This is a genomic window from Veillonella sp. T34266-5 (genome assembly GCF_002959815.1).
Classification (GTDB): Bacteria; Bacillota; Negativicutes; order Veillonellales; family Veillonellaceae; genus Veillonella; species Veillonella atypica.
In genome coordinates, this window is sequence record NZ_PPCZ01000013.1 from 57,672 (window position 1) to 115,342 (window position 57,671).

47 protein-coding genes (2 of these 47 cut by a window edge) are annotated in these 57,671 nt (G+C 38.3%); 3 read left to right on the plus strand and 44 right to left on the minus strand.

Annotated features, from left to right (window positions below; all coding sequences use genetic code 11):
- Positions 1–263: the final stretch of a ubiquinone-dependent pyruvate dehydrogenase gene (gene poxB, locus VIHSUH07_RS05225; protein ID WP_105084147.1), read on the plus strand. It extends 1,483 nt beyond the left edge of the window; the window shows 263 of its 1,746 coding nt (coding positions 1,484–1,746); its start codon lies off the left edge, out of view; it ends in the stop codon at positions 261–263.
- 74 nt (positions 264–337) lie between these two features.
- Here poxB and VIHSUH07_RS05230 read toward each other — a convergent pair whose 3' ends face one another.
- The 4 genes from VIHSUH07_RS05230 to VIHSUH07_RS05245 all read right to left on the minus strand — a co-directional run bounded on the left by VIHSUH07_RS05230 (position 338) and on the right by VIHSUH07_RS05245 (position 7,845).
- Positions 338–4,063, minus strand: a complete 3,726-nt coding sequence (locus tag VIHSUH07_RS05230) for a PolC-type DNA polymerase III (protein WP_105084148.1) — start codon at positions 4,061–4,063, stop codon at positions 338–340.
- 2 nt (positions 4,064–4,065) lie between these two features.
- Positions 4,066–5,046, minus strand: coding sequence for a DNA polymerase III subunit delta (holA, locus tag VIHSUH07_RS05235; RefSeq protein WP_105084149.1), 981 nt, complete (start codon positions 5,044–5,046; stop codon positions 4,066–4,068).
- Between the two features lie 14 nt (positions 5,047–5,060).
- Complete coding sequence (locus tag VIHSUH07_RS05240) at positions 5,061–7,076, minus strand: ComEC/Rec2 family competence protein (protein WP_233187823.1); 2,016 nt, start codon at positions 7,074–7,076, stop codon at positions 5,061–5,063.
- Positions 7,077–7,212: 136 nt separating this feature from the next.
- Positions 7,213–7,845 (minus strand): ComEA family DNA-binding protein, encoded by a 633-nt coding sequence (locus tag VIHSUH07_RS05245; protein ID WP_105084151.1) that lies wholly within the window; start codon positions 7,843–7,845, stop codon positions 7,213–7,215.
- Between the two features lie 152 nt (positions 7,846–7,997).
- On the opposite strand from VIHSUH07_RS05245, the gene VIHSUH07_RS05250 reads away from it, so the two are divergent.
- Positions 7,998–9,227: an aminopeptidase gene (locus VIHSUH07_RS05250; protein ID WP_105084152.1), complete on the plus strand. Its 1,230-nt coding sequence runs from the start codon at positions 7,998–8,000 to the stop codon at positions 9,225–9,227.
- A 118-nt stretch (positions 9,228–9,345) separates the two neighbouring features.
- Here the strand turns inward: VIHSUH07_RS05250 and VIHSUH07_RS05255 are convergent, their stop codons facing one another.
- From VIHSUH07_RS05255 to VIHSUH07_RS05265, 3 genes are all read right to left on the minus strand, one after another.
- Positions 9,346–9,825, minus strand: coding sequence for a deoxycytidylate deaminase (locus VIHSUH07_RS05255; RefSeq protein WP_005377547.1), 480 nt, complete (start codon positions 9,823–9,825; stop codon positions 9,346–9,348).
- An 83-nt stretch (positions 9,826–9,908) separates the two neighbouring features.
- On the minus strand, positions 9,909–12,377 hold the full coding sequence (gene leuS / locus VIHSUH07_RS05260) for a leucine--tRNA ligase (protein ID WP_105084153.1): 2,469 nt from the start codon (positions 12,375–12,377) through the stop codon (positions 9,909–9,911).
- Positions 12,378–12,457: 80 nt separating this feature from the next.
- Positions 12,458–14,077 (minus strand): glycosyl hydrolase family 18 protein, encoded by a 1,620-nt coding sequence (locus VIHSUH07_RS05265; protein ID WP_105084154.1) that lies wholly within the window; start codon positions 14,075–14,077, stop codon positions 12,458–12,460.
- Positions 14,078–14,208: 131 nt separating this feature from the next.
- Between VIHSUH07_RS05265 and lgt the strand changes: the two genes are divergently transcribed.
- A complete protein-coding gene (gene lgt / locus VIHSUH07_RS05270) occupies positions 14,209–15,036 on the plus strand; it encodes a prolipoprotein diacylglyceryl transferase (protein ID WP_105084155.1) in 828 nt (275 codons plus the stop codon).
- Positions 15,037–15,134: 98 nt separating this feature from the next.
- Here lgt and trmFO read toward each other — a convergent pair whose 3' ends face one another.
- From trmFO to VIHSUH07_RS05460, 37 genes are all read right to left on the minus strand, one after another.
- On the minus strand, positions 15,135–16,451 hold the full coding sequence (trmFO, locus tag VIHSUH07_RS05275; protein ID WP_105084156.1) for a methylenetetrahydrofolate--tRNA-(uracil(54)-C(5))-methyltransferase (FADH(2)-oxidizing) TrmFO: 1,317 nt from the start codon (positions 16,449–16,451) through the stop codon (positions 15,135–15,137).
- Positions 16,444–18,762 (minus strand): type I DNA topoisomerase, encoded by a 2,319-nt coding sequence (topA, locus tag VIHSUH07_RS05280; protein ID WP_105084157.1) that lies wholly within the window; start codon positions 18,760–18,762, stop codon positions 16,444–16,446. The genes trmFO and topA overlap by 8 nt, the downstream gene beginning before the upstream one ends.
- Positions 18,752–19,888, minus strand: coding sequence for a DNA-processing protein DprA (dprA, locus tag VIHSUH07_RS05285; RefSeq protein ID WP_105084158.1), 1,137 nt, complete (start codon positions 19,886–19,888; stop codon positions 18,752–18,754). The genes topA and dprA overlap by 11 nt, the downstream gene beginning before the upstream one ends.
- Positions 19,872–21,443 (minus strand): YifB family Mg chelatase-like AAA ATPase, encoded by a 1,572-nt coding sequence (locus VIHSUH07_RS05290; protein WP_105084159.1) that lies wholly within the window; start codon positions 21,441–21,443, stop codon positions 19,872–19,874. The genes dprA and VIHSUH07_RS05290 overlap by 17 nt, the downstream gene beginning before the upstream one ends.
- Positions 21,444–21,453: 10 nt before the next feature.
- Positions 21,454–21,855: a YraN family protein gene (locus VIHSUH07_RS05295; RefSeq protein WP_005379862.1), complete on the minus strand. Its 402-nt coding sequence runs from the start codon at positions 21,853–21,855 to the stop codon at positions 21,454–21,456.
- Between the two features lie 172 nt (positions 21,856–22,027).
- Complete coding sequence (locus VIHSUH07_RS05300) at positions 22,028–22,828, minus strand: ribonuclease HII (protein ID WP_105084160.1); 801 nt, start codon at positions 22,826–22,828, stop codon at positions 22,028–22,030.
- Complete coding sequence (ylqF, locus tag VIHSUH07_RS05305; protein WP_105084161.1) at positions 22,821–23,726, minus strand: ribosome biogenesis GTPase YlqF; 906 nt, start codon at positions 23,724–23,726, stop codon at positions 22,821–22,823. Before ylqF ends, VIHSUH07_RS05300 begins: the two co-directional genes overlap by 8 nt.
- Before the next feature lie 91 nt (positions 23,727–23,817).
- Positions 23,818–24,159: a 50S ribosomal protein L19 gene (rplS, locus tag VIHSUH07_RS05310; protein ID WP_005377523.1), complete on the minus strand. Its 342-nt coding sequence runs from the start codon at positions 24,157–24,159 to the stop codon at positions 23,818–23,820.
- A 170-nt stretch (positions 24,160–24,329) separates the two neighbouring features.
- Entirely contained in the window at positions 24,330–24,701 is a 372-nt protein-coding gene (locus VIHSUH07_RS05315) for a MarR family winged helix-turn-helix transcriptional regulator (RefSeq protein ID WP_009661172.1), read from the minus strand.
- Between the two features lie 146 nt (positions 24,702–24,847).
- Entirely contained in the window at positions 24,848–26,899 is a 2,052-nt protein-coding gene (gene glyS / locus VIHSUH07_RS05320) for a glycine--tRNA ligase subunit beta (RefSeq protein WP_105084162.1), read from the minus strand.
- A gap of 1 nt (position 26,900) precedes the next feature.
- Positions 26,901–27,776 carry a glycine--tRNA ligase subunit alpha gene (gene glyQ, locus VIHSUH07_RS05325; protein WP_005379917.1) on the minus strand — a complete coding sequence of 292 codons (876 nt, stop codon included), beginning with the start codon at positions 27,774–27,776 and terminating at the stop codon, positions 26,901–26,903.
- Positions 27,777–28,563: 787 nt separating this feature from the next.
- The gene (locus VIHSUH07_RS05335; protein ID WP_105084163.1) at positions 28,564–28,947 is read right to left on the minus strand and encodes a hypothetical protein; all 384 of its coding nucleotides are present in this window, start codon (positions 28,945–28,947) and stop codon (positions 28,564–28,566) included.
- A 196-nt stretch (positions 28,948–29,143) separates the two neighbouring features.
- A complete protein-coding gene (locus VIHSUH07_RS05340) occupies positions 29,144–29,509 on the minus strand; it encodes a hypothetical protein (protein WP_105084164.1) in 366 nt (121 codons plus the stop codon).
- A gap of 354 nt (positions 29,510–29,863) precedes the next feature.
- The gene (gene istA / locus VIHSUH07_RS05345) at positions 29,864–30,688 is read right to left on the minus strand and encodes an IS21 family transposase (RefSeq protein ID WP_233187825.1); all 825 of its coding nucleotides are present in this window, start codon (positions 30,686–30,688) and stop codon (positions 29,864–29,866) included.
- A 141-nt stretch (positions 30,689–30,829) separates the two neighbouring features.
- Complete coding sequence (locus tag VIHSUH07_RS05350) at positions 30,830–31,735, minus strand: DUF805 domain-containing protein (protein WP_105084165.1); 906 nt, start codon at positions 31,733–31,735, stop codon at positions 30,830–30,832.
- Between the two features lie 127 nt (positions 31,736–31,862).
- Complete coding sequence (locus tag VIHSUH07_RS05355) at positions 31,863–32,042, minus strand: hypothetical protein (protein ID WP_105084166.1); 180 nt, start codon at positions 32,040–32,042, stop codon at positions 31,863–31,865.
- Between the two features lie 140 nt (positions 32,043–32,182).
- Entirely contained in the window at positions 32,183–32,527 is a 345-nt protein-coding gene (locus VIHSUH07_RS05360) for a hypothetical protein (RefSeq protein ID WP_199176836.1), read from the minus strand.
- Between the two features lie 137 nt (positions 32,528–32,664).
- Positions 32,665–33,651, minus strand: coding sequence for a DUF805 domain-containing protein (locus VIHSUH07_RS05365; protein WP_105084168.1), 987 nt, complete (start codon positions 33,649–33,651; stop codon positions 32,665–32,667).
- Positions 33,652–33,832: 181 nt separating this feature from the next.
- A complete protein-coding gene (gene larA, locus VIHSUH07_RS05370) occupies positions 33,833–35,110 on the minus strand; it encodes a nickel-dependent lactate racemase (RefSeq protein ID WP_105084169.1) in 1,278 nt (425 codons plus the stop codon).
- 55 nt (positions 35,111–35,165) lie between these two features.
- A complete protein-coding gene (larC, locus tag VIHSUH07_RS05375; protein ID WP_105084170.1) occupies positions 35,166–36,455 on the minus strand; it encodes a nickel pincer cofactor biosynthesis protein LarC in 1,290 nt (429 codons plus the stop codon).
- Positions 36,452–37,207: a nickel pincer cofactor biosynthesis protein LarB gene (gene larB / locus VIHSUH07_RS05380; protein ID WP_105084171.1), complete on the minus strand. Its 756-nt coding sequence runs from the start codon at positions 37,205–37,207 to the stop codon at positions 36,452–36,454. The genes larC and larB overlap by 4 nt, the downstream gene beginning before the upstream one ends.
- Positions 37,204–37,950, minus strand: coding sequence for an ATP-dependent sacrificial sulfur transferase LarE (gene larE, locus VIHSUH07_RS05385; RefSeq protein ID WP_105084172.1), 747 nt, complete (start codon positions 37,948–37,950; stop codon positions 37,204–37,206). Before larE ends, larB begins: the two co-directional genes overlap by 4 nt.
- A gap of 320 nt (positions 37,951–38,270) precedes the next feature.
- Positions 38,271–38,972, minus strand: coding sequence for a DNA repair protein RecO (recO, locus tag VIHSUH07_RS05390; RefSeq protein ID WP_105084173.1), 702 nt, complete (start codon positions 38,970–38,972; stop codon positions 38,271–38,273).
- Positions 38,959–40,293: a hemolysin family protein gene (locus VIHSUH07_RS05395; protein WP_038122684.1), complete on the minus strand. Its 1,335-nt coding sequence runs from the start codon at positions 40,291–40,293 to the stop codon at positions 38,959–38,961. The genes recO and VIHSUH07_RS05395 overlap by 14 nt, the downstream gene beginning before the upstream one ends.
- A gap of 35 nt (positions 40,294–40,328) precedes the next feature.
- Positions 40,329–41,228: a GTPase Era gene (era, locus tag VIHSUH07_RS05400; RefSeq protein ID WP_005379880.1), complete on the minus strand. Its 900-nt coding sequence runs from the start codon at positions 41,226–41,228 to the stop codon at positions 40,329–40,331.
- On the minus strand, positions 41,221–41,697 hold the full coding sequence (ybeY, locus tag VIHSUH07_RS05405) for an rRNA maturation RNase YbeY (RefSeq protein ID WP_005379920.1): 477 nt from the start codon (positions 41,695–41,697) through the stop codon (positions 41,221–41,223). Before ybeY ends, era begins: the two co-directional genes overlap by 8 nt.
- Before the next feature lie 5 nt (positions 41,698–41,702).
- Positions 41,703–42,671 (minus strand): PhoH family protein, encoded by a 969-nt coding sequence (locus tag VIHSUH07_RS05410; protein WP_105084174.1) that lies wholly within the window; start codon positions 42,669–42,671, stop codon positions 41,703–41,705.
- Entirely contained in the window at positions 42,668–43,645 is a 978-nt protein-coding gene (locus VIHSUH07_RS05415; RefSeq protein ID WP_005379958.1) for a TIGR01212 family radical SAM protein, read from the minus strand. Before VIHSUH07_RS05415 ends, VIHSUH07_RS05410 begins: the two co-directional genes overlap by 4 nt.
- 14 nt (positions 43,646–43,659) lie before the next feature.
- Positions 43,660–45,405, minus strand: a complete 1,746-nt coding sequence (locus VIHSUH07_RS05420; protein ID WP_105084175.1) for a B12-binding domain-containing radical SAM protein — start codon at positions 45,403–45,405, stop codon at positions 43,660–43,662.
- Between the two features lie 64 nt (positions 45,406–45,469).
- The gene (locus VIHSUH07_RS05425; RefSeq protein WP_105084176.1) at positions 45,470–45,835 is read right to left on the minus strand and encodes a DUF4229 domain-containing protein; all 366 of its coding nucleotides are present in this window, start codon (positions 45,833–45,835) and stop codon (positions 45,470–45,472) included.
- A gap of 148 nt (positions 45,836–45,983) precedes the next feature.
- Positions 45,984–47,432 (minus strand): Asp-tRNA(Asn)/Glu-tRNA(Gln) amidotransferase subunit GatB, encoded by a 1,449-nt coding sequence (gene gatB, locus VIHSUH07_RS05430; protein ID WP_105084177.1) that lies wholly within the window; start codon positions 47,430–47,432, stop codon positions 45,984–45,986.
- Positions 47,429–48,889, minus strand: coding sequence for an Asp-tRNA(Asn)/Glu-tRNA(Gln) amidotransferase subunit GatA (gene gatA / locus VIHSUH07_RS05435; protein ID WP_105084178.1), 1,461 nt, complete (start codon positions 48,887–48,889; stop codon positions 47,429–47,431). Before gatA ends, gatB begins: the two co-directional genes overlap by 4 nt.
- A gap of 11 nt (positions 48,890–48,900) precedes the next feature.
- Positions 48,901–49,191 (minus strand): Asp-tRNA(Asn)/Glu-tRNA(Gln) amidotransferase subunit GatC, encoded by a 291-nt coding sequence (gene gatC / locus VIHSUH07_RS05440; protein WP_105084179.1) that lies wholly within the window; start codon positions 49,189–49,191, stop codon positions 48,901–48,903.
- Positions 49,192–49,255: 64 nt separating this feature from the next.
- Positions 49,256–51,256 (minus strand): NAD-dependent DNA ligase LigA, encoded by a 2,001-nt coding sequence (ligA, locus tag VIHSUH07_RS05445; protein ID WP_105084180.1) that lies wholly within the window; start codon positions 51,254–51,256, stop codon positions 49,256–49,258.
- Between the two features lie 30 nt (positions 51,257–51,286).
- Positions 51,287–53,476 carry a DNA helicase PcrA gene (pcrA, locus tag VIHSUH07_RS05450; RefSeq protein ID WP_009661228.1) on the minus strand — a complete coding sequence of 730 codons (2,190 nt, stop codon included), beginning with the start codon at positions 53,474–53,476 and terminating at the stop codon, positions 51,287–51,289.
- A 110-nt stretch (positions 53,477–53,586) separates the two neighbouring features.
- Entirely contained in the window at positions 53,587–54,528 is a 942-nt protein-coding gene (locus VIHSUH07_RS05455; RefSeq protein ID WP_105084181.1) for a manganese-dependent inorganic pyrophosphatase, read from the minus strand.
- Positions 54,529–54,678: 150 nt separating this feature from the next.
- On the minus strand, positions 54,679–57,671 hold the 3' portion of the coding sequence (locus tag VIHSUH07_RS05460; RefSeq protein ID WP_105084182.1) for an efflux RND transporter permease subunit. Its footprint extends 217 nt past the window's final position; the window shows 2,993 of its 3,210 coding nt (coding positions 218–3,210); its start codon lies beyond the right edge, outside the window; it ends in the stop codon at positions 54,679–54,681.

Sequence of the window (57,671 nt, forward strand, 5' to 3'; positions counted from 1 at the left end):
AAGCAGCTGGTATCAAAGGTATTAGCATTACAAACTCTAGCGAAGTTGATGAAAAAATCAAGGAAGCTCTAAACTATAATGAAGGTCCTGTTATTATCAATGTCCGTGTTGATAAACAAGAACTTGCTATGCCTCCAAAAATTGCATATCAACAAGCAAAAGGCTTTAGTAAATACTTAATCAACGCCATCCTTGATGGACGTGGTACAGAGCTTAAAGAAATGGCTAAAACTAACTGGATGAAATATAAATCCTTATACTAAAATCTGCCAAAATAATTAAATTGCAAAACTTTCAAAAAAAAGGTGTCATCAAACGATGACACCTTTTAAATTTATTAGCCAAACAGCGACATTTGTTCGTCTTCTGGCAAATCACCACAGCATTTAAGTTCTTTCATTGTTTCAATGATGGTAGCAGATACCTTACAACGACGTTGCAAGTCTTTTAAGGATGTAAACGGTTTTTTGTCCCGTTCTTCTACGATTGCATCGGCAACCGTTTCACCAAGTGAATCGATAGCTAAGAATGGTGGTAATAGTGCGCCGTCCTTAATGCTAAATCGACGAGCACCGGAATGTTGAATATCTACGTTGATAAAACGATAGCCCCGTTGATACATTTCCATGGATACCTCCAAGGCGGACATCAAATCCTTTTCCTTAGGGCTGGCACCACGGTCAAGAGCTTTAATACGATTAAATTCTTTCAATTGTGTATTCAAATCACCTGTCATGATCCGTAAATCAAAGGCTTTTGCACGGATGGAAAAATAGGCAGCGTAAAATGCCAACGGATGATATACCTTAAACCACGCTATGCGGAAGGCCATCATAACGTAAGCAACGGCATGGGCCCGAGGGAATAGATAGGAAATCTTTTTGCAAGACTCAATAAACCATTCAGGAATATTATTTTCTCGCATTTCTTTTTCAAATTCCGTAGTCGCTTGACCTTGTTTATTTCTCTTTTCGATGCCCTTCCCTTTACGAACATTTTCCATGACGAAGAAACTGTTTTTCTTGTTCATGCCACGATGAATCAAAAAGTTCATTACGTCATCACGAGTAGAAATAGCTTCGTTCAATTTACAAGTACCATTTTTAATGAGTTCCTGTGCATTATCGAGCCATACATTCGTACCGTGGGAGAAACCAGAAATACGAACAAGATCAGAGAAGGTTTGTGGCCTAGAATCTTCTAACATGCCCCGTACAAATTTCGTACCACATTCCGGTACGGCAAGGCTCGCTACTTGGTCCCCTTGCAATTGTTCAGGCGTCAATCCGATACCCTCTGTTGATGAGAATAGGCTTAGCGTTCTAGGATCATCAAAAGGAATCGTCTTCGCATCAATACCGGTCAAGTCCTCCAACATACGAATAATCGTCGGATCATCATGGCCCAGAATATCGAGTTTTGTCATACGCCCTTCTATGGAGTGATAATCAAAGTGAGTCGTTAATACGCCACTCTCTTTTTTATTCGCCGGATGTTGTATCGGCGTAAAGTGATGCACGTCCATATCACGAGGACAAACCATGATGCCACCCGGATGTTGTCCTGTCGTATTTTTTACATTCGTAAAACCTTTTGCAAGGTGCTCAAGGAATCCACTGCGAGCCTGAATATTTCTAAGCTCTGCATATTTCTTTACATACCCAAATGCAGTCTTATCTGCAATGGTACCAATCGTACCGGCCTTAAATACATTATCACGTCCAAACAGTTCTTCCGTGTATTTATGAGCCTTCGCTTGGTAGTCACCAGAGAAGTTCAAATCGATATCTGGAACCTTATCGCCTTCGAAACCAAGGAAGATAGCAAATGGAATGTCATGACCATTCGTTTGTAATGGATGACCGCAATTAGGACAGTCACGACGCGGTAAATCGAATCCACCGGCGTATTCACCATTTTCATAAAATTCCGACCACTTACATTCAGGGCAAATATAATGCGGTGGCAATGGATTAACTTCCGTAATCTCCGACATGGTCGCTGCAAAAGACGAGCCTACAGAACCACGAGAACCTACGAGATAGCCATCGTCTAGTGATTTTTTTACCAGCTTATGAGCGATATAGTACAACACGCCATAACCATTGCTGATGATACAGTCTAGCTCATAATCTAGGCGTTCCTGTACAACACGAGGCAATGGATCACCATAAATCTTCTTCGCATTTACATAGCACATTTCTGTGAAAGCTTCATCGGCCCCTTCGATTTTAGGTGAATATGTGCCATCTGGCACTGGTTTAATGTCTTCAATACTATCATTGATGGCCCGTGTATTCGCTACAACAACCTCATAGGCCTTTTCTTCACTCAAATATGGGAATGAAGCTAACATTTCATCAGTAGTACGCAAATGTAAATCCGGTTGTTCATCCGCATCAGGGAACCCACAAGCGGTTAACATAATCTCACGATATATCTTTTCCTCTGGTGTTAAATAATGAACGTCACAGGTAGCACATACGCGTTTATTGAGGGCTTCGCCCAATTCAATAACCGTCTTATTCATATCGATAAGAGCTTGTTCATCTGGCACGATACCCTTGCGAATTAAGAATGTATTATTTGTATGTGGCTGAATTTCAAGATAATCATAGAAGGATGCAATCGTTAATAGCTCTTCTTTGGAGGAACCTTTAACAATAGCCTGCATCAATTCACCTGCTTCACAGGCAGATCCTATAAGAATACCTTCACGATGCTCTTCAATGATAGAACGAGGCAAACGAGGTCTCCGTTTATAGTATTCCAAATGGGATATGGAAATCATTTTATACAGATTACGTAAGCCCACCATGTTTTGAGCTAACAAAATAATGTGATAACGAGGCGCTTCATCTTTTCGTTTTACAACGTCTAAGGATAATTCCTTTTCTAAATCCGCATCATCAACAAGATATCCTTCAACGCCATAAATAACCTTAACACCAAGTTCTTTACCAAGTGCTTGTGCTTCAGGAAAGGCTTGTACAACACCATGGTCCGTAATAGCGACCGCAGGATGGCCCCATTTTTTGACAGTTTTAAATAAATCCTTAATCGATACGAGTGCATCTTTATCACTCATCTTAGTATGGAGATGAAGCTCAACACGAGAATCTGGTCTGTCCTCTGTCCGTTCATTTATATTGTCTTCTTCGATAGCTTCGATACTACGTATAGATAAAATATAGTCCTTATCAAATCGATCATCAAAGTTGACACTACCTTGTACGCGCACCTTTTGCAATTTCTTTAATTGCTTTAATAAGGCATCCCCTTCTTCTGGACTATTCGTAAATTTAATAAACTTAATACTGTTCGTATCATCTACGATACTGCCATTTACGATACTTTTACCAGTCCTAGTATCGCGTTTATCAAGGCCAACGAACACACCTTCAAAAATAACACTTGGTGTTTCTACGGTGCCCATGATGCTGGAGGTCGTGCCCTCAATGCGTGGACCTAAAATCATACCCTCATCAGTTGGTGCATCCTTAGGAGCACGTTGTGGATATTTCTTGCCCCCTTTGTGTTGATGTCCGCTATTAGCTGAAGATGTAGATGATGAGCTACTAGATACAGATGGATTTCTTGTTGTTACAGACTCATACGATGTGGGGTCTGGATTAAAATAGTCCAATTCCACCGCATCCATAAATGGCACAAACTCATCTGCATAATCGATTTCATCATCATTATTGCCAGCAAAGGACTTTCCTCTCTCTGGCATGTTTTCTTCCTCTAATTTCTGACGATGCGCTTCAACATCTTCAATAAATTCACCTACACCACAACCACCGGCATAGTAGTATGGTGCAAATTCTTCATCACCGTCATCTACCTTCCACGCAAAGCAGCAAGATGTAGTTGCATTGGTAGGAATAGTATCAAAGGAAATATTTTTTTCTTTGTACCAAGCAGCTAATCGTTCTTGTAATGACACTAATGTTTTAAATGCTGAATCTGCTGCTTGTATGGTTACCTGTTTATCATCACAATTCACATAGAAAGCAGGTTTACTATTCTGTTTTGGTACTACTCGATAACGTACTTTCATTTTTATCCCTTATACCCACAATAGGTCAAACATAAATCCCTAAATCGCCACATATCCCCTTTGCTTGTGCGACTATCTAATATTACATCATATAATCCTTTTAAGAGTGCTTTTAAAGCCTTTATAGAAATACGAGAACTTGCTTCATAGGCCAGTTTTATAGGGTATGGCTTATAAGAGGCCCCATTTTCTTTACAAAAATGTTCTACTTGTTTAGCTGTCATACCTGCAGCACGACATTCGCTTACCAATAATTGGAGCCGCAATTGCCCTTCGATATAGCCCATAGCGCGGTCGATTTCTTTATAGCTAAACATAAACGGAAATAATTCTAATAAGGTATTCACATCTTGTTTTAATAGAGCTTCTTTAAAGGTAAAGATATTTTTAGCTCCATAATTACTGCTATGTTCCATTAAAAAGGATCTATCAATTTTCTTATGATTCCCTAATAACAGAAAATATCGATCAAACTCGGTACGCATAAACGCAACCGGCACATCTTGCCACAACTCCAATAGATGAGATAGATAGTCGTGCCCATCAGGCGTCAGCGTATATCCATTAGAGGTGCAATACTGACGAATCCACATCAATAAATCGTCACCTTCTAATCGCTTACATTCCTTATTAGGAATAGATTCTAATATCTTTTTATTTTGTTTTAATCGTTTATCCACCATATCGTGATAGATAATAAGTACTGGATTATCACCGGTATAATTCATCAGTAACTCGGCCAGTGCATCCCATTCTTGACTCTCTTTTTGGCCTGCTTTTTTCAAGATAGGTAGATTGATAAGACAAAATACCTTGGCATCGCCAAATAAAGAATCCTCCATCAATTGTTCTGATATTTTGGAAGGACCTGCTTCATCATGCAATACGCGCACATCTAGATTTTTATGAGATAAGAAAAACTTTTGTTTCTCTTCTTCTATGAGTTGTGGTTCATTACCATAAATTAGATATACTTGATTCATCGCCAGTCCTCCTTTCATAATCGATAGTCCGGAATATATTGATAGCCCCATAAATGAACATGTTCTGCATCGGGATCAATGTCTCGCATCGCTCCTCGAGGCATGCTAACAAGCACAGGATGATTCGAATGTAATGCTACAATTTGATTCACCATATACGACTGAGAGGTAATCAAAATAGTGTTCCTCATATCATTTAATTGTAGTTTTTTTTCACCATTTTGTCTATTATAGACCAACACAGACGTTATATCATTTTTGTATAAAACAGTATTTTTGCCCGTCGATTGAAATCGTTGAATATGAGCATTTTTTAATGGAATACCAAAACTTTGGAGTCCATTTCTTACGCGAATTTCACTAGCTTTCATAGGTATAGCATCAGGCGTATCAATATATACCATAGCCGTTTTTTCATAAGGCTTAACAATGAGGAATGCATTGGACTGTTTCATAGGTACAATATGCAAAATCGTTTCATTCCTATATAAGATGCCACTATAAGCAATAGCAATTATACCGATTCCCATAAGTACAATTCCTTTTGTGAAAGTTCTAAATTTAAGCTTTAATGAGACTAGATTAGTATATAGTAATCCCACACATCCATAGTATAACACCCCTAATGTGGAAGAAATGGTACCTATCCACCATAGACATATAGAACTGTTAGCGAGATGCGCATTTACATATAAACAGATAGTTAATATCCAGTCGATTACGTTCCACACCATACCTATTGGTATAAATAAGGATATTATGGTACAACCAAATAACATAACAATAGCTATATCAAGTAAAGGTGTAATAATAATAGCTGCAAAAAGACTTGCTAAACTCAAATAGTGAAAGTAATAGAGCTGGAACGGTATCAATAAAAGTTGTGCACTGATGCAGAGTACTAGTGGAGCTTTCACAATCGGTGGCAATACTGTGATCCATCGATATAATGGCATGCCAAATAATAAGAGCCCATAGGTAGCTCCAAAGGATAGTTGAAAGCTCACATCTAATATAAGTAACGGATCATATAGTAAAAATAGTATAGCCGTCACTGCTAATCCTTGCTTCGCCGTATACATACGGCCTTTTAAATAGGCTAAAGCAAGCCAAATACCCATTATGGTAGAACGTACAACAGGTGCACTGAAACCAACCACTATACAATAAAAGATAGATAGTATAATACCACCCATCATAGCATAACGTTTCCTGATACGACATACTCTGCATAGGCAATATACGATAGAAAATAGCAGTGCAATATGGGAACCCGATATAGATAAAATATGAATGATACCAGTGTAGCCAAATTGACGTAGCACATCTTGACCTAATTCTCCATAATGGCCTCCTAGAACTAATGAAATGCCAAGCCATTTGGTTGTATCTGATAGATACTGTTCCATCAATACTTCAACAGCACTACGCATGGAATCAATTATGTGAAGACACCGTTGATAATAACCGATATAAGAATCTATCTTATACTGTTTTAGAGCATGTAAATCCACCACCTTATAGGTACCATCAAACATGGCACCCATATCTTCATTACGAATTGCCTTATTTCGCTTATCAATAGTGCCTCTCTCTTCTGTCAAATAGAGAGATTTAGGCGTACCATAAACGATAATCGAATCCCCCATATGAAGATGTGTAGAATTTTCTTGTATTGTTACTCTAATATGCCCATCGGCCTTAATATGCACGCCTTTTGCCGTATCCTTGTGTGGCACTAACCCTAACAATATAGCACTAAATGATCTATATTCTTTCCCATCAATCACTTTTAAATCTACCGGAGAATCAATGAGTAGTGCATATTCGCCTTCTTGTGATAAAAAGAAATTAGTATGCCCTACATACTGATTAATTTGATGGTTTACATGTAAAAATGATACGCCACCTAATGCACATGAGACGATGCAGGTTACAACTATATATTTAATTGACAAAGACGGTTGTAACCTATAGCGAACCACAGCTTTAACCAATGTATATAGTAGATAGCCAGCAGCACTAAACATACAATACCAACTCGTATCGAGCAATACATAATGCGAGCTATAGGCACATAAAATGCCTAGTATGATACCACTTAGAATATAATGGGCTATCTCCGAATAGGTGATCAGCATATTCAGTGTCAAATAAATAGGTAAATTAGACTGTAATTTTATCGCGTATCTTCTTAAATAATCCATCGCCGATACCTTTGACGTGCTTGATATCCTCTATAGATGTAAAAGCGCCCTTACTTTGACGATACTCTTCAATCCGTTTTGCCATGGTTGGTCCAATTCCAGGCAGTGAATCGAGTTCTTTAACGGTAGCCGTGTTAATATTAATCTTTTGATTTCGTAGTAATGATTCAGGATTCCCGTGAAAGTTAAATTTGATGTGAATATGTTGTCCGCCTGTCACGGTCTCTGCTAAATTGATGGACTCTACATCTCCATATGGTAGTGCACCTCCAGCCCCCTTTATAACATCGCCAATTGTCGAGCTAGATGCCACCTTATAAAGTCCTGGTGATTGAATAGCGCCGGTTACATATACAATACTATCCTTACCAACCTCTTGATGTGGTTCTCGCTGCGTTGTATCACCATTCATAGAAAGGGGTGTATTATCCTGTTGTTCAGTTGTAGTCCCCTTTGTCATATCGGCGGCTAATACAGACGAATCTGGCATTGTGGTGCTTCCTTCTGTTATAATAGGCCATAGGAAATAAATTCCTACTAAAACACACAGGATTATTATAATCCACTTATGTGACACAATCATTTGTTTCATATGGTCACCTCCTACTACTACAGTTTCCATATGCAACAAAAAACTCCTATATGTGACTCTATTAGTCACATAAGCAGGAGTTTTCAAAATGATATCGAATTAAAGGAACATGCTTTCCCGGTATGTCCTATTACCATGTTAAGGAGTCTATAATGGATCAAGAATTATTACGTAAATATGCCCGTACACTATTGCAGTCTGGCGTTAATTTACAAGAAAAACAAACACTCATCGTATCGGTTGATGTAGACAATAAAGATTTTGCAGTCATCGTTACAGAAGAAGCCTACCAATTGGGTGCTAAAGAGGTTATCATCAATTGGCGACATACCCCTATTACGCGACAACGGTTATTACATGCTGATGCTTCGGTTCTAGAAACACCGGCAAAATGGATACCTGTATATTACGAACAATATGTAGAGGAAAAAGCTGCATTTTTATCACTTATCAGTGCCAATCCAAAGGCATTAGCAGGCATCCCTACGGAGCGCATTAGCCTAAACTCACGCAATCTTAACAAGGTCTTATCCTTCTACCATACAGCTATCATGAACTCGTCCGTAATATGGTGTGTAGCCGCTGTACCAACAGTGCTTTGGGCTGAACTTCTTGGCTACGAAGGCTCCGATGAAGAAAAAATTGACCAACTATGGCTTACATTATTAAAATTATGCCGTCTCAATGATGTAGAACCAAAAGATACATACGCCCATCACATGACTAAACTACGCCATCGTCGCGAAGCATTAAACGCTCTTGATTTAAAAGCATTGCGTTACACCTGTGAAAATGGCACAGATTTACTCCTCGAATTACCGGAAGACCATATTTGGCAAGGTGGCGAAGAGTTCTCTAAAGAAGGAATTAAATTCAACGCTAATATTCCTACAGAAGAAGTGTTCTGTGCGCCTCAATGGGATGGTGTAAACGGTAAAGTAGTTAGTACAAAACCGCTTATCTACCAAGGTAATCCAATTTCTAACTTCGCCTTTACCTTTGAAAATGGTAAAATCGTTGATTACACAGCTGAAGAAGGGTTAGATATCCTAAAAGAACTCATCGAAACGGATGAAGGTTCTCAATATCTTGGTGAAGTAGCCCTTGTGGACCACTATAGCCCTATTAGTCAATCCAATATGATTTACTATGAAACATTATTTGATGAAAATGCATCCTGCCACTTAGCAATTGGTGCTGCTTATCCAACATGTTTGAAAAATAGTGACGATCTATCTGAAGAAGAACTTAAAGAACGTGGTCTCAACCACTCCCTCGCTCATGTAGACTTTATGATTGGTCACGAAAAAATGAATATTAAAGGCATTACAAAAGACGGCCAACAAGTAGATATCATGATCGACGGCCGCTTATTGGTATAACAGTTTAAATAAAATGGGATAGCATGTCCTACGAAGCGACTTTGGCCCTGCGGAGGCCGAAGGCCGGAGTCAGACCCGGCCGGTGGAGCTTGCGGAGGATGTGCTATCCCATTCAATATTACAATGTTATTTCCAATACGCGGCCCGTCGATTGATATTCTATGATATCTACGCCGGCCGTCTTTAACATGCGTTTTGAAGCCTTAACCTCTTTAGTATCCTTGTATAAATCATCACGATAGATAACGGCCTTTATGCCGCTTTGAATGATTGCCTTAGCACATTCATTACAAGGGAATAGTGTTACATAAATCTTAGAGCCTTCTAGAGAACCACCGCGATAGTTTAGAATCGCATTTAGTTCACTATGAACAGTATAGAAATATTTGTTATCATCTGCCGTATCCCGTTCCCACGTAAAATCATCATCACTACAGTTTAAGGGCATGCCATTATAGCCAATGGATAAAATCTTATTATCATTGCTGACGATACAGGCACCCACTTGTGTATTTGGATCTTTGGAACGTTGCGCTGCCAAAATAGCAACCCCCATAAAATACTCATCCCAAGAAATATAATCGCTACGTTTTGCCATAATAACCTCTCTAGATAATAAAGCCCCCTTCTACCTATGTAGTTGGGGGCTTTCATTATATTAACAAATCATATATAGAAATATTATTTTACAACGATATTCACAAGTTTACCTGGTACGTAGATAACCTTAACGATTTGTTTACCTTCTGTAAACTCTTGAACACGGCTGGATTCTTTAGCCAATGCTTCCAATTCTTCTTTCGTAATATTCACAGAAACAGTTAATTTATCGCGAACCTTACCATTAACTTGAAGAACCACTTCTACTTCATCTACTTCAAGAGCAGATTCTTCGTATGTTGGCCAGTTCATAGTATGAACGGATTCAGTTTCGCCAAGTTCATGCCACAATTCTTCTGTAATATGTGGTACGAATGGAGCTAATAACAACACGAGATTATGTGTTAACTCATTAGCAAGATCAGCATTTACGGATTCTGCTTTGTCCTTGTGTGCATACATAGCATTAACAAGTTCCATAATCGCACTAATTGCCGTATTAAAGTTGAAGTTATTATCTAAATCTTCTGTAACCTTTTTAATAACACGGTGTAATTCGCGGCGTAATGCCACTTCGTCTTTAGTAAGGTCACCCGTATGATTTTCTTTTGCTGCTTGGTCATACGCATCAACAATACGCCATACGCGACCTAAGAAACGATAGGAACCTTCAACACCTTGGTCACTCCAATCAAGATCGCGGTCAACTGGTGCTGCGAACAAGATGAATAGACGCGCCGTATCAGCACCGTACTTATTGATGATTTCTTCAGGAGAAACTACATTGCCTTTAGATTTAGACATCTTGCTGCCTTCTTTAAGAACCATACCTTGTGTCAAAAGACCACGGAATGGTTCGTTAGCTTCGATGAGGCCTAAATCATGGATAACTTTCACAAAGAAACGAGAGTATAACAAATGCAAAATCGCATGTTCAATACCGCCGATGTATTGGTCAACGTTCATCCAATAATTAGCAATTTTAGAATCAAATGGTGCTTTGTCGTTCAATGCATCAGTGTAACGCAAGAAGTACCAAGAGGAGTCGATGAATGTATCCATTGTATCTGTTTCACGACGTGCAGGGCCACCACATTTAGGGCATGTAGCGTTCATGAAAGCTTCGGATGTTGCCAATGGGGATACAGCGCCAGATTCGAATTTAACATCTTCAGGAAGACGTACAGGTAATTCTTCTTCTGGTACAAGTTGTTCACCACATTTGTCGCAATATACAACAGGAATTGGCACGCCCCAGTAGCGTTGGCGAGAGATAAGCCAATCGCGAAGGCGGAAATTAGTTTTACCTTCACCGATACCGCGTTCGTGAAGTGCAGCTGTAATATTTTTACGAGCCTCTTCAGATGTTTGACCATCAAATTCGCCGGAATTAATCAACACACCATCTTCGTGGTCAGATTCTTCCCATGTATCGAAATTGTAGCTTTCACCATTGTGAGACACAACAGGTTTAATAGGCAAATCGTATTTATGAGCAAATTCCCAGTCCCGTTCATCATGGGCAGGAGACCCCATAACAGCACCGGTACCATAATCTACGAGAACATAGTTAGCAATCCAAATAGGCACTTGTTCGCCAGACATAGGATTTACCGCATAAGAACCGGTAAACATACCTTCCTTAGGTGCTTCTGTAGATGTGCGATCGATGTCGCTCATGTTGCGCATACGCGTAATGAAAGCATCTAAATCAGCCTTGTTAGGCGCTTTTTCAATTAAACGTTCCACATACGGATGTTCAGGAGCTAATACAACGTAGCTTACGCCATAGATGGTATCTACACGAGTTGTATATACGGAAATACGTTCGTTAATGGATGGCACATCAAAGGAGAATTCAGTACCTTCAGAGCGACCAATCCAGTTCTTTTGCATCAATTTAACGCGTTGAGGCCAACCATCGAGTGTATCGAGGTCATCTAACAAGCGATCTGCATATTCAGTGATGCGGAGGAACCATTGAGATAAATCCTTTTTCTCTACAGGATTATCACAACGCCAGCAAAGACCATCAATAACTTGTTCGTTAGCTAATACAGTGTGGCATGTTTCACACCAGTTAACCTTTGCTTCTTTTTTATAAGCTAAACCTTTTTTATAGAATTGTTCGAAGAACCATTGTGTCCATTTATAGTAATCTTCTTTACATGTGGCAACTTCACGGTCCCAATCATAGGAAAGGCCCAATGCTTTTTGTTGCTTTTTCATGTTCTCAATATTATCAAGAGTCCATGTTTTAGGTGCAATACCATGTTTAATAGCTGCATTTTCTGCAGGCATACCAAAGGAATCCCAGCCCATTGGATGCAATACGTTAAAACCATTCATTTTCTTAAAACGCGCTACTACGTCGCCGATGGAATAGTTGCGCACATGGCCCATATGCAAATTGCCAGATGGATATGGGAACATTTCTAATGCATAGTATTTCTCTTTACTTTCGTCATATTCAGTTTTAAAAGTATGGTTCTCATCCCAGTACTTTTGCCACTTTTTCTCAATATCTTGGGCTACATATTTTTCGTTCATGTAGGTGCCTCCTCAAATCTGTTTGTGATTCTAATTAATAGTATTATTGTACTACTTCGTACCATAAACCGTCAATTTATCTACTTTTTTACTACTTGAACAGCGGGAACGATAGACGCTATATCATTATCAACCTTTTGCTTTTCATTCACAGTCTTAGCATTCGCTTTTGTACGTTCTTTAGATGCTTTAGTTTCGGCTTTCGCCTTTTCTTTTGCAGCTTTAGATTCTGCTTTTGCCTTCTCCTTAGCTGCTTTAGCTTCTGCTTTCGCCTTTTCTTTAGCTGCTTTTTCAAGAGCCTTACGTTCAGCCTTTGTTAATGATTTTTCAACAACAGGCTTAGGAGCTTCAGCAACTGGTGCTGTGTTAGGTGTACCTTTACCTAAATCAACGCCTTGAATCATTGTAATCGTATTATCATCTTCAAAGCCTTTACGCCATGCAGCAAAGCCGGCCAATTGTAATTCTTTCACTAGGTTTAATTTATATCCTAAGGATTTATTATCTTCAAACCAAATCTTATCGGTACCACTAGTTGTTGGAATAGCTGCATAATAAGATTTTAATGTATCATTCCAAATAATATTCGATGCGTGATTTGTGAAATAAGATGATTCATTTTTAATGGCCAATGTTTCACCCCGTGCCACACCGCCTGATTCATGCCAAATTCTAGTGTAGAATGGAATGCCAAGAACAAGCTTATGACTTGGTACCTCTTGCAACATCTTCTCAGCATGATCGCGCACCCAAGGATAACTTGCAACTGGTCCTGCCGTAGTACTCTTGGCCCATGTTTCGTCATAAGCCATTAATACGACATAATCTACACTGTTAGCTAAGGACTTACGGTCATATACAAGAGACCAATTTGGACTATTGGAATATCCCGTTACATCTACAGAGGATTGAATATTATACTTATGTAATTCGTCAGCTAAGTATGCTACGAATCTTGTCAATTTATCACGGTCAGAATAGTCTACATTTTCAAAGTCAAAATTATATCCATCAAATCCATAAATATAAGCGTATTGAATGAGATTTTGAGCGTATTTCTTCCACACTGCTTCATCGGCTAAGATACCACTCGTGAAATCTGGATCAAAACGATTTGTAATAAGCGGCCACACATGATATCCGTTGGCCTTGTATGCTTTCACATAGTCGATATTAATAGTAGGGCTAGATTCTAAGCCAAGGCTATGCAATTTGAACCAACTTGGAGAGATGATGTTATCTCCGCTGACATTCAATTTTTTTGCATACGGAGTATCTTGGTTAGGCCATGGATCAAAAGCCCAAGATAGAGGCCCTTGGACAGGTTTATTTTGCAATACTTGCATCGTCTCTGGCGCAGAGGTCAATTGAACGTGGTCACCATCCTTCGTATAGGTGACGCCTATCAACGGTGTTGCATTTTCTACATCAACATACTCGGCACCATCCCGCTTGGTAATCGGCAATTTAACGGGCTCTCCAACGGCTTTAGGATTCATCGTAATGGTTGTACCATTCAGTTCTAGCTGTGGTACATAGATTGTATAAGATGTCTTATATTGATTGGCCTCATAATTACGGTTAGTCGTATTTAAATATTGTTGTAATGGCACCAACACTTCAGCCTGTACAGTATTACCAGAAATACTAGATAATACAGCGGCTGCCAAGGTAGTGACCATAGCAAATTTACGTAACATGTATGTCTCCTATAATTTATGCTGACTAGCTTTTGTTTACATAACAATTCCTATATTATATCATACATATATCGACACTTATAATTTCTATGCTTATAAAAGCATGAACATTTATTCATAAAGGAGTTCATATGCATCAATATCTATTTTTCATAGGCGATTTCCCGATTAGGGCCTACGGTGTCATGTTAGCACTAGCCATCATTAGCGGTGCCTCTGTAGCCTATTTCTTACTCAAAAAAGACGGTCGTGGATGGCACGAGCACATTGTTGATTTCTCCATTACAGTCGCTATAGCAGGTCTTATCGGCGCCCGCTTATGGGATGTATTTTTCTTCGACTGGCATTACTATGGCAATCATCTCCTTGAAATCCCTTTCGTATGGCAAGGAGGCATGGCCATTCAAGGAGGCGTCGTACTCGGTACATTAACCGGTTATTGGTATCTAAGAAAATATAATATCGATTTCTGGGCCTTTGCCGATATTTTTGCGCCAGCCCTCATTTTAGCTCAATCGGTTGGGCGTATGGCTAATCTGTTTAACGGCGATGCCTTTGGTCATCCTACGGGTGGAAATTTTGGTATTCTCTATCCTGAAAGCACCCTTGCATACCGCACCTATGGTAATCAGCCATTATGGCCAGCTGAAATTTGGGAAGGCCAAATCGATATTCTAATCTTCGTGATTTTACTACTCTTTAGCTCATTTAAACATGCTAAAGGCCAAGTGTTCGTTCTATACGCTATCTTGTATTCCGCAGCGCGATTCTGCTTAGAATTCTTACGCGGTGATTATGTAAACCTCACAATGGGACTTAAATCAGCACAGATGACGAGCCTCATTGTTATGATTGTAGGCATCTGTTTATTTATCTACTTTGGTTATCTAGATAAAAAGCAACAAGATGTGGCTGAAACAGTACCAGAAGCACCACAAAAACAAAAGAAACGTAAATAATAAAATCCTTCATTCACGGATACACAACATCCATGAATGAAGGATTTTTAATATCTATTCAATTATTCTAACGATAAACTATGAGCAACAAGCATCATTTACAGTTGTTCTTGTGCCTTTAATGCGTCAAGTTCTTCTAATGCACGATTGGCAATGAGAGCATTTTTCTCTTTTTTCTTACGAATCCGTTGAGGCCATGATTCCATAATACCAAAATTAACATTCATAGGTTGGAAATTAGATCCTTCATAGGAAGATATATAGTGGCTCAATGATCCGATAGCCGTCGTTTTAGGGAAGTTGATAAATGCATTATCATCAAGGTATCGTTTTACCTGTAACCCTACCATGAGCCCTGATGCGGCTGATTCAAGATACCCTTCTACACCTGTCATTTGACCAGCAAAGAATAATCGATGATCAGACTGTAATTGGAATGCATGATTGAGCAATTCTGGAGAATTGATATACGTATTACGATGCATCACACCATACCGAATAAATTCTGCATTTTCAAGGCCAGGGATTAAGCCAAATACGCGTTTTTGTTCGCCCCATTTTAAATGAGTTTGGAACCCTACGAGGTTAAACATAGTGCCCTCTTTATTTTCCTTACGCAATTGCACTACCGCATAGGATTCTTCATTGGTACGCTTATCCACTAAGCCTACTGGTTTCAATGGACCATAGCGCAATGTATCCTCTCCACGAGATGCCATGATTTCCACAGGCATACAACCTTCAAAATAGATTTCCTTTTCAAAACCCTTAGGCTGCACAGCCTCAGCATGGGTCAATTCGTGCCAGAAGTGTTTATACTCTTCTTCATTCATAGGGCAATTAAGATAGTCCGCATCGCCTTTATCGTAGCGAGACGCAGCAAACACCTTATCATAGTTAAGCGACTCTGCGGTCACAATCGGAGCCGCTGCATCATAGAAATAAAATCCTGTATTACCGGTTAATTCTCTAATGGCATCACCTAGTGCTTCAGATGTTAATGGACCAGATGCAAAGATAACCGTTCCTTCCGTAGGGATAGATGTTACCTCTTCATGGTGTACCGTAATATTAGGATGACTTTTTACCTTATCCGTTACCATAGCACTAAATAAATGACGATTAACCGCTAAAGCACCACCAGCAGGTACAGCTGTTGCATCTGCACATTCCATAATTAACGAGCCTAAGCGTCGCATTTCTTCCTTTAACAAGCCAACAGCATTCTCTATATTACCAGCGCGCAAGGAATTGCTACAAACTAGTTCAGCAAATTGATCCGTTTGATGAGCCGGAGAACTCTTTACAGGGCGCATTTCATATAAATCGACAGCAACACCACGATTGGCAAGTTGCCACGCTGCTTCAGAACCAGCTAAGCCAGCCCCTATAATAGTAACTCTATTTTCACTCACTCTTTGTATCCTCTTCTTTCTTTACTGAATCATCAGACTTTTTCTTTCTCGTTTTCTTAGGTGGTCTAGTTGGACATGTTTCATTGGAGCAGAATTTTTTCGTCGTACCATTTTTATATGATTTTTCAACGATAATGCTGCCACATGTATCGCAGAACTCATGAGTAGGCTTATCCCATAACGTAAAATCGCATTGTGGATAACGATTACAACCATAGAAAATACGACCACGCTTAGATTTCCGTTCTACGATTTCCCCTTCACCGCATTTAGGACAAGCAACACCGGTACCAACCGTAATCGGTTTAGTGTTCTTGCATTCTGGAAAGTTAGAACATGCTAAGAATTTACCATAGCGACCGAATTTATAGACCATAGGATGACCACAAAGCTCACAGGTTTCATCACTTTCCATGGATGCGATTTGAATTTTGTCTACATCGCTAGCATCATCCAATTCTTGCTTAAATATATTGTAAAAATCAGTCAATACCTTCACATACGTATCCTTACCATTAGCGATGGCATCGAGCTCCTCTTCAAGTTCTGCAGTAAACCCAGTGTTGATAATTTTTTCAAAATAGTCCACTAAAAAGTCTACTACTACAAAGCCTAGTTCTGTAGGTATGAATTGTTTATTATTTGTTTCTACATAGTTACGGCTAACGATAGTATCTATAATTGGCGCATATGTACTTGGGCGACCAATGCCTAATTCTTCCAATGTTTTGATAAGGCTTGCTTCAGAATATCTAGCAGGCGGTTGCGTAAAATGTTGTTCTGGGTCGATAAGTACAGTTTCCACCACATCAGATTTCTTCAACGCTGGTAATTGTGGCGTATCTTCTTTCTTACTATCTTCATAGACTGCACTAAATCCAGGGAATAACACACGAGAACCAGTTGCCTTAAATGTATAAGTATCATCAATATCTAGTTCAATGGTAGTGGACTCATTTTGTTGTGGTGCCATTTGGCTAGCCATAAAACGATTCCAAATCAGTGTATATAACTTTAGTTCATCGCGATTTACAAATGGTTCTACCATTTTAGGTGTCAATTCAAGAGATGTAGGACGAATGGCTTCATGCGCATCTTGAGCTGATTCCTTCTTACCATATACATTCGGTTTAGCAGGGCAATAGTCATCGCCATAGGTTCTCTTAATATAGTCTCTTGCCTGTTCTTGCATATCTTTGGATATACGTGTAGAGTCTGTACGCATATAGGTAATTAAACCTACGTGACCATAAGAACCGATTTCTAAACCTTCATATAAATGTTGAGCAATCATCATGGTCCGTTTAGCCCCAAAATTAAGCTTACGAACACCATCTTGTTGCAATGTAGATGTGGTGAAAGGCGGAGCTGGTTTACGACTTCGTTTACTTTTCTTAACAGATGTAACAGTAGCCGTATGGTCCGCAATAGCCTTTTGGATTGCTACTGCATCTGTTTCACATGTAATATCTAGTTTGTCGCCCTTTACATGAGTTAGTTCAGCGGCAAACTCTTCATTAGTTTTCGTCTTAAATTGTCCTTCAATAGACCAATATTCTTGAGGCACAAAAGCTTGTATTTCACGTTCTCGTTCACAAATGAGACGTACAGCTACGGATTGAACACGACCAGCGCTCAAACCTTTGCAAACCTTTTTCCATAATAGAGGGCTTAATTTATACCCTACAATGCGGTCTAGTACACGACGTGCTTGCTGTGCGTCAACCATGTTCATATCCACAGTACGTGGATGCTCTAAGGCCTCTGCAACAGCAGTTTTCGTAATTTCATTAAAAGTAATACGACAATTAGATGTGATATCTACGTTTAGAATATATGCTAAATGCCAGGAAATAGCTTCCCCTTCGCGGTCCGGGTCAGTTGCGAGCAATACGGCGCTACTTTCATCGGCATGGGCCACCAAATCGTCAATCACCTTTTTACGTGCTACCAGATTACTATATCGTGGGGTAAAGTCATGATCAATGTCGATACCCATTTGAGATTTAGGCAAATCTCGAAGATGGCCCATACTGGCTTTCACAATATAATTAGGGCCTAAAAATTTCTCGATAGTCTTAGATTTAGCCGGTGATTCCACAATGACAAGGATTTTACCATCCGGATTATATACGCGAGGTTTTCGTTGCTCTGGTGGCATCGATGTAGCAACAATCGATTTGTCGCGTACAATACCAACTGGTGTCAACGCTTCTTTTGCTACCTTTTTATTGATCGTAGTCTTTTTCTTTTTTGTTTCTTGTTTTGGTTCTTTCGGTTCCCCAATAACGATAGATCGTTTAATGGACAAGTGCATCACTCCCGATTATGTTAATATAGCCCTTAGAATGAACCTTCTCAATCATATGTTTCATTTCAAGGTCTAATAAAATACTTTGTAATCGTTGTAATGGAATGTGTGTTTTCTTGATTAATTCGCCTACACTAATACATTGATCGGTAGGAATTGTACTCAACACGACCTCCCATTCCACCTTAAAGCTTAACACATCGGACCCTTGCGTATCAACTACACGGGGCTTTAACTCATAATCCTCGATTATATCTTGTGCTTTCGTTAATATATTAGCCCCTTGGCGCATAAGCCAGTGATTGCCCTCCGCTACATTGCTTAAAATACTGCCAGGCACCACATAGATTTCACGGCCTTCATTGGCGGCCATATCAGCCGTTATCAACGATCCACTGCTCGCCTTGGCCTCTACTACGATGATGATTTGTGAAAGCCCACTAATAATGCGATTCCTTGCGGGAAAATGGACACCTGACGGCGGTGTACCGGGAGGATATTCTGATACTAATAAACCATTGTTCTTAAGAACGGCATCAAATAACCGTTTATTCTCCGGCGGATATACAATATCTAAACCGCATCCCATAACAACGATCACTTGTCCCTTTGCCGCTAAAGCACCTTCATGGCTATGACTATCTATCCCCCTCGCACCACCGCTGACTATGGCTACATTATACGCAGCTAGTTCCTTACCTATCCGAAGTGCCACATTACGACCATAATCGGAACATTTTCGAGCTCCTACCATGGCAATTTTCATCGTTTCATCATCTAACAAAGATACATTTCCTCTCACAAATATGACGGCTGGCGGATTGTATATCTCTTGCAAATGCCCAGGGAATAATACGTCAAGGTACGTAATATATTCTATATGCCAATTCTTAAGAGCCTTATAGATAGCCCGTAATCGTTCGTCGGTCGCCTCTTTCTCGATTTGCCTATATTTTGTGGACGGAATGCCTAGTATTGTCGTTAGGTTCTTACGATTTTGTAAAGCACACCATGCCTCATAAGGATTTCCAAACTTTTCGACTAAATCACGTATCGTAGCCGCTCCTAGTGAAGAAATACTCTGCATGGCGGCAATGTAAAAATTACTTTCATACTGTTGCTCCATCATGAACTCCTATCCTCGACACATGATATGGAATGTGCCGATACATCATCGCTTCTGAAATATGTTCGTTTTCTATATATAAAGACCCATCTAAATCTGCAATGGTTCGACTCACCTTCAGCAATCGATCAAAGCTACGCCCTGTAAAATGAAATCGTTCATATACGTCTCCTAACAAGCCCCAGCAATCATCGCGTATATTACACAGTTCACGAATAGCGCCATGTGGCAAGGCACCATTTGACTTAAATGGTTGGTCGTGGAAACGTTCTAATTGCATCTGGCGCCCTTGCTCCACGAGTTGTTTCATATCTGCACTGCTCATAGAATCAGAATCCATACATAACATGTCATTAAAACTAGGTCTCTCTACAAGGATGAATAGATCTATGCGGTCCAATATAGGTCCAGATATTTTATGCTGATATCTTTCTAATTCTGTAGAGCTACAAACACACTCCTTATGAGGGTCCCCATAATATCCACAAGGACATGGATTAGCGGCGAGTATACATATAAAATCTGCTGGATAGTCATAACTATTTTGTAACCGATTCACAGTAATCATATGAGATTCTAATGGTTGCCGTAACGCATCTAATACATAGCGCGGAAATTCTGGTGCTTCATCAATAAATAGCACCCCTTTATGGGCTAATGTTATTTCTCCCGGTTTTGCATTACTACCGCCCCCTATGATGCTCGCCAAGGTTGCTGTATGGTGAGGACATCTAAAAGGCCGTTTAGCAATCAGCGTATTCTTTTCGAGCAACCCTGCTACATCATGAATGCGTGTTGTTTCTAGCCGCTCCTCCCAACTTAGGGGAGGTAAAATAGTTGGTAATCGTTCTGCCAACATAGTTTTACCGGATCCAGGCGGACCTATCATCATCACATGGTGAACACCAGCAGCAGCAATAACCATGGCTCGTTTTCCTAGTTCTTGGCCTTGTACATCCTTGTAATCAATGAGGCTGTTGACCGCGTCATTACAATCGTCATCAACAGTGTCTACACGATATTCATCCGGTCGCATTACAAGTTTCACAATATCCGCCAATGTATGTGCACCATAGGATGTAATTGCTTCTATATTGTGCAGCAATGATACATTATCAAAACTTGTAAAGATCCTAAGAATCTTGTTATCAAGTGCTTTCATAGCCATACTAAGAATGCCTTGTGTCTTTTTTAGACTGCCATCTAAGGATAATTCGCCTATAAACAGGGTTGATTGTAATAATTTTGTTAATTTAGGTTTGCGTAGCCTAATTTGACCTGATGCGGCTAATACACCTATGGCTATGGGCAAATCTAATCCGGAACTACTTTTTCTGACCTCTGCAGGCCCTAGATTAACAACAATACGACGCATAGGAAAATCAAATCCACTATTTTTAATGGCTGCCCGTACGCGTTCTCTTGATTCTTTTACAGCTTGATTTGGGAGTTCCACAATATCAAAGACAGGTAGCCCTTGAGATATGTCCACCTCTACTGTTACGACGACGCCATCTAAACCATCTATGGTAGCACCATAGACCTTTGCATACATAATGGACCTCCTACATGAAACACTGAGGCATATAGTGTACAGTAGCCTTAAAATCCTCATGTACATATACCTCAACTACATCAAAGGATAGTTCCTTCCATTTACGGTTCTGAGCCCGCAAATCCCGTATAAAATACATAGCTGCCTGCTTAATATGCTTTTGTTTACGTTTTGAAACTGCCTCACGTGGCAATCCATGGGTGACACCACGACGCGCCTTGATTTCAATAAAATGATAGGTCAGCCCATTTTTGGCGATAATATCGATTTCACCTACCTTTGTTTTGTAATTTGTCGTTACAATTTTCAATCCTTGTTGCTCAATATACTGTCGAGCAATATCTTCTCCCCAATTACCAAGAGCTTTTGCATCTAATAGGTTACAATTTTGTTCACAATTCATCGTATTCATGATTACCTCCTTATGTATATAGATGCTTTCGAATACTTATATATACAAAATATGACGGTCTGACCATGAATGTAAATAGAAAAGAGGTTCCTAATAGTCACCTAGGTGACCAATAGGAACCTCTTTTCTATAGATTTTTCATTTTTATTTCACAATAGAGTAATCTATATATTTATTTTTCTTCTCGATGCCATCCAACAATTGACTTAATCGGTTCAAAACTCTTTCTATGCAATGGTGTCACACCTTGCTGCTCAACAGCCTCTTTGTGGAGTTCTGTATAATATCCCTTATGGATGCCAAAACCATAACCAGGATACTCTTCATCGAGGCTCTTCATATATCGATCCCGCGTAACCTTTGCAATGATAGATGCCGCTGCAATATTAGCACTTTTACTATCGCCCTTTATGATGGATTCAACAGGAATTGTTAAATCAGGTAATTTCATGGCATCCGCTACAACAGCCTCTGCAGGTACATCAAGAGTGCGAATGGCCTCATACATCGCTTGACGTGTGGCCTCATAAATATTGAGCTCATCAATTTTTTCTGGACCATAGGAGATACAGCTGACCGCTACAGCTTCATCCATAATGATATCATAGAATGCTTCACGTTTCTCTTCGGTTAGCTTTTTAGAATCATTAAGGCCTGGAATTAATGTCATAGGAGGTAAAATGACTGCAGCTACGGTAACAGGGCCTGCAATAGGACCGCGCCCTACCTCATCGACGCCAGCCACATGATATAGCCCTTCATCATAGAACATGCCTTCATAGTCGTACATGCTCATCAAGCGTTGTTGTTCTTTTAGCTCTTTTTCTTGACGTTTAATATAAGAGGCTGCCAATTTTTGAACGGAAGTACGAGTATCTTCTTGTGCTAATGGTAAAATTTCCAAAGCTTGTTTCGTTTCAAAAAGGGCCTTAATATCAGCTACCTTTAACTTAGCGAAGATATCCTTATCCATGATATGTTTCCTCACCATCTTCTGGATAATACGGTTCTTCATCAACTTGGTCTAGTGTAATTGTACCAAGCTTTGTATTGCGATAGTCTTGCAAAATAATGCGGCGCGCCTTATCAAGGTCAACAACACCACCGCTTACAAGACAGCCTCGACGACGACCAATGCTTTCAAGAATTGTATCCACATCGGCCATCTCTTCTTCTTTTAATTTGTAGCGTTCAATCAAGATATTAGGTGTATTCGTCAATAGATGGTTTAACAATTGCTTAATTACGTGCTCTAAGTCATATACATCATCAGAAATGGCACCTGTCATAGCAAGACGTGCAGCAGCCCGTTGGTCTTCTAATTTAGGCCATAATACGCCTGGCGTATCGAGCAATTCCATATTCTTACCAATTTTAACCCATTGCTGACCACGCGTGTGACCTGCCTTGTTAGCCGTACGGGTTGCTGCAGAACCAGCCAAGGAATTAATCAATGTAGATTTTCCTACATTGGGAATGCCTAAGATAATGGTACGTATAGAACGACTGCGTATCCCCTTTGCTACCCAACGATCAATGATAGGTTTACTGAGACGTTCTACAGTAGATACTAATTTCTTATTACCCTTACCAGACTTGGAATCGATGGCTAATACAGTAATGCCTTGTTGCATAAAGAATTCTGTCCATTCCTTCGTTGCTTTTGGATCTGCTAAATCTACCTTATTTAACAGTACAATATGCGGTTTTTGACCAACTAACTCTAGGATGACTGGGTTCGCACTAGAACGAGGAATACGCGCGTCTAATAACTCGATAACAACATCTACCTTTTTGATGTACTCCGTTATCATGCGCGTCGCTTTCGCCATATGCCCAGGGAACCAATGTACGATAGGTGAATCTGCCATAATGTCTCCTTTCTATATATCTTGTATGAATGTATTTATTTCTATATTTTAGCAAAAATAAAAGGCTGCCAACGGCAGCCTTTTAAGAACATTAGCGTTTTTCGCGAATACGAGCAGCTTTACCAGTAAGGTTACGTAAGTAGTACAATTTAGCACGACGAACAACACCACGGCGCATAACTTCGATTTTAGCTAAGCGTGGGCTGTGAAGTGGGAATGTACGTTCTACACCTACACCGGATGCAATACGACGAACTGTGAAAGTTTCACGTACGCCACCGTTTTGACGTTTAATTACCAAGCCTTCGAATACTTGGATACGTTCACGGCTACCTTCCACTACTTTTACGTGTACGCGTACTGTATCACCAGCACGGAAAGTAGGGATGTCTGTACGAAGTTGTTCTTGTTCGAGTACGTTAATAATGTTCATTGTTTCCTCCTGTTTGCAGACATTCAATACCTACACCTTATAGGCAGCGGACTGTCTCAAATTAACAGTAATATATTATCACAAGTCAATGTACAATGCAAGAGGTTACACACTATATCTTGTATAGATTTATATACCCATTTGACCGCAACTATATACAAATAAATACCTTAATCAATACGGCCTAATAGGTCATACAGATCTTGGCGATCCTCTGATGATAAGCGTCTAAACCGATGAGCTAACTGCTGTTCCCTATGTTCAACTAAACTATGTGCTTCTTCTTTCCCTGCATCGGTTAGTGTTACAACAGTTGTCCTTTTATCCATCGTATCGATGGTCTTTTCTACAAACCCCAATTGTATGAGTACATCCAGTTGCTCTGATACGGTAGCTGGACGAATCTGTAAACTATCCACTAATACACGTTGGCTCGTTCCCTTACCAATTGTATATAATTCCATGAGTATTCTATAACGTGAACCTTCACGCTTAGCCGTCACATTACGGAGGGCATTGAATAATTCAACATTTGTAATCATAATGACATCTCCTTACAACTTTGTATACTTTATGTATTCGACATAGATGCCAAAATTCCTGCATAAAGAAAAGGCAACCACAGTTGCCTTTCCTCAGTTTCACATAGTTAAGACAAATGTAATTTCCTAACTATATAAAATATATGTTATTTTAATGCACTAATATCGCCGATAATAGCCATTACGCTATATGCTAAACGAACAAGTTGTAAACGATTAGCTTTAATAGCTTCGTCTTTGTCCATAACCATAACATCTTCAAAGAATTTGTTGATGGCAGGCACCAATGTAGCAGGTACTGCCACAACAGCGTCATAGTCATTTTTATCCCATGCATCGATACTTACTTCAGATGCTTTCGTAGCCATTTCATACAAGGCACGTTCTGCATCTTCTTTCAATAGGCTTTCATCAACACCGGTATATGTTACATCTTTCACAAGATTATACATACGTGTGAAAGCTTGTACTAATTCAACATTTTCATCAATGCGATTAGTCAAGAGAGCTTTCACAAGACCTTCAGCATCGGCAACGGACAATTCATTGTTAGATAACAACAAGTCGATTACGTGATGAGGCACTTCACGATCAAGGAAGATATTTTTCAAACGCAATGTAATGAATTCTTCTACTTGGCCAAGCAATTCATCTTGTTTATCTGCAGGTACATTAAGAAGATTCATAGATTCCACGATGATTGGGCGCAAGGAAATATTCCATTCGCTATTGAGTAAGATGTTCAAGATACCAATTGTTTGACGGCGCAATGCATATGGATCTTGAGAGCCTGTAGGAATCAAACCACGGCTAAATGTTGCAACGATGTTATCAATTTTGTCGATAATGGACAACACTTTACCAGCTTCTGTTTGAGGCAATACATCGCCTGCAAAACGAGGTAAATATTGCTCAAAAATAGCTTCCCCTACTTCTGGGGATTCACCGTCAAGTAACGCATATTCTTTACCCATTACACCTTGTAATTCGGTAAATTCTGTAACCATACCTGTTGTAAGGTCTGTTTTGGCAAGTTCAGTAGCACGTTCTAATACGACGCGCGCATCTTCGTGTAATTCACATTCTTCACTGAACACACGGCCTAATGTTAACAAACGTTCAGTTTTGTCAGCCAAGTTGCCAAGACCTTCTTGGAACACGATTTTTGTCAAACCATCTTGACGGTCGATAAGAGGTTTCTTGCGGTCTTCGTTAAAGAAGAATTTAGCATCATCAAGACGTGCGCGCAATACACGTTCATTACCAGCTTGAACTACTTCAATGGAATGGTCGGAGCCGTTGCGAACTGTTAAGAACATTGGCAATAATTTACCATCTTGGTCAACTAATGGGAAATAACGTTGATGATCTTTCATTGGTGTAATGATGGCTGCATCTGGAAGTGCCAAGTAGGACTCTTCAAAGCCACCACACAATGCTGTAGGCCATTCAACAAGATAGTTAATTTCTTCTAACAAATCATCATCCCAAACGATAGATGCATTTTTAGAAGCTGCAATATCATGTAATTGTTTAGAGATCAATTCACGACGCGCGTCTTGATCAACCATAACAAAGTTTTCTTTTAATGTGTCTACATAGGATGCTGCATTGTTGATAGTGATTTCATCAGCACCTAAGAAACGATGACCACGTGTTACATTACCAGATTTTACAGTAGCAAATTCTACAGGAATTACTTCTTCATCAAGTAATGCTACAAGCCAACGTACAGGACGTACGAACTTAGCATCTAAATTGCCCCAATGCATAGATTTAGGGAAATTAAGGCCTGTAATCAATTGTGGCAACATGTCTGTGACAATATCTTTTGCAGGTACGCCTGCCGTCTTAGTTTCAGCGTAAATATAGCCATCTTCTACAACGAGATCAGCTACATCAAGACCTTTACCACGAGCAAAGCCGATAGCTGCTTTTGTAGGATTGCCATCAGCATCATAGGCGATAGATGTGGAAGGACCTTTGTGACGTTCGCTAATTTCAGCAGATGTGTCAGCAAGACCTTTCACGATAAGAGCCAAACGACGTGGTGTGCCGTATGTTGCGATGCTTTCAAAAGGAAGATGGGCATCATTTAATTTTGTTTCAGCCAATGTTTTCAATTGACCTAAGATATTTGGCATAAAGCCGGCAGGAATTTCTTCTGCACCGATTTCAAATAATAAATCCTTTGCCATCTTATTTATCTCCTTTCAAAAGTGGAAAACCTAATTCTTCGCGTTTAGCGAGGTATTGTTGTGCACAAATACGAGCTAGTGCACGTACGCGTCCGATGAAAGCAGTACGTTCGCTGATGGATATAGCGCCACGGGAATCAAGCAAGTTGAATGTGTGGGAACATTTCAATACATAATCATAAGCTGGTAATACATAACCTGCGCCACAAACGCGTTTTGCTTCTGCTTCGTACATATCAAATAATTTGAAAAGCATATCTGTATCAGCTAATTCAAAGTTATAAACGGATTGTTCAACTTCGTTGGCATGCCAAACGTCACCGTATGTAACATGTTCATTCCATTTAAGGTCATATACGTTTTCTACGCCTTGAATGTACATAGCCAAACGTTCTAAACCGTATGTAATTTCTACGGAAACTGGTTTACAGTCGATGGAACCAACTTGTTGGAAATATGTGAACTGCGTTACTTCCATACCGTCGAGCCATACTTCCCAACCAAGACCCCAAGCGCCTAATGTTGGAGATTCCCAGTTATCCTCTACAAAACGGATATCGTGATCTTCAGCGTGAATACCAAGTGTTGCCAAGGATTGTAAGTACAATTCTTGTATATTATCTGGAGATGGTTTCACGATAACTTGGAATTGATGATGTTGGAACAAACGGTTAGGATTATCACCATAACGACCGTCTGCTGGACGACGAGAAGGCTCTACATAACATACAGCCCATGGTTCAGGACCAATAGCATGCAAGAATGTAGCAGGGTTCATTGTACCTGCACCCTTTTCGATGTCATATGGATTTTGAACGATACAACCTTGTTCACTCCAAAACTTTTGTAGATTTAGTATAATCTCTTGAAATGTCATTGCTGCCTCCACTTTACACAACCGACATAAAATCAACCATTTCGTTACAAACAAAAAAGTCCCTGTAACGAAAAACGTTACAGGGACGAGTATACCCGCGGTTCCACCCTATTTGGCTTGCGCCCTCTTTTTTCTATGTTGGCCTTTACTAACAGATACCTGCGTTCCTGCCAATGCTCTACAGCGCCTTCAACCAAATGTGAGCTTACACCGTCCTCACTCGCTTGAGAGGTTTACTACTCTGCTTCATCGCATATATTATACACAATATTGTAGCAATACAGAGGGATGAATGTCAATCTCTCAGAACAATATAATTGTTTAACCAAGAGCTATTAAAAGCAATAAACCTAGTTCTAGATATATATCCCATAAATATACTCCATAAATATAAAAATTAAAGCTACTACTAATACAGCTAAGATGAATAATGATGAAAAAATACACATCAAAAACCATCCTCTTTTTTCATACTCAGTTAGTGTTCCTGCTTTACTTTTACGCCATAAATTATAAGCACCTAAAAAACATATTCCGAATATAAAAATCACATTAATGTTCTCAATAAATTCAGGTAAACCAATATATGATTTTATAAAAATACATATAAGGAAATAGTTTCCAATCACTGTTAAAAGTGTAACCTTCCGAGTACCCTAATATTTAAACATAAGATAGTTAAAACTTAAGAGAGAAAATATAGTTGCTATTTGCTTTTCCATTCGTCTTCTTATTAAGGAGATATTACGTCCATAAAATAAAAGTGTATTTTAATAGCATTATTAAATTAGTGAAATATAATCCATAAGATAAACACGATTCCAATTATGTATATATAATTTTCATTACGTCCATCTTTATATGTACTAGATTCCTTTTTTTGTATATTTCTGATGAAATCTTTAAAAAAATGAAGTACTAAGACTGCACCTAATGGATAAAAATAAGCATATCCAAAATTAAAGAATATATAGAATATTAAAAAACCAATTCCAGCAACTATGCTTACTAAATTTGTAAATTTATATAAATGTGGGTATCGCATATTATTTACCCATTCTTGCTGCTTACGAGTTAAATTCTGTTGTAATACATTTTTATAATACGCACGAAGATCCCAAACCAAAATAAATAATACTACTCCAAAAGTATAATCAAACTTATTTATCATTTAGCAGACTTATCTCCTAACTAGCTTCAAATAACTCTTATATAAAATAACAGTCATGTTAAATCATATTAAAATATAGAATGTTTTATTCAAATAAATGGACAAAACCCTAACTATATAATGACCTTAGTGTTTTATAAATAGCTAGGATCATAGAAATGGATAACATCCATATACGAACATTATTTGAATACATCTATATAAAAGTAATAATAGAACTTATAACCCAAAATCCCAAAAATAACCAACCATAAATACTCTTTTTCGCTATAGGTATACCAACTAATTTTTTGTGAAATCCTAAAATAAATAATATACATACAATTAATCTCGAATTATACTGATTTATCCCTCTTCTATATATCCGTCCAACAATACGACGGCCACGAATTAATGGTGTTAATAGCACTCCACCCATAACTAATATAGGGATAATAAACCTATAGTCTACATTCGGTGCAGTCGCCTCAATGGCATTACCTGTTATAGTAATTGCTAAAAAAATTGTTCCAATTATTCTAAACCTTATTAAATTTAATAACTTAACTATTTTTACATTCATATATGATTATCCAATTTCTTTAATTATAAAAGTCATACTAATGTCCTCTGTGCTATCATATATGTATAGCATCTTATCTATGGTCTTTAAGGTCATAGATTTGGCCACATATCCTGGGGGTACAGAATAGTGGCTACCACGAAAGCTAATGAGGTTACTAGTTGAAACCTTAGCTTTTGGGCGATCTATGCGGTAGGAATCTCTTATCACTTTTGTTGGAAGTGGGGTAAGAGATTCCTTTTCTTTTGCAAGTAGTACAGACGGTATTTGTCTTGTGGCTTGAGAAATCGCTAGATTACTACGTAAAATAATTCTTTGAACCTGTTCTTCCACTTCTTGTATTGTCAGTTTTCCTTAGTACGCATGAATTTCATCTAGAATTTTCATTTGGCTTTCTACTTTACCTTTCGTTTGTGGACGGCGCGCAATACAAGGTTTAAATGTAAAGCCAAAGTCACTTGAAAATTGCTCTGCTCTAGTATGAAGCTGCCCTTTAGTTCCAGCTAGCCTCGGTTGTACCATCACAGTCTTCATATTATCTGTTACTAGTACATGAGGAACACCTTGTAATTGCTCAAAGAATTCTACCAATGCATCTTGTAATGTTTCAGTAGTTCTATCGAACGTGACCTTTGCTAATTTGTATCGAGAATAGCCTAACGTCATCAGCAATATATTAAAAGTTATGTGTGTCCCATCTTGCAATAAGAATTTAATATTCTCTTTCCAATCTACTTGCGCTTGTTCAGCTGGTGCAGTTTCAAAGCGAATCGTATGCTGCGTACTAGGCGATGTATGTTTTCTATCAAAATAGGATTGAAACACGGGTATCTTTGAAATATAGCCACGAAATGTAGAGTAAGCAGCTGTGAGTCCATGGTTGTCTACCAAGTATTGCCATAGAACACGTTTGTAATAAAACTGTTGGGGGGTATCATCAGATAATAAAGTCTGTATTATGTCATAAAATGGATCAATCATAGATGGTTTATGACGATGTGGATCAGGCGTTCCATTTTCATAATGAGATTTTATGGTACGTCTATCATAGCCTAATTCACGACCTAGTAAACTATAATTAGGTTTCAAGTTGCAAGCCTCCAGAATGTCTTTTAACATTGGTAAATCTGATAATGATGTTATAGTAAATGAACTGTTAATACCGTATACGTATTGCATGTTGTTATCACCTCAACTATAGTATCGGTGATACAATCAAAATTGTACATTCTTATATCATCATTTTTGTACATTCTTAGAGTATCATTTACAATTATGCATTACTTTCAACAAATATCATATACAAATGGGCAATAGCAATTAGCTTATATCCCTTAAACTATTTATATCCCAACTACTTTTTACAAATATTCTGTATATAATAAAAATATTTAAATACGGAACCAATAATAATATGACCCAGAGACCACTATATAAACTATCATGTAATCTACGAATACATAATGTCAGAATTGATAGAATAGCATAAAAATATAAGACATAAAATATACCTATTGATATAGGTGTAAGTATTTCTATTCCTGTCTCATCTTTAATCATAAAAAGTATTGAGATAAAATTTACGATTAAGCTAATAATCATACCAAATGATCCTATACCCAAATAAGCCTCTACTCTTTTAGCTCTGCCTTTAAGACAAAACGACTGATGTATATAAATATCCCTCATATACTCTAATAATCCATTTTTATTCTCTAGAGTTATCTTGTTATTTAAATAACCAACAGATTTCGTTGGTGAAATCAATTGAAAACTACTATTCCCATATCGATTATTACTATGATTACTTGGGAGTAAGTATAAAAACATTGTTGGTATAAATATAATACCTACTTCTCTTAGCAAGATTTCTTCAAAAAACACTATATTTAAACCGTCAAGTACAAATAGATCATACATATAATATCCATATATACTACAACTTATTATTAACCATAAGTATAGCCATTTTCCTGATAATCCAAAATCATGTAATCTACGTCTGCTTAACTCTATAACTAAACATACACCCATTAGTTTAAAGATATAACGTAAATAATACATCTCTATTAATTGGATAGACAAAGTGTTTATAATTGCATTACCAACAAAATAAGTAAAGAATAAACCAATCAATATAATAAGGTAGGCCTTCTTATTTATTCGTGTATTATGGAGTAAATCATATATATTTTGTTTTATAAGTTGTATCTCTTCACTTATCATCTATTTTATCTGACGCTTTTTACACTAAAAAATTAATCCGAATTCTAACAAGTATACATAGTCACCTAAATCATCATATCTGATTTTCAACTAAGTAGATTATAACTTATTAAATTTAAGAGAATTCTCACAGTCCCAAAATTTCTTTTAATATACCAAAAAATACTAGCCAAGCAACAAAACCTGCACCATAAAAATCATAGTGAATCTCAGCACCAATCATAAAATCATAAGCCATTCCATATATAATGGATGTTAATGCAAATAATGCAAATCCATAGAAAAAGAATTTTTTTATAACAGCCATTTTAATAATTTCCTTATATAAAAAAATAAATTTACTAAAAGAAATAAAATAAGAGTGAAATCATAATTGCCATATATAAGTAATTCATGTGATTGAATACTAAGTATATCAGTCTATTTAGAAACACTTTTATTACTATTTTAATGTAAAGCTAATAAATTTACACCATTATACTCTAATGTCAATAAATTATAGTTTTGATCTATTGAGAATATCCCTTTAAGACCTCCTGCATCAATAAATGAGTAAGTATTATCATCAATCTTATAGAATTCACTTTCTAAAGGTACAAAATATTTATCTAATGCTAAACCTACCTTCTCCGCATCTTCTTTAGAGCACTGCAAAACATCCTGTATTCGTTTAAAAAATGGCTTATGAACATTTTCTATTCTATCTTCTATTATTTTATTAACCTTACTATAAGTCTTATATCTATAAATCAGATATAAAATAGCTAATAATAAAGCGATATTCTCCTTCATAGTTCCCTCTAAAATCGTAGTTAAGTTAACTGTTACAGACTACACCTAATCTATCTTTATATCGATACTTCTAAGATTCCAATTCAACTCTATTTTATATTTTTAATCAACAATACTTTATGCATTCAAATCGCAATTTAAACATTCTCAATACCTATAATAGAAGGCTTAAAAAGAATTAAATATAAAACATATATGTTTACATATGGTATCCATAACCCCAATAGCCATAACGCACTTGCACCAGAGTCATGTAATCTTCTAATAATCATACCTATGTTAGCCAACAGTAACCAATAATAAAAAATATATGCTATATAATCGTGCCACATATGAGATACAAATTGACTTTGAATCATGGTACTTATAATTTGATTTAACAGAGCAACAGTTATGATAAATATAATATTACACCATATAATATGTGATCGACTTTGCCTGCCTTTGATATTCAACATATCGGTAATAAATGTTTTTTTCATCACCTTAAGAATGTCATTTAATCCAATATATTCAATAGTTGATTCATCTAATTTCCTATATTCAATGAGATCGTGATATATAATCTTATGATTGCCTACTAAAGCACCATAACTAGCTAAACCATATTTTAAATCTCTTGGAATATGGTTGAGTAAAATAAACAAAAAAGCTAATAACATAATTCGTATTGACATCCAAAAATAAAGAGAAAATTCAAATGTAACCGAATTTAAACCTGTACTAAAAACACGATAAATATATAGACCGCCAAAGAATATTAAAGCAAAAGCAAAGCAATAACTAACAAGTTTTCCACCTGTATGTAAATCACTATCATTAAAACGATACTGTATTAATCTTGACATTCCTGTAGCGCAAATAAGCAACTGTAAAATTGCTAATATAATATATACAGGTTCAGTAATTCTTAAATCACTTAGCATAAATAAATCAAAACTGTGAGACTCTAATCTAATTATTCCTTCGCTAAAGACTGCTAATAAATAGCCCATTATATATAACGTATAAAATATAAATAATAATAAAGCTATAGTATATTCAATTTTATTTAAACGAATATTATGCTTAAGCATTATCAAATTTTGCTTTAAAATATAATACTCATCCTGTATATAGCTCATATTCCCTTCTCTCTTAATCTAGTAAAGTTTGTAATTTATTAATCTTATATTTATATCACATTATATAAGAATATTAATAAATTTTAAACCACCTACCAAAGATTACCAGTCATCTTTAATAGGTGGTTCATTTTATTCACCCTTAGCGATACGATCTAAGAGTTCAATATGTTATTGTAAATTACGCTTTCACCACAACAGATACACCATCAGGAATAACTGTAATGCTTGCATCTTTTCCTTTTAATTCCAAAGCCTTGTTCAATGCTTCATCAAATGTGCTAGCATGTTGTAAATGCATATCTGTAAGCATCTTAGGATCGCATTGATCTGTTACAACAATAACTGTAAATTGATCTAGAATACGAGCCAAGATTTGCATTTCCCATTGGTCTGGAATTGTTTCATTACGAGGCACCTTAGCAATACGGTCTAATAATTCACGAGGTGTTTTGGCATTTTTAAGGTTTTCGTATAGAGATTCCCCACCATGACCATCATTACAAGCGGCAATCATGATGATAACACCATCTTTTTTACAAGATGCTTCGGCAGCGGTCATGCCTTTTACAGCTTGATATACGTTTTGGTCTAATGGATACCCACCATTTGTAGTGACTACAATATCTGCTGGTACAGCTTTCACACTAGCTAGTTCAGATACAAAAGCACAGCCAGTTTCATGAGCTTGTTCCATATCGCCAGCAAAGGCATTGATAATATGTTTTTCCGCATCGATGACAACATTTAAAATAAATGCTAGTTTCGCAGTACGTCCAGCGTATACCATGTCCTTATGAATTGGATTGTTCTCGATAATACCTGTACGAGCATATGGGCTATTGATAAATTCAGCACAGTGATTTGCCATTACAGTCACTTCGGAAGCAATGCCTGGCAATACGCTTTTTCTACCGCCAGAGAAACCAGCAAAGAAATGTGGTTCAATGAAACCTTCAGAAATTAATAGCTCCGTTTCTACAGCTAGTTTATTGATGATGCAATCCCCACCGGATGGCAATACGCCTATTTTAGTCATTTGACTAGCATCACCAGAGATATGATTTACAATCTTTTCATTGGCTACGATTTCAGGACCAAATTTATCTACCATTTCTTCATGTGTAGTAGGACGATGGAAACCAGTAGCTAGTAAAATAGTAATATCGATGGATGGATTGGCTTCACGAATACGGCGAAGTAGAATTGGCATCGTAATTTTACTAGGCACTGGACGCGTATGGTCACTTGTGATGATGACCATGTTGGATTTACCCTTAACCAATTCTTCCAAGCGTTGGCTGCCGATAGGATTATCTAGTGCATGTTCTACCAATGCCTCTTGTGAAAGCTCAGCCTTATAGGAATGGGCTTTAGATTCTAATACACCTGCGATATTTTGATCAGGAATATTGATATCTACAAATCCTTTTGCATAGGGTACATTAAATGTTTTCATGGGAATCACTCCTTAACTTAACACTAACAAACTATAAATAACCCGCTACGACAAATCAATCCTCCTTCTTACGCAATTGTCGTTTAAGGTCTAATAAACTCATATTATTTTGCGTAGCAATGGCAGCCAGTGAATCATATTCATATTTATGTCTCTTTACACCAAATCCACTGCTCGTTTTAAAAACAATTCTATTGCCTTCCCAATCTATGTCTCCTGTAGACCGGTTCAAAATATATCGATTACAGCGATGATATCGAATACCAAGGCTCGTAGTATGCTTGAATATTAAATCACGCAGATTATCGATATCGTCTACTTTACAAAGAACAGTTAACATCGTACCAGGTCGTTGTTTTTTCATCATAATCGATGTGGTAAACACGTCTAGTGCTGGTGAAAGTAATAACTGTTCTACTGCATAGCCGATTTCTTCTGGCGTCATATCATCGAGATTACAAGATATTTCAATGATTGTGTCTTCTAAATCATTGTTTATTTCAACAAAGGCGCGAATACAATTCGGTCTTTCAAATTGTTTCATACCAAATCCATAAGATACCTTTGTTGGTGTCATAACAGGCATATGGCTAAAGGCTGTACCAAAATACTTACCTAACGCTGCGCCTGTAGGCGTACATAGCTCACCCTTAATCTGATAATCTGCGTACATTGGAATACCCGCTAATAACTCCATCGTTGCTGGTGCTGGCACAGGTAGTTCTCCATGAGCACAGTGAACAGTACCTGTTCCTACATGTATAGGAGAGATGATAATCTCATCAAAATTCAATGCCTCTAAGAGTACACAAACGGCTACAATATCTGCAATAGCATCGAGCATGCCCAGCTCGTGGAAATGAATTTGTGTCACTGTAGATTTATGAACCTTAGCCTCCGCTTGAGCTACCAGATTATATACGTTGATAGCATTCTGTTTACATGTATCGGAAATAGATAAGCTATTAATTATATCCGTTACACCTTGTAAGCCTCGACCATGCACGTGATGTTCGCTATGTATATGGTAATCTGAATGTTCTTCATGCGTATCTGTCTCACCATGTTCCTGATGAGCATCGTGATGGTGATGATCAGTATTATGTTGGTCATGGGGACTACCTGTATGATGTTCAGACTCTTCTATACCATTAATGGTAACTGCTACCCGATAACCTTGTAAGCCCTTATCTTCTTTCGGAATAAGTGTATAGGTAACATTAGGTATCCCTATTTGATTAAGCCGTTCTATCCATATTTCAGGGTTATCTACTAAACCGAGTAATGTCGCGGTCAGCATGTCTCCTGCAATGCCCATTTGACAATCTAAAAATAATCGTTTCATTTACTTTCACCTATATGATTAATCATATTCGCTGTATAAGCAGCACCAAATCCATTGTCTATGTTGACAACCGTAACACCGCTAGCGCAGGAATTGAGCATCGATAATAACGCCGTAACACCACCAAATGCCGTTCCATAACCAACACTAGTTGGTACGGCTATAACAGGTACATCCACCAGGCCACCAACAACACTTGCTAAAGCCCCTTCCATGCCGGCAATGACAACGATAACCTTAGCAGACATAATAGTATCTAAATGTTGTAACAAACGATGAATACCCGCCACACCTACGTCATAAATTCGATTGACCGTATTACCATAAAATTCAGCTGTAATTGCACATTCTTCAGCCACTTTATAATCACTTGTACCGCCGGTAACAATAGCTATACTGGACTCGGTTTTCTTCGTAGGCATATCACCAACGTAGCCGATATGAGCATCCTTGATATAGGTCAAGGAATGGTGTTCTTGAACCTCTGCAGCCACATCAGGTGCTAAGCGTGTAATCAATATATGACCTTGCCCATTAGACTGCATGGAGGAGATAATACCCACGATTTGTTCACTAGTTTTACCAGCACCATAAATAACCTCTGGCACACCTTGCCGTAATTGACGATGTAAATCAACGTTGGCATACCCTAAATCCTCTATTGGTTTCATCTTTAGCTTTAATAAGGCTGCATCCACATCTACCTGTCTATTTTTTACTTGCTCTAGAAGAGATCTAATATCATCGCTCATGAACGCACCTCTAAATCTAATACAACATCATCAAACATAGATTTAAAAAATATGAGAATCTCAATCCTATTCTTAATAACAATAGCTATTTGATTCTCTGGGACTTGAATTTTAGCAGTATTCCCTATCAGACGAACTCTAAAATCTGATAGCCCTAACGAAAATAAATACCCTTCCGCTTTTTCAATATGTTCTAAATCAAGACCTGTTATGTGCTGCCCCGCTTGAAATCTCGTAGCTAAACAGGCATAGGATGGTTTATCCCAGGTAAATAAATTAGCCTGTTTGGCCAACTGGCGAATCATAGATTTTGTTAAGCCACAGTCTCTTAGTGGCGACTTAACAGATAGCTCAGCTATTGCTTTCATACCAGGGCGATCATCTACCTCATCACTGGCATTGGTTCCATCGCATAATACGGAAAATCCATCGCGTTTAACCTGTTCACTTATCGTTGTGAATACATGATGTTTACAGTAATAGCATCGATCACTTGGGTTGCTCGTTACATCATCATGTTCGAGTACATCAATATCTATGATTTCTAAGGGAATACCGATATATTCTGCAATTTTCTTGGCATCATCTAATTCAAACTGTGGCACAAACTGAGACTTAACAGTATATGCTTTGCATGGAATGCCAGATTGTTTGACAGCATACGCTAAATAGGATGAATCTACACCACCAGATAGAGCTACACCTACATTACCTAATGTCTTTATATACTCGATTAATTCCATTCCATACAATCCTTTAATAAATTTCTATAATCTATAGTTTCAAAATAAAAAAATAAAATAGAGCCATCACTATAGGCTCTAATATCACTCTACCATATAGAGAACAACCATTAATGTATTTAGTATAAAACTTTTTGTTCCCATTTTCTAACTCATAAATGAGATATATGTTCAGGTAATACATTATATTTTTTCTATATAAGAAAACCACTTATCTTAAATAGGTTTATCTAACCTATTCGAGATAAGTGGTTTAAAATTTATAAAAATTTTTGATAAGGAGTCTTATGAATCGATACCTAACAATTTATCAGTATATATTATAAACTCATCAGAAATTTTACACTTTGCAGTTGTTTACCTATTTCCTGTTCACAATAAGAAAATAGTAATCGTTCTAATTCCTTCCATACAGTTCCAGGAAGTTCAATAGGTGCTGTATCGCCCCATTGATAGGACAAAATATTTGGCATTGCGTTGCGTAATGAAAGGGATGGATTCATATGCGTATGTATCCGTAGTTCGTTCCAGAATAAATCAATTCCATCTCCGGTATTAAAAGCCTCATGTTGTGGCATTACCCCCGCTAACGCCAGCATTTGCCATCCCAATATGATAGTCCCTAATCGTACATTTCGTTGACGTATCGATTTTGAATAATTGACTACAGCATTAAATACATTACGATCAACATCATACGATGCAAATAGTTCTTGTATCAGTTCACTGGCTACAGCTGCATAGGCAATGTTATCAAGGTTGGTATCTAGCGATTCCACCACATAGGACCCATCGATTTGTGTAACTTTCACAAAATCACCATCCTGCACAACTGTGATATACATAGCGCTGAAGGGGCGTAAATATGATGCATTACGCAATGTTTGTAACCGTTTATGCGGAAAAGAGGCCCTAATAATGCCTAAGGACGGTGTGATAAAGGTAAACACCGAATAGAGCTTGTATTTTTTTCGGCTCACCACGATGGCCGGCGTATTAAAAGCGCCACTAATCTTGTTCATGTTCATCATCCGTAACAGTTTCAGACTCAGGTAAAGGTGTTACACGCAAACGTGAAATACGATAACCTTGCATCTTAATTACTTCAAATGTATAACCATAAGCATCAACAGTATCCCCCACAATTGGAGTACGGCCTAATAGACCGAAGATATAGCCACCAATCGTATCGGAATCGGAGTCTTCAATGTGAATATTCATCATTTCAGACACTTCATCGACAAGAACCTTGCCGTCAAACTCAAAGGAGCCATCAGAATAACTCATCGTAGCCGGCAAATGAGGTTCATGTTCGTCTTGAATATCCCCTACCAATTCTTCGATAATATCCTCTAACCCCACAAGGCCTACCATACCGCCGTATTCATCGACAACAACGGCTTGGTAAATACGACGCGTTCGCATGTATTGCAATAAGGTAGATAATTTCATAACCTCAGGAACCGTCAAGATATCTCGTTTGATGTTACGCAAATCTTTTCTAGCCTGCTTTTGACGTTCCATCAAATCCTTAATATGTACAAGGCCTACAATATGATCCTTATCTTCCACACACAATGGGTATCTCGTATGCGATGTAGAACGAATCACCTTCATGGCTTCATCATAACCATCTTCCACAAAAATACAATCCACATCTTGGCGAGGCACCATAACCTCTTTTGCCATACGTTCCACAAAGTTGAAAACATTGTCTATCAACTCAGATTCTACCTGATTTAACTGACCTTCTTCATGACTTCTAGAAATCATCATGCGTATTTCCTCTTCCGTATATACAAGGTCTAGTTCAGTTAAGTATTTTGTTTGGTAAAATTTAAGGATGCAATTGGATATTTTGCTAGCTAACCAGACAAAAGGATATACAATACGACCAACGCCAACGACGATGCGACTATGCATATTTACATATTTTGTAGGGAATGATAAACCCAATGCTTTCGGTACAATTTCGCCAAAGATGAGGACGATAAGACTAATGATAATAAGCAAGATCAGGTCTAAAATATGATGAACCCATGTACCATGGATATTAAAAATGTCCATGATACCTACCACAAAACTATTAAAGATATATGTGCCAGTACCTGCTAAGGTGAGAATGAAAAAGAGTATTAGAAATTGTGTAGTATTAAGGAAATACTCAGGATTTTGGTATAGCTTTAACAAGAATTGGCGATCCTTTTCATGTAGGATTTCCATATCTTCTACGTGTTCCTTGCGCAACCGTGCAAAAGAGAATTTTGCTACCACCAAAAAGTTAATTAAGAAAATACATACTATGCCGAACCCAATCGGTAACAGGGCATCTATACTGTCCATAACAATCCTTTCTAAGTATAATCAATCTAAATAATCTATTTTTTATATCCCAATTCTGAAAGCATACCCGATTTATTACGCCAATCCTTTTTAACCTTAACCCATAAATCAAGATATACTTTTGTAGCCAATAACTTTTGAATATCCATGCGCGCTTCTGCACCAATCTTGCGTAGTAACGCACCTTTGTTACCAATGATGATTCCCTTTTGAGAATCTCGTTCACAATAGATGGTAGCACGAATATATGTAGTTCCATCATCACGAGTCTTCATTTCATCTACATCTACAGCGATGGCATGAGGAATTTCATCACGGGTAGACAACAAAATCTTTTCGCGAACGATATCAGAAATAATCAATCGTTCTGGTTGGTCCGTAATCATATCTTCTGGGAAGTATTGAGGACCTTCTGGCAAATGTTCACCTAGCACATTAAGAAGTTCAGATAAATTTTCTTTATTCTTTGCCGAAATAGGAATGACACCAGCAAATGGATACGCATCTTGATAGGATACGATAGCTTCTAATACCTGTTCTTTTTGCAGTGTATCAATTTTATTGACTACGAGAAATACCGGTACTTTCACGCGTTTTAATTGTTCAATGATGAAATTATCTCCTGGACCTCGTTTTTCATTACCTGCCACAACAAATAGAACGGCCTCTGTTTCCTTCAACGATTCAATGGCTGCATCGACCATGAATTCACCTAATTTATGTTTTGGCTTATGTACGCCTGGTGTATCCATGAAAACGATTTGTTTTTCTTCATCGGTGTAAACACAAATAATGCGGTTACGCGTTGTCTGTGCCTTATCGGATACAATGGCGATCTTGTCGCCTATCAAGGCATTAATCATGGTAGACTTGCCTACATTTGGTCGCCCTACAACGGCTACGAAGCCGGATTTAAAATGTTCTGCTTTATTCATTATATGGTTGATCCTCTCGTACATACCCTAAATTAGAAAGCACAAATTCTTCTTCTGTGCGCATTTCTTTTTTATCTTCATCGGTCATATGGTCATAGCCTAAGATATGCAAACAACTATGTGTTGTTAAATAGGCTAATTCCCGTTCAAAACTATGCCCGTACTCGACAGCTTGTTCATGAGCTCGTTCCAAGGAGAGTATCATATCCCCCAATAGGTGATGTTCCTCTTCACTACCTTCGTAATCGTCCCCTTCATTAAGGGCAAAGGACAATACATCTGTTGGTCTATCAATACCGCGATATTCCTTATTTAGTTCATGAATTTTCTTATTGTCGCATAGTAGAATGCTTAACTCATCATCTTCAAGTCCATACACGCGGCTCACTTCATCGCAAACCTTTTGTATAACCTCTTCAATCTTAGTATCTCGGGCTATACCATCATCATAACTAATTTGTATATGCATAATTCTTATTCTTCCTTTGAAAGCTTTTGATGGTATGCATCATAGGCTTTAACGATGCGACCTACCAAATCATGACGCACCACATCTTGATCTGTAAAATACACCATATGGATACCAGACACGCGTTTTAAAACCTTTTCTGCTTCATAGAGACCAGATGTCACACGCGGAGGCAAGTCAATTTGTGTTTTATCACCATTGACGACCATTTTAGAGTTATTACCTAAACGAGTTAAGAACATCTTCATTTGCTCTGCCGTCGTATTCTGTGCTTCATCCAAGATGACGAAGGCATTTTCTAATGTACGACCGCGCATGTACGCTAATGGTGCCACCTCGATTGTGCCCCGTTCCATAAAGCGTTGTACTTGTTCAATACCAAACATTTCGTGCAACGCATCATAAAGCGGACGCAAATATGGATCTACCTTATCTTGTAATTCGCCAGGTAAGAACCCTAGTCGTTCACCAGCCTCTACGGCAGGTCGCGTCAAAATAATCTTATCAACATTGCGGTTCTTCAAGTAAAATGCGGCTAATGCAACAGCCAAGAACGTTTTACCTGTACCGGCAGGTCCAATGCCAAAGGTGATAGTATTCTTACGAATACTGTCTACATATTGCTTTTGCCCTTCCGTCTTTGGCGTAATGCTTTTACCACGCATCGTTACGGACAAGGTATCCTCAAACATGGTATGAAGGGCATCCCCTTTGCCATTCATCACCATCTTAGCCGCAATACGAACTTGAGATTCTGTAATCGTACTGCCTTCTTTATAGAGGAATACCAGTTCCTCTAATGTCCGATACAACGCCTCTACTTGAAGCTCGTCCCCTTTTATGACAACTGTATCACCACGGGATACAATATCCGCAGGAATGACTTCATTCATCATTTGTAAATATCTATTGTGTTGACCTAGTATAGATTGTGCTAAGTCATAGGTAGGAAAGGTAAATACCCGTTCGCTCATGCTTGTCCCCCATCTATAAATTTACGTACTGCTTTACCATTTAAATAATCACATAAATCGCCTTGATGTGCATCTAGTTCATCCATCATATCGTCGATTAAATCCTGTACACGCCACCAGCCCATAGACCAATTGGTAAATAATGTATTATCCTCTGGAGCACGACCCACTAATCGTTGTAACACGATATCTGGATGGAGATGGCGTAAAAACTGAACAACACGCTCCGCATACTCCTCGGCGCTAATCAAGGTGATTTGACCTTCTTCATACCATTTGGCCATCAATGTATGTTTCACAATATATAGAGCATGTAACTTTACTTGGTCAACGCCAAGGGATGATAAAATTTTGGCCCCTTCAATGGTATCCTCCATCGTATCCCAAGGCAAATTAACAATCATATGTGTGGTCACATTAAATCCATAACGCTTAATGCGTAAAACCGCATCGATAAATTGCGCTAAATCATGGCCTCGATTAATCTTCTCAAGTGTATGATAATTAACGGTTTGCAATCCTAATTCAATGTAGATATCCTTATGAAATCGTTGTTGTATGTCCTGTAATACATCTAAATACTCATTAGAAATACAATCAGGTCTCGTAGCGATTGCAATCCCTACGGCTTCATCAATACAACCTTGTTCCATATAGGATTTAAAATCCTCAAGAGGTAAATAGGTATTACTAAAGTTTTGATAATAAGGTATAAATTTTTTAGCCTTATATTTAGGTCCGATGTGTGCAATATTTTCTTCTAATTGCATGCGTACCGTCATCCATGCAGGTCTATTTTCATAACCAGCACCGATTTCCCCACAGAATGTACATCCTCCAACACCAGCTGATCCATCTCGATTAGGACAGGTTAAAGGTAATGCAACAGGTAATTTATATACCTTTTCACCATATGTTTCTTTATAAAATTTTGACACCATCCGGTACCGTTTCGGTCTCGTTGTATCTGACATAACACTCCTCTATATCATTGTATGTTTTCAGGGCGAATGAATGGGGTCACCTCTTTATTCACATCTATAATCACTGTGAAAGCCCCTTCTGGTATATGTTGAATTCCTAAATAAGTTGCTGTTTCACGGCTCATGGTCATTTCCACATATTGCTGACGAATTTTACGCCATTCTTTAAACGTATAATTGGGAATAAATGTAGACGCAATCTCTTCATTGCGCCAAAACGCTTCGCCTACTTGTAGCAATTCCTTTGTTTGTTTAGGCAATCCTACTGCGTCGCTGCGCACCTTACCACGATAGCTTACCAATGTATCGTATTGCAATAACTCTGCAGCTATCGTATCACCTTTTGCAAGGAAGAAACGATATAAGAATTCAATTTGGTCTATATCCTTAAGATTAACCTTATGATTACCTTCCTTAAGCCATGCACGTGTCATATCACAAAAATAGGTAAATGCATCCGTTTCACCGTGAATCAATTGTTGTCCAATATAGCCAAATGTTGTTCTAAATCGTTCACTATTATAAAAACGCTCAAATACATCTTCAAAATATTTCAAGAATCGTACATCATCATAAGGTAATACATGCGTGCTTAGAACCTCATATGGTGCCAATGGATCTGCCACATATTTATATTCACGCATCCGTCGTACACCAGATCCTTTTAGCAATTTTAAGAATCCTATTTGTAATGCATGAGGTTGTAAGCTAAATAAATCGTTAAAAGATTGTCCAAATCGATTAAAATCCTCGTGAGGCAATCCTACGATAAGATCCATGTGAACATGCGTACGTCCTGCTTGAATAATAGGACGTATAGATTTTTGGATGTATGGCCAATCATTATAGCGATTGATAGCATCTAATGTTTTCTTATGCGTACTTTGTACACCTACCTCGATTTGAATGCGTCCAGGCGGCGTTTCACAAAGAATGTTAGTTTCCCACTCCGTCATAAGCTCCGGTTCCATTTCTAAGTGGAAATTCATATCTGTATCGCTATCTCTCATGAACTCCATAAGTGGTCTATGATGATGAGGTGCACAGTTAAAGGTGCGGTCTACAAATTTTACTTGCTTCACACCATGATCAATAAACCATTGCAATTCTTCTAATGTCCGCTCTTGAGGAAAGAATCGTACAGTATTCTTATTACCCGACAAACAATACTGACAAGAAAAAGGACAACCACGAGAGGATTCATAATAAATAATCTTATGCTCTAAATCCTCCATATCTTCTTCTGTATATGGAAATGGTATAAATGATAAATCAGAAACCTCTACAGCCTCTAAAGATCCTAGAATACTACCATCCCTACGTCCTCTCACTCCGGGAATCACAGGGTCTAATCCATCATTACCAAGCTGTAAGGCTGTTACAAGAGCATGGAATGCTTCCTCGCCCTCACCTTGTACAATATAATCAATATTCGGACATCGTTCTAATAATTCATCGGCTGTGAAAGAAACCTCTGGTCCACCCAATACAATTTTAATATCTGGTCGTACGGCTTTCACCATGTCCACCACATGCAAGGTCATTTCAATATTCCAAATGTAGCAGGCAAAACCTAGGATATCGATATCATGCTCTGTAATATCGCTAAGAATATGCAAAACAGGCATATTAATAGTATATTCCACTATATCGTATGCCTGTCCATGGGCTTCACCATAAGCCTTGAGATATCTCAAGGCTAGTGAAGAATGTATAAATTTTGAATTTAATGTTGATAGAACTACGTTCATAGTACCCCTTTAGCATCATCGAATGGACTTGCCACCGTCTTGTCATAATAGATATATTATACCATTAAAACAAGCCTAAGATAAAGGAGATAATAGCCCCTACTAGGATGACCACGCCAACGATGGACAAGATGATGCCGCCAAAGAATACGATAGCTGCTAAGATTGCAGCTAATACAATAATCATAATGATACGGCTTAACCAACTAGAACCGCCAAAATGATATACCTTCACACGAGGGCCATAGTCTTGAAATTGCTCGTAACCACTTTGCGCTTCTTCTTTTTGACTAGGTGTAAATTCAACTTGTACAGTATCCCCTTCTTCATCAATGGTAACCCCATCAAAATCGCGGCGCTCTGTATCGCTTAGGACACGTGTCTTAGTTTCTTGTTCTTTATTTTCATTCATTGTATCTTGGTTATTCATGATATATTCCTTATCACAAAACTATTAATCAATTTTATACAATTTATTATACCATAATAGTCATGGAAACAAAATATCCCCTATGGTAAATATACCATAGAGGACAATTCGTTTAAACAATATTAAGATGAACTAAGTCAAGACAGTCTTAGTCGTTTAAGAATTTTTGTAATAATTGGTTAACCATACCAGGGTTAGCACGACCTTTTGATTCTTTCATAACTTGACCTACCAAGAAACCGATAGCTTTGCCATTACCGCCCTTAAAGTCAGCCACTGGTTGTGGGTTATTAGCGATAACTTGTTTTACGATTTCTTCAATAGCGCCAGTATCTGTAATTTGAACAAGACCTTCTTCTTTTACGATAGCATCAGCATCCTTGCCGGATTCCCACATGGATACGATAACTTTTTTCGCAATTTTACCAGAAATGGTGCCTTTTTCAATAAGAGCAATCATACCAGCCAAGTTTTCAGGGCTTACCTTAGATTCACCAAATGTTAAGCCGCTTTCATTGATCATCTTAGACAAGTCACCAAGCATCCAGTTAGACACAGTCTTAGGATCTGCGCCAGCTTTCACAGCTGCGTCTAGGTAATCAGCCGTCTTACGAGCCATGGTAAGGATGGTTGCATCTTCACGAGACAAGCCATATTCGGATACAAAGCGCGCAATTTTAGCGTCTTGCAACTCAGGCAAAGAACGACGTACTTCTTCGATTTTTTCGTCCGTAATTACGATTGGTACCAAGTCTGGTTCTGGGAAGTAACGGTAATCGTTTTCTTCGTCCTTCTTACGCATGCCAAGAGTGATGCCTTGTGCATCGTCCCACGTACGTGTTTCTTGGTCTACTTTGCCGCCTGCTTCGATAAGCTTAGCTTGACGCAATGCTTCGTATTCAACAACCTTTTGAATAGCTGTTAAGGAGTTAACGTTTTTAGTTTCTGTACGTGTACCAAATTCTTTGGAGCCACGAAGGCGTACGGATACGTTACAGTCACCACGCAAGGAACCTTCTTCCATACGACCGTCAGATACTTCTAAATATTGCAAAATGGAACGCAATTTTTCAACGTATGCTCTCGCTTCTGCACCGGATCGAATATCTGGTTCAGATACGATTTCAAGAAGAGGTACGCCTGTACGGTTATAGTCAACATTAGAAGAATTAGAATCGGAAATCGTATTACCGCTATGAACCAATTTGCCAGCGTCTTCTTCCATGTGAATACGTGTGATACCGATGCGTTTAGTTTCACCATTTACTTCAATGTCTAGGTGACCATTCAAACAGATTGGCAAATCGTATTGAGATGTTTGATAGTTTTTAGGCAAATCAGGATAGTAGTAGTTTTTACGGTCAAATTTGTTGAATTTAAGAATTTCACAATTCAACGCTAAACCTACTTTAATGGCAAATTCTACTACTTGTTTATTCAACACAGGCATAGCACCAGGTAAGCCAAGACATACTGGGCATACATGTGTATTTTGATCACCGCCGAATTCAGTGGTACAACCACAGAAGATTTTAGACTTAGTCTTAAGCTCTGTATGAACCTCTAAACCAACGACTGTTTCGTATTTACTACTCATAGAGAAACCTCCCCAGTTGGTGCTACTAATTGACAATCTGGACGTGCTTGTTCGAATGTGAAAGCGGCACGTAACAATGTTTCTTCGCCCATTGCAGGACCCAATAATTGCAAGCCAATTGGCAAATTATCGCTACTCATGCCCGCTGGAATGCTAATACCAGGAATACCTGCTAAGTTAGCTGGAACTGTACAAATATCTTCTAAGTACATAGCTAATGGGTCATTGATTTTTTCACCAAACTTATACGCTGTGTTAGGAGCTGTTGGAGCCAATAACAAATCAACCTTGGAGAAGGCTGCATCAAATTCATTTTTGATAACGCGACGTACTTTAAGAGCTTTCAAATAATATGCATCGTAATAACCTGCGCTCAATACATAGGTACCGAGCAAGATACGACGTTGTACTTCTGGTCCAAATCCTTCTGTACGAGTTTTAGTAGACATTTCTACTAAATTATCTGCAGGCACGCGCAAACCATAGCTTACCCCATCATAACGAGCCAAGTTAGAACTTGCTTCTGCCAATGCGATAATATAATATGCAGACAAAGCGTATTTTGTACTAGGCAAAGAGACCTCAACGATTTCAGCACCTAATTTTTTATATGTTTCAATTGCTTCATCAATAGCCTTGCGTACTTCTGTATTAAGACCATCGCCAAAGAATTCTTTTGGTACACCAATTTTTAAATTCTTAACATCGTTTACGAGCGCTTTTGTATAATCTACACGCTCACCAGGAATGGATGTAGAATCTTTAGGGTCATGACCAGCAATGGCATTTAATACCAATGCAGCATCGGTTACGTCCCGTGTAACAGGTCCAATTTGATCCAAGGAGGATGCAAAGGCAATTAAACCATAACGTGATACATTACCATAGGTAGGCTTCATACCTACCACACCACAGAAGGATGCTGGTTGGCGGATAGAACCACCTGTATCGGAGCCCAATGCCCAGATAGCAGAACCACTGGATACTGCAGCTGCACTACCACCGGAAGAACCGCCTGGTACGCATTCCAAATTCCATGGATTAGCTGTTTTAGCTAATGCGGAATTTTCTGTGGAACCGCCCATAGCGAATTCATCCATGTTAAGTTTACCTAAGCTAACTAAGTGATTAGCATGTAATCGTTCAATAACAGATGCATTATATGGAGGAATGAAATGTTCCAACATTTTAGATGCACATGTAGCAGGTTGATCTTTAATACAAATATTATCCTTAATAGCGCCAGGAATACCTGCTAATGGGGAAATAGCTTCACCTTTAGCAATTGCTTCATCTACAGCTTTTGCAGATGCTAATGCTAATTCGTGAGAATCAGATAAATACGCATGTACCTCTGGTTCCACTTTTGCTTTGTGACTAATCACTGCATTTGTTAATTCTACAGCACTGATTTCTTTGTTCACTAATTTAGTGTGTAATTCATGAATTGTTGCCACAGTGAAACCTCCTATTCTTGTACAACGCGAGGCACCTTAAAGTACCCATCTTCTTCTTCAGGTGCATTAGACAATGCTAAATCATGATCTAAAGAAGGTTTAGTCTCATCTTCTCTAAATACATTATGCAAAGGAACAGCATGAGCCATTACTTCTACATCATCTAATTCTAATTCATTTAATTCTGCTACATACGTTAAGATATCGGATAACTCCTTCTCAACGTTAGCCATTTTATCTTCTTTTACTTCTAATCGGGACAGTAAAGCGATTTTTTTAATTTCCTCTTGGCTGATTTTCATCGGTCCACATCCTTTCATATCTTTTAATTATAAAGCATATGACATATATTTTCAAAATAAAGGATTAGTTTTCACCTAAATCTTTAAGTAATTCTATAAATTCTTCTTCATTGATAACGCGAATACCAAGTTCATTCGCCTTTGTCAATTTACTGCCACTATCTTCACCAGCAACGACGAGTGTTGTTTTCTTAGATACGGACCCGGTCACCTTAGCGCCGTGTTTTTCTAATAGTTTACCAGCTTCACTGCGCCCCATGACCTCGAGTTTACCAGTAAGAACAACGATTTCCCCTTCCATTTCATTGCCAGCGGCTTCTTGCACATCTACGTCCATTTTTAGGCCGGCATCAATCAGGCCCTTGATAATCTCAATATGTTGAGGGTCTTCTCGATATTCGATAATGCTATCTGCCATGGTAGGCCCAATTTCTTCCACCGCCACTAATTCGTCTTTACTAATCGTTAAAAATCTATCCATAGACTTCACAACATTAGCAATTGTACCGGCCGCTTTAGAACCGATAAGGCGAATGCCAAGACCAAATAGTACGCGGTCTAATCCACGAGATTTAGAATCTGCAATAGCTTTCACAAGATTATCTGCCGATTTTTTACCCATACGGTCCATACCCATGATGGATTCCGTAGTCAAATGATATAAATCAACTACATTGGTAATCAATTTTTCATTGATTAAATTTTCCACAATACTTGGGCCAAGTCCATCAATATTCATCGCATCGCGAGATGCAAAGTGAATGATTTGTTCCTTTTCAATAGCAGGACAATGTTTATTAGTACAGCGAATGGCCGCTTCACCTTCGCGGCGTACTGCTGGACTTTCACAAACAGGACAACAATTGGGAATTGTGAAAGGAACCTCACTGCCCGTACGTTTTTCAGGCAATACACGAATGACTTCTGGAATGATTTCAGCCGCCTTGTGAATAAGTACATGGTCACCAATACGAATATCTTTTTCAGTGATGAAATCTTGATTATGTAATGTAACACGACTCACATTAGTGCCGGATACAAACACAGGTTCTAATTCTCCAGTTGGCGTCAATACACCAGTACGTCCTACATTGATGGTAATATCTTTGATAATTGTTTCTACCTCTTCTGGAGGATATTTATAAGCCGTAGCCCACTTAGGGTCCTTTGCGGTTGAGCCTAACATCTCTTGATCATTAAAATCATTGACCTTTATAACCATACCATCTGTATCGTATGGCAGTTCATGACGTTTTTCGCCCCAATAATTAATGGCCTCAATAACTTCATCTACGGTATTACAAACGCGATAATGAGGATTTACAGAGAAATGAAAATTCTCCAATGTATGTAATAATTCCTCTTGCGTATGAATATTAGCGCCGCTTTCAGAACCGATAGCATAAGCAAAGAACGCAAGATTACGACTTGCTGTAATAGCAGGGTCCTGTTGTCGCAAGGAACCTGCCGCTGCATTGCGAGGATTGACAAAGGTTGGTAACCCTTCTTCATCACGTTCCTCATTGATACGCTTAAATTCGCTATGTGGCATGTACGCTTCACCGCGAATTTCGATAAATTCTGGAGCATTTTCTAGGTATAAAGGAATGGATTTGATGGTACGCACATTAGCTGTTACATCTTCCCCCACCTTACCATCACCGCGTGTGACGGCACGAACAAAGATACCATTCTCATAGTGCAAATTAACAGCTAAGCCGTCAATTTTCAACTCCACCACATAAGCCTTTGTTTGATGTCCCAATTCCTTCGTTACCCGTTGGTCAAAAGCACGCACTTCATCCGCACTAAACACATTGGATAAGCTGAGCATAGGTCTACCATGGACCACTTTTTCAAAAGGACCATCCGCCTTGATGCCAACCCGCTGTGTAGGAGACGATGGCACAATATATTCAGGATGTGCCGTTTCTAAATCAACGAGCTCACGATATTTTTGATCATATTCAAAATCGCTCATCGTCGGATTATCTTTTACATAATATAGATACTGAGCATGAGTCAATTCTTTTTGTAATTGTTCTATTCTATCTTTAGGATTCATAATTATCCTCTATATCATACAGTGATTGTTTTAACCTTTTTTTACCGGTGCAAACTTAGCCATAACTACCCGAACACCTTGTGTAGGGAATTCTATAGTCAGCTTCATGCCAGCCCCCTCACCAGAAACATTAACGACCTTACCATTTCCCCATTTACTGTGAATAGCAGTATCCCCAACCTTCCAATCAGCGATAACTTCATTGCGAATAATCGGTTTTGTTACTGGCCGACTAGCGACCGACATATGTCTTGGCACTGTTGGTTTAATATCATCAGGAATTCTTCGTTTTGCACGTAAACTATCGACGAGTTCCGCTGGAATTTCATCGATGAAACGAGACGGTAAATAACTGCTAGTACGACCGAATACGGTACGGGTTGTAGCATTAGAAATATATAATTCCTTCTCAGCACGCGTAATCCCTACGTATGCGAGGCGTCGTTCTTCTTCGATTTCCTCAGGATTCATCAAGGTACGGCTATGTGGGAATAAGCCCTCTTCTAAGCCACCAAGGAATACAATAGGGAATTCAAGACCTTTAGCAGCATGTAATGTCATCAAGGTAACCTTAGATTCCTCTTGTTCAAAGGAATCGACATCGTTTACTAATGCTACTTGTTCCAAGAAGTCTTCAACAGTACCTGTTGGATTCGTATCTTGGAAATCCTTTGCCACAGATAATAATTCACCGATATTTTCGGCACGTGCTTGGTCTTGTGGGTCCGTACTTTCCTCGAGTTGAGCCAAATATCCAGTTCGATCAAGGATAGCTTCTAAAATATCAAGAACGGATTTATCATCCATTTCTGCAACAAGGGTAAAAATTAAAATGCCAAATTCTTCAAGTTTCTCTTTCGTTTTACCCTTAATGGTATCGACCAAATGCAATTGTGTTAAGGTCATAAATAGAGATGTACCATTTTCACGAGCATAATCTTGTAATTTAGAAACAGTAGTAGCACCGATACTGCGCTTTGGTACATTGATAATACGCAACAAACTTAAATCATCGAACGGATTATATAATACGCGCAAATAGGCGAGCACATCTTTAATTTCTTTTCTATCGTAGAACTTAGTACCACCTACCATTGTGTATGGCAAAGCGCGTTTGATTAACGCTTCTTCTAGCACACGGGATTGTGCATTGGTGCGATATAGAATGGCCATGTCACCATACGGCACGCCGTGAATATCGTGTTTTTTGACTATTGTATCGCCTATGAAAGCCGCCTCTTCATGTTCCGATTGAGCCGTAAAGTGCTGGATTTTAGCTCCTTCTACTTTATCAGTCCAAAGATTCTTTTCTGGGCGCCCTTCATTATGGTCGATAACTGCATTAGCCGCATCCAATATGATTTTTGTAGAACGATAGTTTTGCTCCAATTTAATGGATGTACAATTTGGATAATCCTTTTCAAAATCGAGGATATTTTGAATATCTGCACCACGCCATGCGTAAATACTTTGGTCAGCATCACCTACGACGGCGATATTCTTCCAATGCGATGATAACAAATAAGCCAATAAATACTGTGCATGGTTTGTATCTTGATATTCATCAATCATGACATACTTAAATCGTTTGCTATATTTATCAAGCACAGCTGCATTAGATTGTAATAATTTAACAGCTACTAGCAATAAATCATCGAAATCTAATGCATTGTTTTTACGCAATTCTCGTTCGTAGTATTCATATACATCAGCTACCTTTTGTTGATAAAAATCTCGTGCTTGTTTTCTATAATCTGAAGCGAACATCAATTTATTTTTTGCATCAGAAATAGCACTAATCATAGCACCTACAGGATAATATTTATCATCCAAATTAAGGGCCTTCAACGCTGCTTTTATAACGACTTGAGAGTCGGATGTATCATAAATTGTAAAATTACTGTTGTAACCTAAAAAATTATCTAATTCAAAGCGTAAAAATTTAGCACAAAAGCTGTGGAATGTACTTAGCCAAATTCGGTTAGCTACATCGCCTACAAGCCCTTCTACACGGCTTTTCATCTCCTTAGCCGCTTTATTGGTAAAAGTGATGGCTAAGATTTCATAAGGATTTACACCTTGAGCTAGCAAATATGCTATACGTACAGTTAATACCTTTGTTTTCCCTGATCCTGCACCTGCTAAAATCAATAGTGGGCCTTCGGTATGTTGTACGGCTTGTTGTTGCTCCCGATTCAAGCCATCTAACAATGATTGCATGGTATCTCCTTATCTATAACATAAAATGAGTAATTATTAATGACCATCACATATAATAAAAACGTTGCAAGAGCAACGTTTTTATTACCATGATATGTCGATATCCTTTATTATTTCATAGCTCCTAAAATTGGAGGTACAATTTGTTTCTTACGGGACATTGTATTTGGTAAGAATACAGCATTATCTTTTACGTCTTTACCAAATGCGTTAACTACAACGGATTCTACATCGCCGCTATAGATCAATGTTGTACTTTCATCAAGAATATTGGTAACCATAATATAGGATGCAGCATAGCCGTTAGTTGTACGAAGAGCTTCTAGAGCTGCTACTAATTCAGCTTGCTTAGCCAACACATCAGTTGTATCCATAACGGAAATTTGACCGATAGAAATCGTTTGACCTGCTTCGGAGAATTCCTTCATATCTGTACGTACGATTTCATCGTTTGTTAAATCAGAAATATCTGCGCCAGCTTTCAACATATCTAAACCATAGGAATCGATATCTACACCAGCGATAGCAGCTAGTTTATGAGCCATTTCCTTATCTGTTTCTGTACATGTTGGAGAGCGGAACAATACAGTATCAGAAATAATAGCAGACAACATCAAACCGGCAATATTCTTAGGAATTTCTTGATTATTTTCAATATAAAGTTTAGTCAAAATTGTATTTGTACAACCTACTGGTTCCATGCGAATGAATACAGGGCCGTCAGTTTCGAAATCACCAATACGGTGATGATCGATAACACCACACATATTCATAGATTTGTAACCATCGATGATTTGCTTGGATTCATTATGGTCAGTTAAGTATAAATCGCCACCATTAGGAGCGAACTCTTCCCAGTTTGTAACGATTTGTGGGTGTTCGAAACCGAAATGTTCCAATGCGTATTTAGTTTCCTTATTCGCATCACCAGCACATACAGGCGTTGCAGGTGTACCCATTTGTGTTAACAAATTAGCATAAGAAATAGCAGAACAAATAGAATCAGTATCAGGGCTTTTATGACCAGCCACAAATGTTTTTACTTCACTCATGTTTATACCTCTTTTATATAAATATTTCACAATATCGCCCATGCGATAATTAAATCGTTTTAACTAGCATATTATACCATAAAATAGTTAAAAAAACACGCCTATAAGCTATGTTATAAGCGTGTTTTATTTGTGTTATGAAATTTGGAATTAGTGATCCTTTTTACGTTTTGTAAAGAATCCAGGACCAATCTTTTCGACGATAATGAAAAGCATTGGAATGATAAAGATACCAAAGAATGTAGCTGTTGTCATACCTGCTACGACTGTGATACCCATTGATGTACGAGCACCAGAACCGGCACCAGTAGAAATTGCCAATGGCAATACGCCTAGGATGAATGCAAAGGACGTCATCAAGATTGGACGCAAACGAATCTTAGCCGCTTCGATAGCCGCATCGACAACATCCATACCGCGTTCGTCAACACGAATCTTCGCATACTCGATAATCAGAATAGCATTCTTAGCAGCTAAACCTACCAATGTTAACAAACCAATTTGCATATAGATGTCATTTGCTAATTGGAATCGACCTGTAAAATTCAACAAGAATGGTACTAATGCAGCACCAATCATACCAGATGGTACGGAGAATAATACAGCAAATGGAACTTTCCAGGATTCATACAATGCAGCAAGAATCAAGAATACAAATGTCAAGCCAAGACCTAGAATCAACATGGTTTGTGATCCAGCCTTCAATTCTTCGCGGGATTGATCGCCCCAATCATAGGTATAACCAGCTGGCAATGTTTTAGCAGCTGCATCCTTCAATGCTTGAATTGCATCACCAGAAGCATATCCTTGAGCCGCAGAGCCACCAATTTTAACGGCCATAGCATTATCGAAACGAGTGATAGATGAAGGGGTTGCCGTCTTTTCTTTCGTAATGTAGTTAGCAATAGAAACCATTTGTCCCTTACTATTACGAACTGCGAGCATATTCAAGTTGTCAGCATTTTGACGGAATTGATCCTCTGCTTGAACAACAACCTTATAGTTCTTACCATACGATGTATAATCATTAACTTGAATACTACCATAGAAACCTTGCAATGTGGTGAAGATATCAGTGAGCTGAACACCATCTTGAGCAGCCTTATCACGATTGATTTCAAATTGTAAGGATGGGGATGATGTATTAAATGTGGTATACACTGTTTGAATAGCCGGATTAGTTCTAGCTTCTGCCATAAATGCCTGAGCCCGTTCAGCCATTACCTCAGCACTATCACCAGCTTTATTAATGATATACATTGTAAAGCCACCAGTGTTACCAAGGCCTGGAATGGATGGAGGATTCAAAGCTACTACACTAGCTTCAGGTACATTCTTCGCACCAAAGCCAAATACTGCACCCACCATAGCATTAACAGATTGATTAGATGATTTACGTTGATCCCAATCTTTTAATACCGCAAAGGAAACACCAGCACTAGATTTTTGAGAGCCACCTAAAAGGTCAAACCCAGAAACAGTAAATACTTGTTCTACATTATCTTTAATGCCCGGTGTTTGCTCTAAGAAATCTTTGATTTTATCAAGAGTTTCCACGGTACGAGCAGACGTTGCTCCTGGTGGTTCATTTACAGCAATAAGGAAATATCCACTATCTTCTGCAGGTACGAAACTTGTAGGTAAGAAATGGAATACGATACCTGTACCAGCAGCAAAGACGAGTAATGTAATAACGGTTAAGCTCAGACGATGGCTCAACCGAGCTAACACCTTACCATACCAATCACTAAAACGTTCAAGGCCACGATTAAATTTATTGAGTTGACGATGAACAAAGTCTTCACGTTCATTTTGTACATGTGGTTTTAACATCAATGCACACAACGATGGTGTCAAAATTAACGCAACAACTGCGGAAATCGCCACAGAAACGGCAATTGTTAAGGCGAATTGCTTATATAAAATACCGGTCATACCGCCCATAAATGCAACAGGTATGAACACGGCGGCTAATACAAAGGCAATACCAACTACTGGGCCTTGTACATTTTTCATAGCCGCAATGGCAGCTTCTTTTGGAGATAAACCATTATATTTTAACTCATATTCAACAGCCTCTACCACTACGATAGCATCATCGACGACAAGGCCGATAGCCAATACCATGGCAAACAGTGTTAATGTATTGATGGAGAAATCTAATAATACAAAGGCACCAAATGTTCCTAGTAATGATACAGGTACTGCAATCATCGGAATCAATGTAGAACGCCAAGATTGCAAGAATACATACACTACGATGAGTACGAGCAATAAAGCTTCAAAGAATGTATGCTCTACTTCATTAATAGAGGCACGTACGAATTTCGTATTATCTACGACTTCGTGATATTCCAAATCTTGTGGGAAAGACTTAGACTGTTCTTGCAATATTTTTTGAACATTTGAAATCGTCTCTAAAGCATTTGCATCATTTTGTAAAGAAATGGCAAAACCAGCAGACGGACGATGTTCAACAAATAAAATCTCACCAGATGGAGCATTTGGATCGCGATATGAAGACTTAGCGACAAAATCGTACCCTTTTGCGCCCACATCAATACGAGCAATATCCTTTAAATGTAATACAGTACCATTAGAGTTCTTGATAACAATATTACCAAATTGTTGCTCTGTCACTAGACGGCCATCAATTTTAATTGGATACTGGAATGCTTGTTCTCCATTGGTAGGATTTTTACCAACTGTACCAGCTGCAGCTTGTACGTTTTGGCTTTTAATAGCAGATGTTACATCAGACATGGTAATGCCTAATTTTTGCATCTTGCTAGGATCTAACCAAATGCGCATTGCATAGTCAGAACCGAATTCTTGAACGGAACCAACACCTTTTACGCCCTTAATGGCATCCATCAAATAGTTTGTACCATAGTTTTTAAGGAATGTACTATCAAAGGTACCATTAGGAGAATTCAAGGAGAAAATATACGCCATATCGCCAGAGGATTTTGTCGTTGTTACACCAACTTGTTGGACCTCTGAAGGCAGTTGAGCTAGCGCCGCTTGCACACGGTTTTGGGTATTAACCGTATCCATATCGGGATCACTACCTTGATTAAACTGTAATGACAAAGAATATGTACCAGTACTAGCACTATCAGATGTCATATAGTCTAAATCTT

What these genes read in the sequence shown, in the direction of transcription:
- VIHSUH07_RS05365 (WP_105084168.1), bottom strand. Translation starts at nt 33,651, where the DNA reads ATGAGCTATATACAGGATGAGTATTATATTTTAAAGCAAAATTTGATA.
- ylqF (WP_105084161.1), bottom strand. Translation starts at nt 23,726, where the DNA reads ATGGCAGATTCACCTATCGTACATTGGTTCCCTGGGCATATGGCGAAA.
- VIHSUH07_RS05290 (WP_105084159.1), bottom strand. Translation starts at nt 21,443, where the DNA reads ATGTATGCAAAGGTCTATGGTGCTACCATAGATGGTTTAGATGGCGTC.
- VIHSUH07_RS05355 (WP_105084166.1), bottom strand. Translation starts at nt 32,042, where the DNA reads ATGGCTGTTATAAAAAAATTCTTTTTCTATGGATTTGCATTATTTGCA.
- VIHSUH07_RS05230 (WP_105084148.1), bottom strand. Translation starts at nt 4,063, where the DNA reads ATGAAAGTACGTTATCGAGTAGTACCAAAACAGAATAGTAAACCTGCT.
- VIHSUH07_RS05295 (WP_005379862.1), bottom strand. Translation starts at nt 21,855, where the DNA reads ATGAATACGATGAATTGTGAACAAAATTGTAACCTATTAGATGCAAAA.
- VIHSUH07_RS05300 (WP_105084160.1), bottom strand. Translation starts at nt 22,828, where the DNA reads ATGGATAAGGATATCTTCGCTAAGTTAAAGGTAGCTGATATTAAGGCC.
- pcrA (WP_009661228.1), bottom strand. Translation starts at nt 53,476, where the DNA reads ATGCAATCATTGTTAGATGGCTTGAATCGGGAGCAACAACAAGCCGTA.
- rplS (WP_005377523.1), bottom strand. Translation starts at nt 24,159, where the DNA reads ATGAACATTATTAACGTACTCGAACAAGAACAACTTCGTACAGACATC.
- dprA (WP_105084158.1), bottom strand. Translation starts at nt 19,888, where the DNA reads ATGGAGCAACAGTATGAAAGTAATTTTTACATTGCCGCCATGCAGAGT.
- VIHSUH07_RS05415 (WP_005379958.1), bottom strand. Translation starts at nt 43,645, where the DNA reads ATGTCAGATACAACGAGACCGAAACGGTACCGGATGGTGTCAAAATTT.
- recO (WP_105084173.1), bottom strand. Translation starts at nt 38,972, where the DNA reads ATGAACAAGATTAGTGGCGCTTTTAATACGCCGGCCATCGTGGTGAGC.
- VIHSUH07_RS05340 (WP_105084164.1), bottom strand. Translation starts at nt 29,509, where the DNA reads ATGAATGTAAAAATAGTTAAGTTATTAAATTTAATAAGGTTTAGAATA.
- VIHSUH07_RS05250 (WP_105084152.1), top strand. Translation starts at nt 7,998, where the DNA reads ATGGATCAAGAATTATTACGTAAATATGCCCGTACACTATTGCAGTCT.
- VIHSUH07_RS05245 (WP_105084151.1), bottom strand. Translation starts at nt 7,845, where the DNA reads ATGAAACAAATGATTGTGTCACATAAGTGGATTATAATAATCCTGTGT.
- gatC (WP_105084179.1), bottom strand. Translation starts at nt 49,191, where the DNA reads ATGAAAATCAGCCAAGAGGAAATTAAAAAAATCGCTTTACTGTCCCGA.
- VIHSUH07_RS05255 (WP_005377547.1), bottom strand. Translation starts at nt 9,825, where the DNA reads ATGGCAAAACGTAGCGATTATATTTCTTGGGATGAGTATTTTATGGGG.
- VIHSUH07_RS05240 (WP_233187823.1), bottom strand. Translation starts at nt 7,076, where the DNA reads ATGTTTAGTGCTGCTGGCTATCTACTATATACATTGGTTAAAGCTGTG.
- larE (WP_105084172.1), bottom strand. Translation starts at nt 37,950, where the DNA reads ATGGAATTAATCGAGTATATAAAGACATTAGGTAATGTAGGTGTAGCT.
- VIHSUH07_RS05315 (WP_009661172.1), bottom strand. Translation starts at nt 24,701, where the DNA reads ATGATTACAAATGTTGAATTATTCAATGCCCTCCGTAATGTGACGGCT.
- VIHSUH07_RS05350 (WP_105084165.1), bottom strand. Translation starts at nt 31,735, where the DNA reads ATGATAAGTGAAGAGATACAACTTATAAAACAAAATATATATGATTTA.
- holA (WP_105084149.1), bottom strand. Translation starts at nt 5,046, where the DNA reads ATGAATCAAGTATATCTAATTTATGGTAATGAACCACAACTCATAGAA.
- VIHSUH07_RS05360 (WP_199176836.1), bottom strand. Translation starts at nt 32,527, where the DNA reads ATGAAGGAGAATATCGCTTTATTATTAGCTATTTTATATCTGATTTAT.
- leuS (WP_105084153.1), bottom strand. Translation starts at nt 12,377, where the DNA reads ATGAACGAAAAATATGTAGCCCAAGATATTGAGAAAAAGTGGCAAAAG.
- ybeY (WP_005379920.1), bottom strand. Translation starts at nt 41,697, where the DNA reads ATGCATATACAAATTAGTTATGATGATGGTATAGCCCGAGATACTAAG.
- glyQ (WP_005379917.1), bottom strand. Translation starts at nt 27,776, where the DNA reads ATGACATTTCAAGAGATTATACTAAATCTACAAAAGTTTTGGAGTGAA.
- VIHSUH07_RS05425 (WP_105084176.1), bottom strand. Translation starts at nt 45,835, where the DNA reads ATGAATAACCAAGATACAATGAATGAAAATAAAGAACAAGAAACTAAG.
- era (WP_005379880.1), bottom strand. Translation starts at nt 41,228, where the DNA reads ATGAATAAAGCAGAACATTTTAAATCCGGCTTCGTAGCCGTTGTAGGG.
- gatB (WP_105084177.1), bottom strand. Translation starts at nt 47,432, where the DNA reads ATGAGTAGTAAATACGAAACAGTCGTTGGTTTAGAGGTTCATACAGAG.
- larC (WP_105084170.1), bottom strand. Translation starts at nt 36,455, where the DNA reads ATGAAACGATTATTTTTAGATTGTCAAATGGGCATTGCAGGAGACATG.
- lgt (WP_105084155.1), top strand. Translation starts at nt 14,209, where the DNA reads ATGCATCAATATCTATTTTTCATAGGCGATTTCCCGATTAGGGCCTAC.
- glyS (WP_105084162.1), bottom strand. Translation starts at nt 26,899, where the DNA reads ATGGCAAAGGATTTATTATTTGAAATCGGTGCAGAAGAAATTCCTGCC.
- VIHSUH07_RS05335 (WP_105084163.1), bottom strand. Translation starts at nt 28,947, where the DNA reads ATGATAAATAAGTTTGATTATACTTTTGGAGTAGTATTATTTATTTTG.
- VIHSUH07_RS05410 (WP_105084174.1), bottom strand. Translation starts at nt 42,671, where the DNA reads ATGAGCGAACGGGTATTTACCTTTCCTACCTATGACTTAGCACAATCT.
- VIHSUH07_RS05420 (WP_105084175.1), bottom strand. Translation starts at nt 45,405, where the DNA reads ATGAACGTAGTTCTATCAACATTAAATTCAAAATTTATACATTCTTCA.
- VIHSUH07_RS05395 (WP_038122684.1), bottom strand. Translation starts at nt 40,293, where the DNA reads ATGGACAGTATAGATGCCCTGTTACCGATTGGGTTCGGCATAGTATGT.
- larA (WP_105084169.1), bottom strand. Translation starts at nt 35,110, where the DNA reads ATGAAAACATTTAATGTACCCTATGCAAAAGGATTTGTAGATATCAAT.
- VIHSUH07_RS05455 (WP_105084181.1), bottom strand. Translation starts at nt 54,528, where the DNA reads ATGAGTGAAGTAAAAACATTTGTGGCTGGTCATAAAAGCCCTGATACT.
- ligA (WP_105084180.1), bottom strand. Translation starts at nt 51,256, where the DNA reads ATGAATCCTAAAGATAGAATAGAACAATTACAAAAAGAATTGACTCAT.
- larB (WP_105084171.1), bottom strand. Translation starts at nt 37,207, where the DNA reads ATGAGCGATGATATTAGATCTCTTCTAGAGCAAGTAAAAAATAGACAG.
- istA (WP_233187825.1), bottom strand. Translation starts at nt 30,688, where the DNA reads ATGCAATACGTATACGGTATTAACAGTTCATTTACTATAACATCATTA.
- VIHSUH07_RS05265 (WP_105084154.1), bottom strand. Translation starts at nt 14,077, where the DNA reads ATGTTACGTAAATTTGCTATGGTCACTACCTTGGCAGCCGCTGTATTA.